This is a genomic window from Pseudomonas sp. TNT2022 ID1044 (genome assembly GCF_028656895.1).
In the GTDB taxonomy this organism is placed as follows: Bacteria; Pseudomonadota; Gammaproteobacteria; order Pseudomonadales; family Pseudomonadaceae; genus Aquipseudomonas; species Aquipseudomonas reinekei.
Genome location: NZ_JAMDHB010000006.1, coordinates 1 through 56,845, shown reverse-complemented (window position 1 = coordinate 56,845; position 56,845 = coordinate 1). Strand labels below are relative to the sequence as shown.

51 protein-coding genes and 1 pseudogene (1 of these 52 cut by a window edge) are annotated in these 56,845 nt (G+C 59.5%); 25 read left to right on the top strand and 27 right to left on the bottom strand.

Going from position 1 to position 56,845, the window contains the following annotated elements; genetic code table 11:
* The 4 genes from M5G20_RS08570 to rpsU form a co-directional block, all read right to left on the bottom strand.
* Positions 1 to 3,702, bottom strand: the 5' portion of a protein-coding gene (locus M5G20_RS08570) for a bifunctional diguanylate cyclase/phosphodiesterase (protein ID WP_273918779.1). Its footprint begins 45 nt before the window's first position; 3,702 of the gene's 3,747 nt are visible here — the first part of the coding sequence; it begins with the start codon at positions 3,700 to 3,702; its stop codon lies off the left edge, out of view.
* 124 nt (positions 3,703 to 3,826) lie between these two features.
* Positions 3,827 to 5,674 carry an RNA polymerase sigma factor RpoD gene (rpoD, locus tag M5G20_RS08565; protein ID WP_150736124.1) on the bottom strand — a complete coding sequence of 616 codons (1,848 nt, stop codon included), beginning with the start codon at positions 5,672 to 5,674 and terminating at the stop codon, positions 3,827 to 3,829.
* A gap of 67 nt (positions 5,675 to 5,741) precedes the next feature.
* Positions 5,742 to 7,715 carry a DNA primase gene (gene dnaG, locus M5G20_RS08560; RefSeq protein WP_150703844.1) on the bottom strand — a complete coding sequence of 658 codons (1,974 nt, stop codon included), beginning with the start codon at positions 7,713 to 7,715 and terminating at the stop codon, positions 5,742 to 5,744.
* 481 nt (positions 7,716 to 8,196) lie between these two features.
* A complete protein-coding gene (gene rpsU / locus M5G20_RS08555; RefSeq protein WP_002551877.1) occupies positions 8,197 to 8,412 on the bottom strand; it encodes a 30S ribosomal protein S21 in 216 nt (71 codons plus the stop codon).
* A gap of 199 nt (positions 8,413 to 8,611) precedes the next feature.
* On the opposite strand from rpsU, the gene tsaD reads away from it, so the two are divergent.
* Positions 8,612 to 9,637, top strand: a complete 1,026-nt coding sequence (tsaD, locus tag M5G20_RS08550) for a tRNA (adenosine(37)-N6)-threonylcarbamoyltransferase complex transferase subunit TsaD (protein ID WP_273918778.1) — start codon at positions 8,612 to 8,614, stop codon at positions 9,635 to 9,637.
* Between the two features lie 23 nt (positions 9,638 to 9,660).
* Here tsaD and plsY read toward each other — a convergent pair whose 3' ends face one another.
* Positions 9,661 to 10,230: a glycerol-3-phosphate 1-O-acyltransferase PlsY gene (gene plsY / locus M5G20_RS08545; RefSeq protein WP_075946162.1), complete on the bottom strand. Its 570-nt coding sequence runs from the start codon at positions 10,228 to 10,230 to the stop codon at positions 9,661 to 9,663.
* 74 nt (positions 10,231 to 10,304) lie between these two features.
* Between plsY and folB the strand changes: the two genes are divergently transcribed.
* Together folB and folK are read left to right on the top strand one after the other, a co-directional pair.
* The gene (gene folB, locus M5G20_RS08540; protein WP_008051601.1) at positions 10,305 to 10,661 is read left to right on the top strand and encodes a dihydroneopterin aldolase; all 357 of its coding nucleotides are present in this window, start codon (positions 10,305 to 10,307) and stop codon (positions 10,659 to 10,661) included.
* Entirely contained in the window at positions 10,652 to 11,170 is a 519-nt protein-coding gene (gene folK, locus M5G20_RS08535) for a 2-amino-4-hydroxy-6-hydroxymethyldihydropteridine diphosphokinase (protein WP_273918776.1), read from the top strand. The genes folB and folK overlap by 10 nt, the downstream gene beginning before the upstream one ends.
* Before the next feature lie 73 nt (positions 11,171 to 11,243).
* Here folK and M5G20_RS08530 read toward each other — a convergent pair whose 3' ends face one another.
* The 11 genes from M5G20_RS08530 to M5G20_RS08480 all read right to left on the bottom strand — a co-directional run bounded on the left by M5G20_RS08530 (position 11,244) and on the right by M5G20_RS08480 (position 25,439).
* On the bottom strand, positions 11,244 to 12,473 hold the full coding sequence (locus M5G20_RS08530; protein WP_273918775.1) for a multifunctional CCA addition/repair protein: 1,230 nt from the start codon (positions 12,471 to 12,473) through the stop codon (positions 11,244 to 11,246).
* Positions 12,474 to 12,536: 63 nt separating this feature from the next.
* Entirely contained in the window at positions 12,537 to 14,099 is a 1,563-nt protein-coding gene (locus M5G20_RS08525; RefSeq protein ID WP_075946159.1) for a SpoVR family protein, read from the bottom strand.
* Positions 14,096 to 15,367, bottom strand: coding sequence for a YeaH/YhbH family protein (locus M5G20_RS08520; RefSeq protein ID WP_150736129.1), 1,272 nt, complete (start codon positions 15,365 to 15,367; stop codon positions 14,096 to 14,098). Before M5G20_RS08520 ends, M5G20_RS08525 begins: the two co-directional genes overlap by 4 nt.
* 204 nt (positions 15,368 to 15,571) lie before the next feature.
* On the bottom strand, positions 15,572 to 17,494 hold the full coding sequence (locus tag M5G20_RS08515) for a PrkA family serine protein kinase (protein WP_053162938.1): 1,923 nt from the start codon (positions 17,492 to 17,494) through the stop codon (positions 15,572 to 15,574).
* A gap of 297 nt (positions 17,495 to 17,791) precedes the next feature.
* Positions 17,792 to 18,121: a thiosulfate sulfurtransferase GlpE gene (gene glpE / locus M5G20_RS08510; RefSeq protein WP_064680100.1), complete on the bottom strand. Its 330-nt coding sequence runs from the start codon at positions 18,119 to 18,121 to the stop codon at positions 17,792 to 17,794.
* A gap of 33 nt (positions 18,122 to 18,154) precedes the next feature.
* Positions 18,155 to 19,039 carry a symmetrical bis(5'-nucleosyl)-tetraphosphatase gene (locus M5G20_RS08505; protein ID WP_273918773.1) on the bottom strand — a complete coding sequence of 295 codons (885 nt, stop codon included), beginning with the start codon at positions 19,037 to 19,039 and terminating at the stop codon, positions 18,155 to 18,157.
* Positions 19,039 to 19,419 (bottom strand): Co2+/Mg2+ efflux protein ApaG, encoded by a 381-nt coding sequence (gene apaG, locus M5G20_RS08500; RefSeq protein ID WP_273918772.1) that lies wholly within the window; start codon positions 19,417 to 19,419, stop codon positions 19,039 to 19,041. The genes M5G20_RS08505 and apaG overlap by 1 nt, the downstream gene beginning before the upstream one ends.
* A gap of 123 nt (positions 19,420 to 19,542) precedes the next feature.
* A complete protein-coding gene (gene rsmA, locus M5G20_RS08495; RefSeq protein WP_150736132.1) occupies positions 19,543 to 20,361 on the bottom strand; it encodes a 16S rRNA (adenine(1518)-N(6)/adenine(1519)-N(6))-dimethyltransferase RsmA in 819 nt (272 codons plus the stop codon).
* A complete protein-coding gene (gene pdxA / locus M5G20_RS08490) occupies positions 20,358 to 21,347 on the bottom strand; it encodes a 4-hydroxythreonine-4-phosphate dehydrogenase PdxA (RefSeq protein ID WP_273918771.1) in 990 nt (329 codons plus the stop codon). The genes rsmA and pdxA overlap by 4 nt, the downstream gene beginning before the upstream one ends.
* Entirely contained in the window at positions 21,344 to 22,666 is a 1,323-nt protein-coding gene (gene surA, locus M5G20_RS08485) for a peptidylprolyl isomerase SurA (protein ID WP_273918770.1), read from the bottom strand. Before surA ends, pdxA begins: the two co-directional genes overlap by 4 nt.
* Entirely contained in the window at positions 22,641 to 25,439 is a 2,799-nt protein-coding gene (locus M5G20_RS08480; protein WP_273918769.1) for an LPS-assembly protein LptD, read from the bottom strand. The genes surA and M5G20_RS08480 overlap by 26 nt, the downstream gene beginning before the upstream one ends.
* A 130-nt stretch (positions 25,440 to 25,569) precedes the next feature.
* On the opposite strand from M5G20_RS08480, the gene M5G20_RS08475 reads away from it, so the two are divergent.
* The 3 genes from M5G20_RS08475 to M5G20_RS08465 are packed head-to-tail and all read left to right on the top strand — an operon-like array spanning position 25,570 to position 28,026.
* Positions 25,570 to 26,589, top strand: coding sequence for an aminoglycoside phosphotransferase family protein (locus tag M5G20_RS08475; protein WP_273918768.1), 1,020 nt, complete (start codon positions 25,570 to 25,572; stop codon positions 26,587 to 26,589).
* Positions 26,586 to 27,257: an N-acetylmuramate alpha-1-phosphate uridylyltransferase MurU gene (murU, locus tag M5G20_RS08470; protein WP_273918766.1), complete on the top strand. Its 672-nt coding sequence runs from the start codon at positions 26,586 to 26,588 to the stop codon at positions 27,255 to 27,257. The genes M5G20_RS08475 and murU overlap by 4 nt, the downstream gene beginning before the upstream one ends.
* A gap of 1 nt (position 27,258) precedes the next feature.
* Positions 27,259 to 28,026 (top strand): TerB family tellurite resistance protein, encoded by a 768-nt coding sequence (locus M5G20_RS08465; protein WP_273919047.1) that lies wholly within the window; start codon positions 27,259 to 27,261, stop codon positions 28,024 to 28,026.
* Between the two features lie 138 nt (positions 28,027 to 28,164).
* Here the strand turns inward: M5G20_RS08465 and M5G20_RS08460 are convergent, their stop codons facing one another.
* Positions 28,165 to 29,157: an alpha/beta hydrolase family protein gene (locus tag M5G20_RS08460; protein WP_273918765.1), complete on the bottom strand. Its 993-nt coding sequence runs from the start codon at positions 29,155 to 29,157 to the stop codon at positions 28,165 to 28,167.
* A gap of 73 nt (positions 29,158 to 29,230) precedes the next feature.
* Here M5G20_RS08460 and M5G20_RS08455 point away from each other — a divergent pair, with 73 nt between their 5' ends.
* The 15 genes and pseudogenes from M5G20_RS08455 (at position 29,231) to M5G20_RS08390 (ending at position 44,961) form a co-directional block, all read left to right on the top strand.
* The gene (locus M5G20_RS08455; protein WP_273918764.1) at positions 29,231 to 31,627 is read left to right on the top strand and encodes a PAS domain-containing sensor histidine kinase; all 2,397 of its coding nucleotides are present in this window, start codon (positions 29,231 to 29,233) and stop codon (positions 31,625 to 31,627) included.
* The gene (locus M5G20_RS08450) at positions 31,628 to 32,257 is read left to right on the top strand and encodes a response regulator (RefSeq protein WP_020798801.1); all 630 of its coding nucleotides are present in this window, start codon (positions 31,628 to 31,630) and stop codon (positions 32,255 to 32,257) included.
* A gap of 340 nt (positions 32,258 to 32,597) precedes the next feature.
* Complete coding sequence (locus M5G20_RS08445) at positions 32,598 to 33,722, top strand: ABC transporter ATP-binding protein (RefSeq protein WP_273918763.1); 1,125 nt, start codon at positions 32,598 to 32,600, stop codon at positions 33,720 to 33,722.
* 44 nt (positions 33,723 to 33,766) lie between these two features.
* Positions 33,767 to 34,810, top strand: a complete 1,044-nt coding sequence (locus M5G20_RS08440) for an ABC transporter substrate-binding protein (RefSeq protein WP_075946145.1) — start codon at positions 33,767 to 33,769, stop codon at positions 34,808 to 34,810.
* Positions 34,811 to 34,969: 159 nt separating this feature from the next.
* The gene (locus M5G20_RS08435; protein ID WP_273918762.1) at positions 34,970 to 36,217 is read left to right on the top strand and encodes an ABC transporter permease; all 1,248 of its coding nucleotides are present in this window, start codon (positions 34,970 to 34,972) and stop codon (positions 36,215 to 36,217) included.
* A gap of 12 nt (positions 36,218 to 36,229) precedes the next feature.
* The gene (locus M5G20_RS08430) at positions 36,230 to 37,054 is read left to right on the top strand and encodes an ABC transporter permease (RefSeq protein WP_273918761.1); all 825 of its coding nucleotides are present in this window, start codon (positions 36,230 to 36,232) and stop codon (positions 37,052 to 37,054) included.
* 18 nt (positions 37,055 to 37,072) lie between these two features.
* A pseudogene (locus tag M5G20_RS30145) lies at positions 37,073 to 37,153 on the top strand (DUF4381 domain-containing protein); the annotation flags it as partial.
* A 117-nt stretch (positions 37,154 to 37,270) separates the two neighbouring features.
* Positions 37,271 to 38,419 (top strand): iron-containing alcohol dehydrogenase, encoded by a 1,149-nt coding sequence (locus tag M5G20_RS08425; RefSeq protein WP_273918760.1) that lies wholly within the window; start codon positions 37,271 to 37,273, stop codon positions 38,417 to 38,419.
* An 80-nt stretch (positions 38,420 to 38,499) separates the two neighbouring features.
* Complete coding sequence (gene rpe / locus M5G20_RS08420; protein ID WP_053162900.1) at positions 38,500 to 39,174, top strand: ribulose-phosphate 3-epimerase; 675 nt, start codon at positions 38,500 to 38,502, stop codon at positions 39,172 to 39,174.
* Complete coding sequence (locus M5G20_RS08415) at positions 39,171 to 39,989, top strand: phosphoglycolate phosphatase (RefSeq protein ID WP_273918758.1); 819 nt, start codon at positions 39,171 to 39,173, stop codon at positions 39,987 to 39,989. The genes rpe and M5G20_RS08415 overlap by 4 nt, the downstream gene beginning before the upstream one ends.
* 70 nt (positions 39,990 to 40,059) lie before the next feature.
* Entirely contained in the window at positions 40,060 to 41,541 is a 1,482-nt protein-coding gene (gene trpE, locus M5G20_RS08410; RefSeq protein WP_273918757.1) for an anthranilate synthase component I, read from the top strand.
* 111 nt (positions 41,542 to 41,652) lie between these two features.
* On the top strand, positions 41,653 to 42,246 hold the full coding sequence (locus M5G20_RS08405) for an aminodeoxychorismate/anthranilate synthase component II (RefSeq protein ID WP_273918756.1): 594 nt from the start codon (positions 41,653 to 41,655) through the stop codon (positions 42,244 to 42,246).
* Positions 42,247 to 42,255: 9 nt separating this feature from the next.
* Positions 42,256 to 43,305, top strand: coding sequence for an anthranilate phosphoribosyltransferase (gene trpD, locus M5G20_RS08400; RefSeq protein WP_273918755.1), 1,050 nt, complete (start codon positions 42,256 to 42,258; stop codon positions 43,303 to 43,305).
* Positions 43,302 to 44,138 carry an indole-3-glycerol phosphate synthase TrpC gene (trpC, locus tag M5G20_RS08395; protein ID WP_273918754.1) on the top strand — a complete coding sequence of 279 codons (837 nt, stop codon included), beginning with the start codon at positions 43,302 to 43,304 and terminating at the stop codon, positions 44,136 to 44,138. The genes trpD and trpC overlap by 4 nt, the downstream gene beginning before the upstream one ends.
* Before the next feature lie 124 nt (positions 44,139 to 44,262).
* Positions 44,263 to 44,961 carry a lipoate--protein ligase family protein gene (locus M5G20_RS08390; RefSeq protein WP_273918753.1) on the top strand — a complete coding sequence of 233 codons (699 nt, stop codon included), beginning with the start codon at positions 44,263 to 44,265 and terminating at the stop codon, positions 44,959 to 44,961.
* Positions 44,962 to 44,971: 10 nt separating this feature from the next.
* Here the strand turns inward: M5G20_RS08390 and crp are convergent, their stop codons facing one another.
* A complete protein-coding gene (gene crp, locus M5G20_RS08385) occupies positions 44,972 to 45,616 on the bottom strand; it encodes a cAMP-activated global transcriptional regulator CRP (protein ID WP_150736150.1) in 645 nt (214 codons plus the stop codon).
* 231 nt (positions 45,617 to 45,847) lie between these two features.
* Here crp and M5G20_RS08380 point away from each other — a divergent pair, with 231 nt between their 5' ends.
* Positions 45,848 to 46,270 (top strand): OsmC family protein, encoded by a 423-nt coding sequence (locus M5G20_RS08380; protein ID WP_008061600.1) that lies wholly within the window; start codon positions 45,848 to 45,850, stop codon positions 46,268 to 46,270.
* Between the two features lie 108 nt (positions 46,271 to 46,378).
* Here M5G20_RS08380 and coq7 read toward each other — a convergent pair whose 3' ends face one another.
* The 6 genes from coq7 to hemJ form a co-directional block, all read right to left on the bottom strand.
* Positions 46,379 to 47,026, bottom strand: a complete 648-nt coding sequence (gene coq7 / locus M5G20_RS08375) for a 2-polyprenyl-3-methyl-6-methoxy-1,4-benzoquinone monooxygenase (protein WP_075946508.1) — start codon at positions 47,024 to 47,026, stop codon at positions 46,379 to 46,381.
* 108 nt (positions 47,027 to 47,134) lie between these two features.
* Complete coding sequence (locus M5G20_RS08370; protein WP_150736152.1) at positions 47,135 to 47,473, bottom strand: histidine triad nucleotide-binding protein; 339 nt, start codon at positions 47,471 to 47,473, stop codon at positions 47,135 to 47,137.
* An 81-nt stretch (positions 47,474 to 47,554) separates the two neighbouring features.
* Entirely contained in the window at positions 47,555 to 48,343 is a 789-nt protein-coding gene (locus tag M5G20_RS08365; RefSeq protein ID WP_273918752.1) for an SDR family NAD(P)-dependent oxidoreductase, read from the bottom strand.
* A gap of 61 nt (positions 48,344 to 48,404) precedes the next feature.
* Positions 48,405 to 49,361, bottom strand: a complete 957-nt coding sequence (locus M5G20_RS08360; protein WP_273918751.1) for a DUF805 domain-containing protein — start codon at positions 49,359 to 49,361, stop codon at positions 48,405 to 48,407.
* A gap of 76 nt (positions 49,362 to 49,437) precedes the next feature.
* Positions 49,438 to 50,400: an NAD(P)H-dependent flavin oxidoreductase gene (locus tag M5G20_RS08355; RefSeq protein ID WP_273918750.1), complete on the bottom strand. Its 963-nt coding sequence runs from the start codon at positions 50,398 to 50,400 to the stop codon at positions 49,438 to 49,440.
* A 31-nt stretch (positions 50,401 to 50,431) separates the two neighbouring features.
* The gene (gene hemJ / locus M5G20_RS08350) at positions 50,432 to 50,863 is read right to left on the bottom strand and encodes a protoporphyrinogen oxidase HemJ (protein WP_075946129.1); all 432 of its coding nucleotides are present in this window, start codon (positions 50,861 to 50,863) and stop codon (positions 50,432 to 50,434) included.
* A gap of 135 nt (positions 50,864 to 50,998) precedes the next feature.
* Here hemJ and argC point away from each other — a divergent pair, with 135 nt between their 5' ends.
* The gene (gene argC / locus M5G20_RS08345; protein WP_150736156.1) at positions 50,999 to 52,033 is read left to right on the top strand and encodes an N-acetyl-gamma-glutamyl-phosphate reductase; all 1,035 of its coding nucleotides are present in this window, start codon (positions 50,999 to 51,001) and stop codon (positions 52,031 to 52,033) included.
* 168 nt (positions 52,034 to 52,201) lie between these two features.
* Positions 52,202 to 52,552 (top strand): iron-sulfur cluster insertion protein ErpA, encoded by a 351-nt coding sequence (gene erpA / locus M5G20_RS08340; protein WP_007906865.1) that lies wholly within the window; start codon positions 52,202 to 52,204, stop codon positions 52,550 to 52,552.
* Between the two features lie 66 nt (positions 52,553 to 52,618).
* On the opposite strand, the gene M5G20_RS08335 is transcribed toward erpA, so the two are convergent.
* Together M5G20_RS08335 and M5G20_RS08330 are read right to left on the bottom strand one after the other, a co-directional pair.
* Complete coding sequence (locus M5G20_RS08335) at positions 52,619 to 53,710, bottom strand: anhydro-N-acetylmuramic acid kinase (RefSeq protein WP_273918749.1); 1,092 nt, start codon at positions 53,708 to 53,710, stop codon at positions 52,619 to 52,621.
* Positions 53,711 to 53,713: 3 nt separating this feature from the next.
* Positions 53,714 to 55,147 carry a peptidoglycan DD-metalloendopeptidase family protein gene (locus M5G20_RS08330; RefSeq protein WP_273918748.1) on the bottom strand — a complete coding sequence of 478 codons (1,434 nt, stop codon included), beginning with the start codon at positions 55,145 to 55,147 and terminating at the stop codon, positions 53,714 to 53,716.
* A gap of 213 nt (positions 55,148 to 55,360) precedes the next feature.
* Between M5G20_RS08330 and tyrS the strand changes: the two genes are divergently transcribed.
* The gene (tyrS, locus tag M5G20_RS08325) at positions 55,361 to 56,560 is read left to right on the top strand and encodes a tyrosine--tRNA ligase (RefSeq protein ID WP_273918747.1); all 1,200 of its coding nucleotides are present in this window, start codon (positions 55,361 to 55,363) and stop codon (positions 56,558 to 56,560) included.
* A 36-nt stretch (positions 56,561 to 56,596) separates the two neighbouring features.
* Here tyrS and M5G20_RS08320 read toward each other — a convergent pair.
* Positions 56,597 to 56,845 (bottom strand): hypothetical protein (locus M5G20_RS08320; RefSeq protein WP_273918746.1); only part of this gene is annotated, 249 nt, incomplete at its 5' end.

Below are 56,845 nucleotides of genomic sequence, written 5' to 3'. Positions count from 1 at the left end.
GGTTGTACGAAGAAACGTCGCGGCAAATTCGTCGGGGGGTAGGGGCAGGCTGACGATGTAGCCCTGGATTTGTTCACAGCCCTCGGTGGCGAGGAATTGCTGTTGTGCCTGGGTCTCTACCCCTTCGGCGATCACGGTGAATTGCATGCTGCGCCCGAGGGCGATGATGGCGCGAACGATCGCTGCATCGTGGGGATCGTCGGGCAGGCCACGGACGAAGGATTGGTCGATTTTGAGGATGTCCAGCGGTAGGCGTTTGAGGTAGCTCAGTGACGAGTAGCCCGTACCGAAGTCGTCGATGGCCAGTTGCACGCCCAGGTGCTTGAGTTGGTGCAGCACGGCCAGCGCTTCTTCCGCCTGGCTCATGATGAAGTTTTCGGTGATCTCCAGTTGCAGCAGGTCGGGTTTGAGGCGGTAGTCCCTGAGCAGTTGTTCGATGCGCCCGAGCAGGTTTGGCTGGCGCAATTGTGCGCCGGCGAGGTTGACCGACAGGGGGCCAAGGCCTTCGTAGGATTTGTTCCACTCGTGCATTTGCCGGCAGGCGGTCTCCAGCACCCAGTCGCCGATCTGCAGGATCATGCCGTTCTCTTCGGCCAGGGAGATGAAGTGCTCCGGTGGCACGTCGCCAAAGGTCGGGTGGCGCCAGCGAATCAACGCTTCGGCGCCTACCAGGCGATAGTCGTCGAGGCTGATCTTTGGCTGGTAGTAGAGGTGCAGTTCGTTGCGTTCGATGGCGCGGCGCAGTTCGTGTTCAAGGGCGATGCGTTCGCTGGCCTGGGCGGTGAGGTCGCGGGTGTAGCTTTCGACGCGGTTGCGGCCCTTGGCCTTGGAGCGATACATCGCCGCGTCAGCGTTCTTGATCAGTGTGGCCACGTCGCAGCCGTCCTGTGGATAAAGGCTGGTGCCGATGCTGGAGCTGATGAAGAACTCGTGTTCACCCGCCTGGAACGGCGCGGTAAAGCAATTGAGCAGCTTGGTGGCAATGTTGTCGGCATCGCTGGGTTGCTGCAGGCCGGGCAGCAGGATGATGAATTCGTCGCCGCCCAGGCGCGCCACGGTGTCGATATCGCGCAACTGTTCCTTGAGGCGAACCGCAATGCCCTTGAGCAGTAGGTCGCCGACCGGGTGGCCGAGGCTGTCGTTGATGTGTTTGAAACGGTCGAGGTCGAGGAACAGCACGGCACCTTGGCCGCCATTTTCTTTCTGTGTGTTGAGCGCGGTCAGCAGGCGGCTTTCGAACAGCGTGCGGTTGGGCAGGCCGGTCAGCGGGTCGTGGTGGGCCTGGTAGTCGAGCTTGGCCTGGGCGTGCTTGAGGCTGGAAATATCGGCGAACACCGCCACGAAGTGGGTGATGAATCTGTCGCGGTTGCGCACGGCGCTGATGGTCAGCCAGCTCGGGTAGAGCTCACCGTTTTTGCGCCGGTTGGAAATCTCCCCTTGCCAGTGACCTTCGGCGGTCAATTGGTGCCACATCGCGGCGTAAAACGCGCTGTCATGCAGGCCCGAGGCGAGCAGGCGCGGAGTGTGACCCAGCGCTTCGCTTTCGCTGTAACCGGTGATCTCGGTGAACGCCCGGTTGACCGCGCTGATGTGCTGCTGGGTGTCAGTGATCAACACGCCTTCGGCGGTGCTCTCGAATACGGTAGCGGCCTGTTGCAGTTTTTCCTGCATCAGGTGGCGCTCGGTGATGTCGCGAGCGATGGTCAACATGCAGTCCTCGTCACCGATCGGCAACGGACGGCTGGACACTTCGCAGAGGCGGATCTGCCCGTCGCTGCGGCGGATATGGCAACTGAAGTCGCGGACGAAACCGTCGCGGTGCAACAGGTCGAGCATCTGTTTGCGTTCGTTGAGGTTGACCCAGATCCCGAGATCCAGGGCCGAGCGATCGACCGACATCGCGCTGTTGAACCCGGTAATGCGACTGAAGCCTTCGTTGACCTCAATCAGCAGGCCGTCGCTCTGGCGCGACAGCAACAAACCGTCCGGAGAGGCGTGGAATGCCTTGGCGAATTTCTCTTCGGACGTTTGCAGTTGCTGTTGGGTTTCCTTGAGTTGGGTGATGTCGCGCACGACCACCACCAGCGCCGGGGTTGTATCGAGGTCGAACGGTTCGGCGGAGATCAGGCCGGTAAACACCTGGCCATTGCTGCGGCGAAAGGGCATTTCCAGGTTGCGGATGCTGCCGGCCTGCAAGCGCTGCAGCAAACCCGGGCCCACGCCGGGAATGCCCCAGATGTTGAGATTGGTGGCGGTCTGGCCGATGACGTCTTCGGCACGCAAGCCGATCTGCTCCTCGAAGGCTTCGTTGACTTCCAGCAGGCAGCCATCGGACAGTCGTGCGATCACCAGAATGTCCGGGCATTGCTGGAACACCGAGGCAAACTTTTGCTCCGACAGCCGCAGCGCTTCTTCGGTGCGCTTGGCCTCGCTGATGTCGATCATCAGCCCGCGCATCACCGGCTCGTGACCGTGTTCAATCAAACTGACGATGTCACGCACCCACAGGCAGCGCCCATCCGCCGTGATCACTCGGTAATCGAGGCTGTGATCGCGCCCGGCCAAGACTTCGTGGTCACAAAAGCTTTGTGCGCGGATGAGGTCGGCGGGGTGAATGATGTTGCGCCAGAAGCCCGGGATCAGCCAATGGGACAGGGGATAGCCCAGCAGATCTTCGGCGTGGGGCGACACATAGCTGTAGGTGAAGTCGCTCATCCGCGCTTCCCAGGCGATGGCTGAAAGGCTCTCCACCAGGCCGCGATAGTGATATTCGCTGCTGCGCAGTTCCTGTTCCAGGTCGACCCGCCGGGCAATTTCCGAACTCAGTCTGCGGTTGATCCGGATCACCACGGCCAGCACGGTGATCAGTAGCAATAAGCCCGGCAGGCCATAGAGCAGCAGGTCGGACCAGAACGTGCGGTGGTCGAGAACGTTGCCAACCCATTGCTCCTGGATGCTGTTGATTTCGGCGGGGGTCATGTCGGCCAGGACTTTGTCGAGAATGCCGACCAGCATTTTGTTGTCTCGCGGTACGCCCATGGCCAGTTGGTAGCGATAGGGTGTCTCGCCACTGACGTAGAGCCCGTCGAGCTTGAGTTGCCGCAGGCTCCAGACGCTGGAGGCAAGGTCGCCCACTACGGCGTCCACTTCATCGGTGGCCAGTGCCTGCAGGGCCGAGCTGACATTGGGCATGGCCACCAGGTTCAGGTCGGGATGGTGAGTGCGCAACAGTTCGTGGGGCGCATAGTTTTCCACCACGGCGATTTTCAGGCCGTACAGGTCGTCGAGCTTGCGTGGCTGGGCACCGCCGACGTGGGCCAGGATAACAATCGGAAAGTCCAGATAGGGGCGGGTAAACGACAGAAAAGCCTGGCGTTCCGGGGTCGACATGACGCCCGGCAGCAGATCGAGTTGCCCTTGCTTGGCCTGCTCCAGCACAACGGTCCAACTGACCGGTTCGATAGGCGTCAGTTTGACGGCCAGGCGCTGGCGGATCACGTTGATATAGTCCGCCGCAAGGCCCTGATAGCGCCCCTCATCGTCGCGGAACTCAAAAGGGGGCCAAGACGCATCGACACCCAGGCGCAAGTCCGGGTGGTCCGCAAGCCAGCTGCGTTCTTCGTCGGTAAGAGTCAGCGCGCCAGCCGTTGCGGTCCAGGTCATCAGCGACAGTAAAAAAAGCACGGTCGACAGTCTGGGCATAACGGTCTCGTTATGGCTCGGGGAATGTTTCGAGTGTAGACGGGCTACGGGGGGGAAGGGGGAGGTGCGGCGATATTAATCTGCCATAAAACAAAACCCCCGGCCTGGGCCGGGGGTTTTGTGATCACTCGTCGAGGAAGGAGCGCAGATGCTCGCTTCTCGTCGGGTGGCGCAACTTGCGCAGCGCCTTGGCTTCGATCTGACGAATCCGTTCACGGGTCACGTCGAACTGCTTACCAACCTCCTCGAGGGTGTGGTCGGTATTCATGTCGATACCGAAGCGCATGCGCAGTACCTTGGCTTCACGGGCTGTGAGGCCGGACAGCACTTCGCGAGTCGCTTCTTTAAGGCTCTCAACGGTAGCAACATCGATTGGCGACTGCATGGTCGAGTCTTCGATGAAGTCACCCAGATGGGAGTCTTCGTCATCACCGATCGGGGTTTCCATGGAGATCGGCTCTTTTGCGATCTTCAATACCTTGCGGATCTTGTCCTCAGGCATTTCCATGCGTTCGCCCAGCTCTTCCGGGGTCGGTTCGCGACCCATTTCCTGCAACATCTGCCGGGAAATACGGTTGAGCTTGTTGATCGTCTCGATCATGTGCACCGGAATACGGATGGTGCGGGCCTGGTCGGCGATCGAGCGAGTGATCGCCTGACGGATCCACCAGGTGGCATAAGTCGAGAATTTGTAGCCGCGGCGGTATTCGAACTTGTCTACCGCTTTCATCAAACCAATGTTGCCTTCCTGGATCAGGTCGAGGAATTGCAGGCCACGGTTGGTGTACTTCTTGGCGATGGAGATCACCAGACGCAAGTTGGCTTCAACCATCTCTTTCTTCGCGCGACGGGCCTTGGCCTCGCCGATCGACATGCGACGGTTGATGTCCTTGATCTCGGCGATGGTCAGACCGGTTTCGGTCTCCAGCGCGGTCAGCTTCTGCTGGCAACGAATGATGTCCGGCTGCAGGCGACCAATGGCTTCAGCGTATTTGCTTTTGCCTTTGGCCAGTGCGTCGGTCCAGCTTTCGTCGACTTCGTTGCCCGGGAACTGGCGCAGGAAATCGGCACGTGGCATGCGAGCATCACGTACGCAGAGCTGCATGATTGCACGCTCTTGCTGACGCAGACGGTCCAGGGCACTGCGAACACGCTCGACCAGGCCTTCGAATTGCTTCGGCACCAGTTTGATCGGCATGAACAGCTCAGCCAGCGCCAACAGTTCGGCGATCGCCGCCTTGTTGTTGCGACCGTGCTTTTTCAGGGCCTTGCGGGTGATTTCCATCTGATCGGCAACAGCGCCAAAACGCTGTGCGGCGATGACCGGATCCGGACCGCTTTCGGCTTCTTCTTCGTCGTCCGAAGATTCAGCTTCATCGTCGTCGGTATCGTCGTCCGCTTTCACGGCTTTCGGATCGATCGGTGGCGGCACTTCGGCGGCAGGCGGCGCAATGCCGTCGTCCGGGTCGATGTAACCGCTCAGGACGTCAGACAGGCGACCACCTTCGGAGGTGACGCGGGTGTACTCGGAGAGGATATGGTCAACCGTGCCAGGGAAGTGCGCGATTGCGCTCATCACTTCACGGATGCCCTCTTCAATACGCTTGGCGATTTCAATTTCGCCTTCACGAGTGAGGAGCTCTACCGTACCCATTTCGCGCATGTACATGCGCACCGGGTCGGTAGTGCGACCAATGTCGGTCTCGACCGCTGCCAACGCAGCAGCTGCCTCTTCGGCCGCGGCTTCGTCGGTATCGGCGTCGGCCAGCATAAGGGAATCCTTATCTGGCGCAACCTCGAATACGTTGATCCCCATGTCGTTGATCATGCGGATGATGTCTTCCACCTGTTCCGGATCTGAAATATCCTCCGGCAGGTGGTCGTTGACCTCCGCGTAAGTCAGGTAGCCCTGCTCACGACCCAGTGTGATCAACTCTTTGATACGAGACTGCTGTTGCGCTTTTCCGGACATAACACCCTATCCACTGAAGGTCTTGGCGGGCAAAAAACAAGCCGAGGATTATACCTGAGCTATGACCTCACGCGCCAGTTGAGGTCGGGTTTGGTACAGCCATATTGCGTTTTAATAGGTCGCGCATCTGATTTGCGATCTGATTTGCTTCCTCGGCAGTCAATCCTGGCTGCTTCGCTTTCCTGATGAGTTCTTCCAGGCTATCGGTGTGCTGACCCGCTGATAACCTAGTAATGGTGTCTAAAAACTGTTGTTCAAGGTTGTCGCCCTGAATCAGCCATTCCTTTTCTGCCAGGGCCTTGAGCAAGCGTCCCTGTTCGGTGCCGTGCCAGCGGGCCATGAGCTGAATTGAGTTTAGCTTAGGATTTTTTTGCACCGCCTCGATGAGGGCTACCAGCAACTGTGCGTAGGTGTTGCTCTCATTGGCGAAATGGTTGGCGGTTTCTACCTTGCCAGCCAGCTGCGGATGATGAATCAGCGTGCGTAGCGCAATCAGCGTAGGTGCTTCGACCGCAATCGGTTTGCGCGGTGGTTGATCGCGATCGCCGCCCCGTTTGCCGTTCTTGTCCCACGGTTTTTTGTCCCATTTCTTGCCGCCCGCGCCGGGTTTCTTAGGCGTCCATTCCTGTTGCGGCACATACATTTCTTGCGATTGCGGCTGATGATAGTCGCTGAAATCGGGCATTGCGTCGTAATCGAAGCCGGGGTCGTATGCCGGTGGCGCTTCCTGTGGGGCGCTTTGAGCCAGCTGACTTACCGCTTCGCCGCTCAGACCGGTGATTTCGCTCAGGCGCTGACGCATCAGGATGCGCAGGTTGGCGCCAGGCACTTTGTCGATCAGCGGCGCTGCGAGGGTGGCCATGTGGGCCTTGCCTTCGAGCGAGCGCGGGTCCGATTCTTCAGTCAGTTGCTGGAAGAAATAGTCGGCCAGTGGTTGTGCGTGCTGGTTGATGCGTGCGCGGAAGGCATCGGTGCCTTCGGAGCGGATCAGGGTGTCCGGGTCTTCGCCTTCGGGCAGGAACAGGAAGCGTGCGCGGCGGCCATCCTGCAGGCTCGACAAGGTCGCTTCCAGCGCACGCCAGGCGGCATTGCGGCCGGCCTGGTCACCGTCGAAGCAAAACAGCACGTTGGGCACGACGCGAAACAGTCGCTTCATATGCTCTTCGCTGGTGGCCGTACCCAGCGTCGCGACGGCATTGCGCAAGCCTTGCTGGGCCAGGGCAATGACGTCCATGTAACCTTCGACGACGATGATTTCGTCGAGGTTGCGGTTGTTCTTGCGCGCCTCATACAGGCCGTAGAGTTCCTGGCCTTTATGGAACACCGGGGTTTCCGGGGAGTTCAGGTATTTCGGCTTGTCATCGCCCAGGACCCGGCCACCAAAAGCAATGATGCGCCCGCGGCTGTCGCGGATCGGGAACATCACGCGGTCGCGGAAGCGATCGTAGCGTTTGCCGGTTTCGGCGTTCTCGATCAGCAGGCCGGCGTCGATCATGACTTTTTGTTGCAGGGTATCGCTGCTCAGGTGTTTGAACAGGTTGTCCCAGCCCGGCGGAGCAAAGCCCAGACCAAAATCACGGGCGATTTCGCCAGTCAGGCCACGGCCTTTCAAATAATCCACGGCAGCTTTGCGCGATGGATGGCTTTTCAGGGCCTGGCGATAGAAGTCGGCGGCAGCGGTGAGCAGCGCATACAGCGGCGAATCGGTCGGTTGCCGCGGCTTGTGCGGGCGGCCGCTTTCTTCGCGGGGGATTTCCATGCCGGCGGCTTTGGCCAGTTCTTCGACGGCCTGGACGAAATCCAGGTTGTCGTGGTCCATGATGAAGCCGAGGGCATTGCCGCCAGCGCCGCAGCCGAAGCAGTAATAGAACTGCTTGTCGGGGCTGACGCTGAAGGACGGTGTTTTTTCTTTGTGGAACGGGCAGCAGGCGGTGTGGTTCTTGCCGGCTTTTTTCAGTTGCAGGCGCGAGCTGACCACATCGACGATGTCGGTGCGGTTCAGAAGGTCGTCAATGAAGCTCTGGGGAATTAGCCCGGCCATGGCGTTCTCGTCATCTGCGCTTAAAGGTGCCCGAAACGAAGGGCGGCCAAGCACGGGTCATTGTTTGAGGCGCGCAGGGTATGCGGCTCGACCAGTGTCGTCTGCGTAATCGCTATCGGGAAGTGTATCTGCCGAAAATCCACTGACGTTAATGCTCATCAGCAATCGACTGGTTGAAAGTGTTGCGCTGAATCCGGCTGCGACCCGTAACAGGTCTCGGATAGCTCATCATTTGGCATGCGTGTGATGCCTTGGGCTGATCGTCGTGAGAGGAATCAGTGAGTGTGCTCGTCAGTAGCCTTGAAAGGCTCGTCAGAAAAGACGTGCACCGCTGGCAAAAGAGCCAGGTCTGACGTGATGAAGCAGATTTGTCTCGGTCGCATCTGCGGCTTCGACGGTGAAGCATCAAGCGTTTTACGCAAATGCCATTAGCCCGGCTGAGGGCCGGGCTTGGCAGAAGCTTGCTACGATCGTCTGTGTATTAGTACAGACGAACGGCGCGGCGCTGTTCGCGCTGAACTTTCTTGGCGTGACGCTTAACAGCGGCTGCTGCTTTGCGCTTACGCTCAGAAGTTGGCTTCTCGTAAAATTCGCGGCTACGAACTTCAGCCAGTACACCGGCTTTTTCGCAGGAGCGCTTGAAACGACGCAGAGCTACGTCGAAGGGTTCGTTCTCTTTTACTTTGACGGCTGGCATCCAGAGCTACCTTCATTCATTACCGGGGTCAACATCCTCGCGGCAAAAGAGCACTTGAAGACGTCGGTTTTTAAGGGTTGCGGATGTTAACCCCTCATCGCTCGGAATGCAAAGCCTCTGATCGAAAACCGCTGGTCGGGGCATCACGCGGCGACTATTATGCGCGCCTTCGAATTCAGCCTAAACAAGGCGCAAACCCATGCTAGTACTGGGATTAGAAACCTCCTGCGACGAAACCGGTGTCGCATTATATGACAGTGAACGCGGCCTGCTGGCCGACGCGCTGTTCAGTCAGATCGACCTGCACCGCGCCTATGGCGGCGTGGTGCCGGAGCTGGCTTCGCGTGACCACGTCAAACGCATGCTGCCCTTGATTCGTCAGGTGTTGGCCGAAGCCGACTGCGTGCCGACCGAGATCGACGCCATCGCTTATACCGCGGGTCCTGGCCTGGTCGGAGCATTGCTGGTGGGTGCTTCCTGTGCTCAGGCGCTGGCCTTTGCCTGGGGCATTCCGGCGCTGGGCGTGCACCACATGGAAGGCCATTTGCTGGCGCCGATGCTGGAGTCGCAGCCGCCGGAATTTCCGTTCGTCGCTTTGTTGGTGTCCGGTGGGCATACGCAGCTGGTTCAGGTCGATGGAATCGGTCAGTACACGCTGTTGGGCGAGACACTGGACGACGCCGCCGGTGAAGCCTTCGACAAAACCGCGAAGATGATGGGCCTCAATTATCCGGGCGGACCGGAGATTGCTCGCCTGGCAGAGCAGGGCGTTGCAGGACGTTTCCTCTTCCCGCGTCCGATGTGCGACCGCCCGGGCCTGGATTTCAGCTTCAGTGGCTTGAAAACCTTCGCGTTGAACACCTGGCAGCAATGCGTCAGCGCCGGGGACGACGGCGAGCAAGCCCGTTGCGACATCGCGCTGGCGTTCCAGCAGGCCGTGGTGGAGACTTTGACCATCAAGTGCAAGCGGGCTTTGAAAGCAGCGGGCATGAAGCGTCTGGTGATCGCTGGGGGCGTCAGTGCCAACAAGGCTCTACGCGCTTCGTTGGAAAAAATGCTCGGGGACATGAAGGGTAATGTGTTTTACGCCCGTCCTGAGTTCTGCACTGACAATGGCGCAATGATCGCGTTTGCCGGGTGCCAGCGTTTGCAGGCGGGTCAGCAGGAGAGCCTGGCCATTAGCGTGCAGGCTCGTTGGCCCATGGAGCAGTTGACGGCGTTGTGATCAGTGGCGTTCATCTACGGCCACTAAAAATGCCGTTCGCGCCCCGCAAACAGGTCGCGTAGATTGCCGCGATGGCGCCAGACGATCAGCCCCGTGAGCGCGCTCATGGGCAGCAATGCAGCCGGTTCCTGCCAGGCCAGTAGCGGCAGGGTCAGTGGAGTAGCGATCAGGGCAGCCAGTGAGCTGGTACGGGTCAGGTAGAACGTCAGCAGCCAGGCGCAGACTGCCAGCAGCGCGGCGGGTGGATACAGGCCCAGCAACATTCCGGCAGCGGTGGCGACGCCCTTGCCACCGCGAAAACGGAAGTACAGCGGGAACAGATGACCGATGACGGCGCAGACGCCGATCCAGGCCTGATCCTGCAGCGAAAGACCCGCAACACCGGCGATCAGCACAGGCAGCAGGCCTTTGAAGAGATCGCCGAGCAAGGTCAGGATGGCGAGTTTTTTGCCAGCCAGGCGCAACATGTTGGTAGCGCCGGCATTGCCGGAGCCACTCATTCGCGGATCGGGGTTACCGGTCAGGCGGCTGAGCAAAATGGCGAAGGACAGAGAGCCGAGCAGGTAGGCGAGGATCGCCAATAACCAAAACATGCTAACTATTCCGGGCGAGGACGCCCTGATTCTAACGGCGCATTGCGCCCTTGTCGTGTAGCGGAGAAAAGTGCTTGGACAGAGTGTTTATCGAGGGCCTGGAAGTCGATACCGTGATTGGTGCCTACGACTGGGAGCGGGGCATCCGGCAGTGCTTGCGTCTGGATTTGAGCTTCGCCTGGGACAATCGCCCTGCCGCCGCCGGTGATGACCTGACCCTGGCGCTCGATTACGCGAGCGTTTCGTCGCGCATTCAGGCGTTTGCCGAGCAGGCGCAGTTCCAGTTGGTTGAAACGTTCGCCGAGCGTTTGGTTGAAGTGCTGATGAGCGAATTCAAGATCACCTGGATGCGCCTCAAGCTGACCAAGCCTGGTGCCGTTCCTGCCGCTACCGGTGGCGTGGGTGTGGAGATCGAGCGCGGATGTCGCTAACCCAGGTGTATCTCGGGCTCGGTAGCAATATCGAGCGCGAAGCCCATTTGCAGGCCGGCCTGGACGCCTTGGCGGGTTTTCTGGTGGATATTCGTTGCTCGGCGGTTTTCGAAAGTCAGCCGGTGGGGATCAAGAGCGGACCGTTCTTCAATTTTGTGGTCTCGGCGTATACCGATCTGCCGCTGATGGAACTGGATCGCCGCTTGAAGTTTATTGAAGCGGATAATGGTCGTTACGCACCTGATCGCCGAGGATTGCCGCTGGATATCGACGTTTTGTTGTTCGGTGATCTGGTGGGCAATTTCGATGGCTTGATCTTGCCACGGGCAGAAATTCTGAAAAATGCTTTTGTGTTGTGGCCGTTGTCGTTGATTGCGCCGGATCGGGTGCATCCGGGTGTAGGCAAAAACTTTGCGACGCTGTGGGATGAGGCGCAGATTGATCAGGTGTTGGCGCCAGTGGCTTTTGAGTGGCGCGGCAGTCAACTGACACCTTCAGATTTGTTGTGACATTTATCACGCGATCGCGGGCAAGCCCGCTCCCACAGGTACGATGCAATCCCTGTGGGAGCGGGCGCGTCGGTCAGGCCGACGCAGTCTCTTTGTAGGTTTTCAAGGCCTTGAGCCGCTCACGCTTGATCGCCTCACCCAACTCCGGCCCCTTGAATCCCTTCTCCAGCAACGGCTGAACCGCCACGCCGCGAGCCGCTTTCGCCGCGCCGCGCAAGTAATCCGCCTGTGGATAACTTCTCTCTTCCAGTCCTTTGCGTCCACGGGCATCCATCTCGCACGCCGCGATGAACTCCTCGAAGCGCTGCGGCCGACGGTAAACGTCGAAGCTCTGCAACAGCTCCAGCAAGGTCGACGGTTTCAGCTCCAGGGCACGATGCCCATGGGTGTGATACTCGCCCACCAGCACCGCCAGTTCCTGACAATCCCTCGGCGCCTTGAACCGTTCATTGACCGCTTTGATCAGTTTCAGCCCCTTGAATTCGTGGGCAATGTGCCGTGGCCATTCATCTTCCGGCGTCAGCCCTTTGCCCAGGTCATGCAGCAGGCAGGCCCAGCGGACGGTCAGCGGTTGTTTGTGCTTCGCGGCTTGTTCAAGCACGCTCAGGGTATGCACGCCCGTATCGATTTCCGGGTGATGAGCCTCCGGTTGCGGCACGCCGAACAGAGCGTCGACTTCCGGCATCAACTCCTTGAGCGCGCCGCATGCTCGCAGCACTTCAATAAATACCTGAGGCTGATCTTCCATCAATGCGCGGGAAATCTCTTTCCAGCTGCGTTCCGCTGTCAGCGCTTGCAGTTCACCTGATTCGCTGAGCTGGCGCATTAGCTCAAGGGTTTCGGGGGCAACGGCAAAACCGAGCCCGGCATAACGCGCGGCGAACCGGGCAACGCGCAGAACCCTGAGCGGATCTTCGGCAAATGCGGGCGATACGTGGCGAAGAATGCGCGCTTCGAGATCGCGCTGGCCATGGTAGGGGTCGGTCAGGTTCTGCTGGTCGTCTTCGGCGATGGCATTGATCGTCAGGTCGCGACGGATCAGGTCTTCTTCGAGGGTGACTTCAGGGCTGGCGTGGAACGTGAACCCGCCGTAACCGCGGCCACTTTTGCGTTCGGTCCGGGCGAGGGCGTATTCCTCACCGGTTTTGGGATGGAGAAACACCGGGAAATCGGCACCGACAGGCCGAAAGCCTTGGGCGAGCATCTCTTCGGTAGTGGCGCCGACCACCACGCGGTCGATGTCGGTGACAGGAATGCCCAGCAGGCGATCGCGTACTGCACCGCCGACTTTATAGATCCGCATAAAAAACCTCCGTTAGCTCGACAGGATAACCGTTGCGTCGGGCTTTCGGAGGCCGAAACAGCATCAAAGATGAATGACGGCCAGGTCCAGTCGGCCGTAATCAGCTTCGCTGTGCTCGCTTCTGGGTGGAACATGGTGGGTTTTCATCACCTGGTCCCCTTGCAGGGTTTCCAGATGAATGTCGAAGCCCCAGAGCCGGTGCAGGTGTTTGAGCACTTCCTCGGTGGACTCGCCCAGCGGCTTGCGGTCGTGTTGCTGGTGGCGCAGGGTCAGCGAGCGGTCGCCGCGGCGGTCGATGCTGTAGATCTGCACGTTGGGTTCGCGGTTGCCCAGGTTGTACTGGGCGGCGAGGGTTTCACGAATGGTGCGATAGCCGCCCTCGTCATGTATCGCCGGGACCAGCAAGTCGTCCTTCTGGTCGTCATCGAGAATGCTGAACAGCTTCAGATCACGAATCACCTTGGGTGACAGGTACTGCAGGATGAAGCTCTCATCCTTGAAGCTGCTCATGGCGAACTTGATGGCTGCCAGCCAGTCGGTGCCGGCAATGTCCGGGAACCAGCGGTAATCCTCTTCGGTAGGTTCTTCGCACATGCGACGGATGTCTCGGTACATGGCAAAACCCAAGGCGTAGGGGTTGATGCCGCTGTAGTAAGGGCTGTCGAAGCCAGGCTGGAACACTACGCTGGTGTGGGACGTCAGGAACTCCATCATGAAGCCGTCGGTGACCAGGCCTTCGTCGTACAGGTCGTTCATCAGGGTGTAGTGCCAGAATGTGGCCCATCCCTCGTTCATCACCTGAGTCTGGCGCTGTGGGTAAAAATACTGGGCGATCTTGCGCACGATGCGCACGATTTCCCGCTGCCAGGGCTCCAGCAGCGGCGCATGTTTCTCGATGAAGTACAGGATGTTTTCCTGCGGCTCGGCGGGGAAGCGTGCGTTGTCCTTGTCGCTGTACTTGTCCGCGCCTTTGGGAATGGTCCGCCACAGATCGTTGATCTGTTTCTGCAGGTGTTCCTCACGGTCCTTTTGCCGGCGGCGTTCTTCTTCGGCGGAAATCGGATAAGGGCGTTTGTAGCGGTCGACGCCGTAGTTCATCAAGGCGTGGCAGGAGTCGAGCAGGTCCTCCACCGCGTCGATGCCATGGCGTTCTTCGCACTGCATGATGTACTGCTTGGCGAACACCAGGTAATCGATGATCGAACTGGCGTCAGTCCAGGTACGGAATAGGTAGTTGCCTTTGAAAAAACTGTTATGCCCGTAGCAGGCATGTGCCACGACCAATGCCTGCATGCAGATGGTGTTTTCTTCCATCAGGTAAGCGATGCATGGGTCGGAGTTGATCACGATTTCGTAGGCCAGCCCCATCTGGCCTCGTGAGTAGGACTTTTCGGTGCTGAGGAAGTGTTTGCCATAGGACCAGTGGTGATAACCCAGCGGCATACCGACGGAGGCGTAGGCATCCATCATCTGTTCGGCGGTGATCACTTCGATCTGGTTAGGGTAGGTGTCGAGGGCGTACCTTGCCGCAATACGGCTGATTTCGCGGTCGTAGGCCTGGATCAGCTCGAACGTCCATTCGGAGCCGGTGGAAATGGGTTGGCGCTTCTGCTCTTTGGCGGTCATGTCACTAACCTGCGCTGGAAGAGTTCACGGAAGACCGGATAGATATCCCCGGCCGAGACCAGTTGTTGCTGGGCAAAAGTGTCAGAAAAGGCTTCGGCGATGCGCTCGTACTCGTACCACAGGGCCTGATGTTCGCGTGGGGTAATCTCAACGTAAGTGTAGTACTGCACGAACGGCATGATCTGGTTGATCAGAATGTCGCGGCAGATCGGCGAGTCGTCGTTCCAGTTGTCGCCGTCGGAAGCCTGGGCGGCGTAAATGTTCCATTCGTTGCTCGGATAGCGCTCCGCCATGATCTCCTGCATCAGCTTCAGGGCGCTGGAGACGATGGTGCCGCCGGTTTCGCGGGAGTAGAAAAACTCTTCCTCATCCACCTCGCGGGCACTGGTGTGGTGGCGAATGAACACGACGTCGATCTTGTCGTAGTTACGCTTGAGAAACAGGTACAGCAGGATAAAGAAGCGCTTGGCGATGTCCTTGGTCGCCTGGGTCATCGAGCCGGACACGTCCATCAGGCAGAACATCACAGCCTTGGAGCTGGGATTGGGTTGCTTGATGAGCAGGTTGTACTTGAGGTCAAAGGTGTCGAGGAACGGCACGCGATGGATGCGTGCGCTGAGTTTTTCGATTTCCGCTTCGAGTTCCTGGATATCGCCGAAGTTATCCGGTTCTTCCTGCTTCAATCGCAGGAGTTCTTCCTTGGCTTCGCGCAGTTTTGCGCGGCTGCTGCCGGACAGGGCGATACGTCGTGCATGGGCCGAGCGCAGGGTGCGGATGATGTTGATCCGCGACGGGTTGCCCTCGTTGCTGATCCCGGCTCGTACGGTCTTGAAGGTGTCGGTGCCGGTCAGGTTGCGTTTGACCAGGTTGGGCAGCTCCAGATCCTCGAACATGAATTCGAGGAACTCCTCCTGGGTGATCTGGAAGACGAACTCGTCCATCCCTTCACCGGAGTTGCCGGCCTTACCAGGGCCTCTACCGCCGCCGCCTCCCGGTGGACGCGCAATGTGCTCGCCGCTGGTGAATTCCTTGTTGCCGGGGTGTACGACGGTTTGTTTACCGCCGCGACCATGGTGAAGCACCGGCTCGTCGATATCGCGACCGGGAATGCTGATTTGCTCGCCGTGCTCCATATCGGTAATGGAGCGCCGACTGACCGCCTCTTCGACAGCCTTTTTGATGTGATCACGGTAGCGCCGCAGAAACCGCTGACGGTTCACCGTGCTCTTGTTCTTGCCATTGAGACGTCGGTCGATCACATAGCTCATGACTGCTCCTTAGAAGCTGTCCTGAAAGGGGCGAGCGCTCAAGCAGCAGCCAACCGGGTACCAAGGGAAGTAAACGCTCCCCCAAGCGCCGAAGATACTGCCTGAATCTCGCTACCGACTTTCGAACACCTTCCAGAGGCCTGTGTAGCAGAAAAAGCGCACACAGGTCTCTGGCTGACGACAACCGGTCTGACCGGCAGCGGGTTATTGTGATTTTCTGACCCGCAGATACCACTCGGACAGCAGTCGTACCTGTTTGTCGGTGTAACCCCGCTCGACCATCCGTGTGACGAAGTCGTTGTGCTTCTGCTGGTCTTCTTTGCTGGCCTTGGCATTGAAGCTGATGACCGGCAGCAGGTCCTCGGTGTTGGAGAACATTTTCTTCTCGATGACCACCCGCAGTTTTTCGTAGCTGAGCCAGGTTGGGTTCTTGCCGTTGTTGTTGGCCCGGGCACGCAGTACGAAGTTGACGATTTCGTTGCGGAAATCCTTCGGATTGCTGATGCCGGCCGGTTTCTCGATTTTTTCCAGCTCCTCGTTCAATGCCACGCGGTTGAGGATTTCGCCGGTTTCCGGATCGCGGTATTCCTGGTCCTGAATCCAGAAGTCGGCGTACAGCACGTAGCGGTCGAAGATGTTCTGGCCGTACTCGCTGTAAGACTCGAGGTACGCGGTCTGGATCTCCTTGCCGATGAATTCGATATAACGCGGTGCCAGGTATTCCTTGAGGAAGCGCAGATAGCGTTCACGGGTCTCGGCCTGGAACTGTTCCTGCTCGATCTGTTGTTCCAGCACGTAGAGCAGGTGCACCGGGTTGGCGGCGATTTCGTGCGGATCGAAGTTGAAGACCTTGGAGAGGATCTTGAACGCGAAACGGGTCGACAGACCGTTCATGCCCTCGTCGACGCCCGCGTTGTCGCGGTATTCCTGGATCGACTTGGCTTTTGGATCGGTGTCCTTGAGGTTTTCGCCGTCATACACCCGCATCTTCGAGTAGATGTTGGAGTTTTCCGGCTCCTTCAGGCGCGAAAGAACAGTGAACTGGGCCAGCATCTTCAAGGTGTCGGGCGCGCAATGGGCTTTGGCCAGCGAGCTGTTGAACAGCAGTTTGTCGTAGATCTTCACTTCGTCGCTGACCCGCAGGCAGTACGGCACTTTGACGATATAGATCCGGTCGATGAAGGCTTCGTTGTTCTTGTTGTTGCGGAAGGTGTGCCATTCCGATTCGTTGGAGTGAGCGAGCAGGATCCCGGTGAACGGAATCGCGCCAAGACCTTCGGTGCTGTTGTAGTTGCCTTCCTGCGTGGCGGTCAGCAGTGGGTGCAGCACCTTGATCGGCGCCTTGAACATTTCGACGAATTCCATCAGGCCCTGGTTGGCCCGGCACAGTGCGCCCGAGTAGCTGTAGGCGTCGGCGTCGTTCTGCGGGAATTCTTCCAGTTTGCGGATATCGACCTTGCCCACCAGTGCCGAAATGTCCTGGTTGTTTTCATCGCCCGGCTCGGTTTTGGCCACGGCGATCTGGTTGAGGATCGACGGGTAGAGTTTCACCACGCGGAACTGGCTGATGTCGCCGCCGAATTCGGCCAGGCGTTTAGTCGCCCATGGCGACATGATGGTGTTGAGGTAGCGCCGAGGAATCCCGAAGTCTTCTTCGAGGATGGCCCCATCTTCAGTGGAGTTGAACAGCCCCAGCGGCGATTCGAAAACCGGCGAGCCCTTGATGGCGTAGAAGGGCACTTTTTCAATCAGTTGCTTGAGCTTCTCGGCCAGGGACGATTTGCCGCCGCCAACAGGGCCGAGGAGGTAGAGGATTTGTTTCTTCTCTTCCAGGCCTTGGGCGGCATGGCGGAAATACGACACGATCTGGTCGATGCATTCTTCCATCCCGTGGAAGTCTTCAAAGGCCGGATAGCGGCGGATCACCTTGTTGGAGAAGATTCGCGACAGCCTCGAGTTGGTCGAGGTGTCGAGCAGCTCCGGTTCACCGATAGCCAGGAGCAGACGCTCGGCGGCGGAAACGTAGGCGCTACGGTCCTTTTTGCACAGTTCGAGATACTCTTGCAGCGAGAGTTCTTCCTGGCGTGTGGACTCGAAACGTTGTTGGAAGTGGCTAAAGATACTCATGACGTCACCTCGCTCGATACGTGGAGCCGACGCCGGATCACTCAGTCGATGCTGGCAGCAACCGAACAGGCAGTCGCTGTTTACCCCCCAGAAACCTTTCGAAGCAGACGCCTCCGAAAGCTACTCCCGATGATCCGCGCGCCGGTGTACCGGCTCTCCCCTGTTTTGGATGGCCTGCGCTTAAGGATAGTTGGGAATTCAGGAGGTAAAGGCGAGATACGTAATTAGTTGTGGCAGACCGTTCGTCTGCCACCGCGCGAGCCCACGGCAGCCGCGGGCTTGCGTGTTACAAAAAAATTATTCGCAAGTGCCTTGCGCCGTTTCCGAAGGATAAGTCGTACGCCACAGCTCAAAACCGCCATCCATACTGTAGACGTCGGAGAAGCCCTGACTGATCAGGTAGGCGGCAGCGCCCTGACTGGAATTCCCGTGGTAGCAGACCACCACAGTCGGCGCATCAAGGTCGGCGCCCTGAATGAAAGCGTGCAGTGAGTGGTTGTCCAGATGCTTCGAGCCGCTGATGTGCAGCGCCGCAAAGGTTGCTGGATCACGGACATCGACCACCACCGCGCCTTGTTCACGCAGGGCTTGGGCCTGTTCCGGGGGAATACGTTTGAATTCGCTCATGGCGGGTTCCTGTGGCTCGGCTGTAAGCGCAGTCTAACGCGGGGCGCTGACTGACGATGGTTCGGAAAGGGGTGGGGCGACTGGTGGCGCAGCGACATGGCCATGTTCGTCGCAATTGCAGGACAAGCGCTCGAGGCTATCGACATTCATCAGTGTCAGGGCGCCGCCCCAGACACAGCCTGTGTCGAGGGCGAAGATGCCCGGGGCGTCGACGTTGCCTTCCAGCGCCGCCCAGTGGCCGAAGATGATCTTCAGATCCCGGGCCTTGCGTTCCTTGTGCTGGAACCAGGGCTTGTAACCTGCCGGTGCTGAATCAAGGCCTTCCTTGCTCTTGAGGTCGAGTTTGCCTTCGGCCGTACAGAAGCGCATCCGTGTGAAATAGTTGGTGATCACCCTCAGGCGCGTCACGCCCTTGAGGTCGTTGTCCCATTTCGCCGGATCGTTGCCATACATGCCATCAAGGTACGGCGGGAACAGGTTGTCGTCCCGCAACGCGGTTTCGACTTCGGCTGCGCACTTCAGGGCCTTGCGCAGCGACCACTGCGGCGGGATGCCCGCGTGCACCAGCGCCACGTTTCGTTGTTCGTCGTAATGCATGAGCTTTTGCTGGCGCAACCAGTCCAGCAGCTCGGTGCAATCCGGCGCTTCGATGATCTCGCGCAGGGTATCGCCCTTTTTCAGGCGCTCGATGTTTTGCCCGGCGGCCAGCAGATGCAGGTCGTGATTGCCGAGTACGCACACCAGCGATTCACGGATGCTATAGAGGAAGCGCAACGTTTCGAGTGATTGCGGGCCGCGGTTGACCAGGTCGCCGACCAGCCACAGGCGATCCTTGGCCGGATCGAACGCCACTTGCTTGAGCAGGCACTGCAGCGCTTCAAGACAGCCTTGCAGGTCGCCGACGGCATACGTTGCCATCAGTGCAACGACCCCGGCACGGCAAGGCGGAATGGGGCAATGATCGCATCGAAGTGTTTACCGTCGTCGGCAATCATCTGGTACGTGCCCTGCATGGTGCCGACCTTGGTGGTCATGACCGTGCCACTGCTGTAGGTGTGGCTTTGGTCTGCGTCGATCAATGGCTGTTGGCCGACCACGCCGGCGCCACGAACCTCTTCCACGTGCCCGTCACCATCGGTGATCACCCAGTGCCGTGACAACAGTTTGGCGGGTAACTCGCCGTTGTTTTGTACGGTGATGGTGTACGCGAAGGCAAAGCGGTCGTGTTCGGGTTGCGATTGTTCTGCCAGATAACGGGTGACGACGCTGACGTCGACCTGATAACGAGGATCGGACATGCAAGAGGCCTTAAAAACGAAGCGGGACGCGGGGCTTAACTGATTGAGTTCAGTCTAGGCCAAGTACCGGGTAGTAAACCAGACATGGGCGCTGGTGTCCTACCCGATAACGCTTCGGTTCTGTCAGGCGTCCGCTGGCTTCTGTAGGGATTGTTCACTGAGCTTGTCAGCCAGGCGCACGAAAGCGGCCAGATCAAGTTGCTCGGGACGCAGGCTGCCATCGACGCCGGCGGCTTCGATTTCGTCGTTGCTCAGCAGCAGCTTGAGGGTGTTGCGCAAGGTTTTGCGGCGCTGGTTGAAGGCTTCGCGCACAACGCGTTCCAGCAACCGGTGATCCTTGGCCGGGTGTGGCAGCACGGCGTGAGGTACCAGGCGCACGATGGCCGAGTCGACTTTCGGTGGCGGGTTGAACGCACCTGGACCTACGTTGAACAGATGCTCAACCCGGCAATGATACTGAACCATGATCGACAAACGACCCCAATCGCCGCCGCCAGGGCCTGCCGCCAGACGCTCGACCACTTCTTTCTGCAGCATGAAGTGCATGTCGCGGATCAGGTGGGCGTTGTGCAGCAAATGGAAAATCAGCGGCGTGGAGATGTTGTACGGCAGGTTGCCGACCACGCGCAGGCTGCCAGGCGCCGCATTCAGGCTGTTGAAGTCGAACTTCAGTGCGTCGCCCTGATGCAGGTTGAAATTGCTCTTGCCGGCGAACTGCTGATTGAGGATCGGGATCAGGTCCTTGTCCAGCTCCACCACGTCGAGTTGCGCGCCGCTGCTGAGCAGGCCCTGGGTGAGCGCACCCTGGCCCGGGCCGATTTCCAGTAGACGGTCTTCGGCTTTGGCGTGGATGGAGCGCAGGATGCGGTCGATAACGCCGGCATCGTGCAGGAAGTTCTGGCCAAAACGCTTGCGCGCCTTGTGTTGGTATTGCTCGGTCATAAACGGGTCTCGGCCATCTGGTAGGCGGTTTCCAGCGCGACTTGCAGGCTGCCGGTGTCGATCTTGCCGCTGCCGGCCAGGTCCAGGGCGGTGCCGTGGTCGACCGACGTGCGGATGATCGGCAGCCCGAGCGTCACATTGACTGCTGCGCCGAAGCCTTTGTATTTCAGCACAGGCAGGCCCTGGTCGTGGTACATCGCCAGCACTGCGTCGCAGTGCTCCAGATATTTGGGGGTAAACAGAGTGTCGGCGGGCAACGGACCCCGCAGGTCCATGCCTTCGCCGCGCAAGCGCTCTAATGTGGGTTCGATGATGTCGATTTCTTCATGGCCCAGGTGTCCGCCTTCGCCAGCGTGAGGGTTGAGCCCGCACACCAGGATTCGCGGCTGGGCGATGCCGAATTTTTCTTGAAGATCGGTATGCAGGATTCGCGTCACCCGTTCCAGGCGCTCCGGGGTGATCGCATCGGCGATCTCGCGAAGGGGCAGGTGGGTGGTGACCAGTGCCACGCGCAGGCCGCGGGTGGCGAGCATCATGACCACTTGCGCGGTATGGGTCAGGTCAGCGAGGAATTCGGTGTGTCCGGAGAAGGCGATTCCGGACTCGTTGATCACACCCTTATGCACCGGCGCGGTGATCATGCCGGCAAAGTGTCCGTCCAGACAGCCTTGACCGGCGCGGGTCAGGGTTTCCAGAACGAACGCTGCGTTGGCCTTGTCCAGTTGCCCGGCGACGACCTTGGCATTGAGCGGTGTATCCCAGACATACAGGCTGTTGGCTGGCGCGGGCAGGTCCGGCCAGCTGTCCGGCGTAACCGGCAGCAAATCGACAGCCACACCCAGCAGCGCGGCCCGCTCGAGGAGCAGGTCGCGGCTGGTGATGGCAATCAGGGGGTGTGGCTGGGCTTGCGAGGCGAGCAGCAGGCACAGGTCGGGACCTATGCCGGCCGGTTCGCCGGGTGTCAGCGCGAAACGTTTGGGTTTCACTGCGCTGCCTGGTCGGCGCCAGGGAGTTTGATTTCTACGTACGCTTCGTCACGGATCTGACGCAGCCAGCTTTGCAGCTCTTCGTCGTATTTGCGGTTACGCAGTACGGTCATGGCTTGTTGTTCGCGTGCCTGGGTGGTGCTGTCGGTGGCGCGACGGCCAAGGACTTCCAGTACGTGCCAGCCATATTGAGTCTGGAACGGCTTGGACAGTTGACCTTGTGGGGTCTTGGCCATCACTTCGCGGAACTCCGGAACCAGAGCGTTCGGGTCGATCCAGTTCAGGTCGCCGCCGTTGAGCGCAGAGCCCGGGTCTTCCGAATAGCTTTTCGCCAGTTCGCCGAAGTCTTCGCCCGCTTCGATACGGGTGTAGAGCGACTGAGCCAGCGCCTTGGTTTTTTCTTCGTCGCGGATCGGGCTTGGTTTGACCAGAATGTGACGCACGTGCACTTCATCGCGCATCTGAGTCTCGCCGCCACGCTTGTCGAGGATCTTCAAGATGATGAAGCCGCCCGGCGTGCGCATTGGCTGGGTCACGTCGCCGACGGTCATGCTGCTCAGCAGACGATCGAAAGGAGGTGGCAGTTGGGCCGCTTTACGCCAGCCCATGTCGCCGCCTTCCAGAGCCGTTTCACTGGCGGATTTGGCGATGGCCAGTTGACCGAAGTCAGCGCCTTGCTTGAGCTGCTGGTAAACCGCGTCAGCCTGTTTGGCAGCATTCTGAATCGCGTCGGAGTTGGCGCTTTCCGGCGTTGGAATCAGGATGTTGGCCAGGCGAAACTCTTCGGACAGCTGCATTTTGCCAAGGTCGGAAGCCAGGAAGTTCTTCACTTCCTGCTCGGAGACCTGGATGCGTTCGGCCACACGACGCTGACGTACACGGCTGATGACCATTTCGCGGCGGATCTGGTCACGAGCGTCGTCGTAAGACAGGCCGTCGCGGCTCAGGGCGGCGCGGAACTGGTCGACCGTCATGTTGTTGCGCTGGGCGATAGTGCCGACAGCCTGGTTCAGTTCTTCATCGGTAATGCGGATGCCGGAGCGTTCGCCGATCTGCAATTGCAGGTTCTCGACGATCAGGCGCTCAAGCACCTGTTGCTCCAGTACGCTGGCCGGAGGCACGGCAGTGCCGCGCTTGGCGATGGTTTGCTGAACTTCATGGACGCGCTGGTCCAGTTGGCTCTGCATGACCACGTCGTTATCGACAATGGCCACCACTTTATCGATGGACTGTACTGCGGCGTTGGCCGCGGTACCCAGGAACAGCGCGCCCAGCAACAGCGGGCGCAGACAATCAGAAAGCTTGGTCTTCACGTTCACGATAACCTTGGATGCCTTTGTCGAGGAAGCTCTCTACTTTGGCGCCAGTGAGGCCGCCGAGTCCCTTCAGAACAATTTGGAGGAAGACGCCGTGGTCGCCTTTTTCGTTTTGCGGTGCTTCCTGACTGAATTCGTCGTAGGAAACCCAGTAACGGTTGATCAGGCGCAGTTTCCAGCAGCAGTTGTCGTACTCGAAACCACCGAAGGCTTCCAGCGTACGGTTGCGGTTGTAGTCGTACTGCCAGCGGCTGATGGCGTTCCATTGCGGCACGATCGGCCAGATCACCGAGAAGTCGTGCTGTTGGATCTTGTAGTAATCCTTCACGTAGCCAGGCGTGCCCGGGGTGCCATAGTCGCCACCGCCCACAGTCCACTTACCGCTGTTCTGGTCGTAACGAACCTGGTCATTGCGATAGCGATAGCCGGCGTTGATGACCTTGTTCGGGTTGTCTTCAGGCTGGTAGTGGAACATTGCACTGCCGGAGCGAGGGCTGCGGCTGTCCGGGTCCCAGTTGTAGTCAGCAGTGGTACGCCAATCGCGGTTGAAGCGATATTCGTATTCCAGCGCATAGGGGGAAACGTCGGACTTGGCGTCGTCGCGATCTTCGAAATTCACACCAGGCAACTGAACCTTACGATCCTTGAAGTACAACGCCTGGCCGACGCTGACGCGTTGGCGCTCGAAGCCATTGTCTTCGATCCAGCGGCTGGTCACGCCCAGGGACAGTTTGTTCTCGTCACCGACGCGGTCGGCGCCGGAGAAGCGGTTGTCACGGAACAGCGACGCATAGTTGAAGGTGTATTCGCTGGTGTCGAATACCGGGATGTCTTCCTGATCCTTTTCAGGGACGTACAGGTAGAACAGGCGCGGTTCGAGGGTCTGGCGGTAATTCTTGCCGAACCATTGGGTGTTGCGATCGAAGTACAGGCCGCTGTCGATACTGGCGATCGGTACGCCGCGATTCTGGTTGCTATCAAACGTGCCGTTCAGCTGGTTCTGTTCTGCAGTCTGCGCAGCAATCTGGTTTTTGCCGATACTGTCCAAGTCCAGCTGGTATTGCGTGTACTGGTACTTGAGCTTTGGTGTTATGTAGCCATAAGAGGCCTGCATCGGCAGGCTTACAGCCGGTGCAAGGTTGAGGCGATCACCGGTGGCGCGGGCCAGGCCTTGAACGTTTGTGTCGAGGCGTGGGGATACATTGCCGTCTTCATCGGTGAAGCTACCGTTTTGCAGATCCCGGTCAAACCGAACGATTTCAGTGTTGTAGCTGAAATCCAGACCGCCTGGATGCATCGGCAGCGCACCATCAAAGGTGATTTGCGGCAAACGGTCATATGGCGTGATGTTGGAAACGGTTGCCAGCTGATACGCCTGTGCGTTGATGCGAGCGGTGTAGCTGTCGCCGCGGTAGCTGACGGAGCCCTGCTGGTTCACGAAGTCGGAGCTTTTCACGCCAATCTGGTCAGTCTGCAGATCCTGGAAGTAATAAGGATCGCTGATCTTGGTGTAGTCGACCTGCGTGAACACGCGCGAGTCGAGACCACCCTTGTGCTGCCAGTTGTACATGTAGCGGGTTTTTTCGTAGTCGGTCTGCAGCTTGCGCTCGTCCTCTTCGTCGTTGAGGTACGCGGCGCCGAACTGACCTTCGCTGGACTTGGTCAGGTAGCGGAATTCGCCTTCCATCAACAGACCGCGCTTGCTCATGTAGCGCGGGTACAACGTGGCATCGTAGTTCGGCGCCAGGTTGAAGTAGTACGGCGTGACCAGCAGGAAACCGGTGTCGGTGCCGGTGCCGATGGTCGGTGGCAGGAAGCCGGACTGGCGACGGTCGTCGATCGGGAAATAGATGTAAGGCGTGTACAGGACCGGAATGTCCTTGACCCGCAATGTCACGTTGGTCGCGGTACCGAAGCCGGTGGCAGGGTTCAGGGTGATGTTGTTGCCCTTGAGCTGCCAGGCGTTGCTGTTCGGTTCGCACGTGGTGTACGTACCATCCTTGAGGCGGATGATGGCGTTCTCGGCACGTTTGGCGTACAGCGCGTTACCGCGGATGCGCGATTTGTGCATCACGTATTCGGCGTTGTCGACCTTGGCTTCACCGGTGTCGAGCTGCACGTCGGCGTGGTCACCGACGATCAGGGCGCCGTTGTCGCGAATGCGCACGTTGCCGCTCAGCTCACCACGGCTCTCGGCCTGGTAAAGATTGGCTTCGTCGGCTTCGACCTGCATGCTGCCCTGGCGCATGACCACGTCACCGGCCAGGGTGGCGACTTGCTCATCCTGCTTATAGCGCGAGGCTTTCGCGCCGATAAAGGTGGGCGCGTCGCTTTTATTCGTCTTGTCATTCATGCCAGGACGAATCGGTTCGATATAGGAACCAGCGCAATAAGGACCGGTTTCGGCCAGTTGCGCTGCAGTGAGCTGCTCGCGGGGAACCCAGTCGAGGTGACTGTAGTCTTCGCTACGCGACTTCAGGCCACGGCCCTTGGACTCGGTAACCAGAACAGTCTTGGCACCCGTGTCTTCGCTGGTGCCTTCCTCGGCCGGGGTTTCACCGGTCGCGGAAACGGCGCTGCCGTCATGCACGGGACGCGGAGGCAATGCAGCCGCCGGCGTCTTTGGCGCGCAGTCCCAGGCACCCGAAGCAGAGACTGAGCAGTCATACTGTTCCGCGGCGACCACGAAGGAAGTGGCGAGGGGTTGCAAGGCCAGCAGACTGCCGGTTACCAACAACGGAAATTTTTTACGAAACGCGGGGGATTTCAATGCCATCTTATTAGTCCGGGCTTCCTGCGTGCCATCTGCCCGCGGTGTGGGCCGCACGCCTCTCGATGGTCTGAAAAAGATGCTGGATAATAAAGCATGACCCGCTTGACGGCTAGCGCCGTCGGAGACCCTTGCAATGCCTGACCAAGATGTACGTTTGCAACACCTGAAAGTTTGGCTCGATGAGCAGTTGGCAATCCTTTTTGCGGATCAGGGCTGGGGCGCCGTACCCCCGGCCACGTTGACCGCGGCCAGTAGCGACGCGAGTTTCCGGCGATATTTCCGTTGGGAAGGCGCCGGTAGAAGTTTCGTCGTAATGGACGCGCCACCGCCCCAGGAAAACTGCAAACCCTTCGTGGATATTGCTTTTTTACTGGCGAAATCCGGAATAAATGTGCCGAAAATTTATGCCGAAGACCTCGAGCGCGGATTTCTTTTGCTCAATGATTTGGGCAACAAGACCTATCTGGACGTGATCGACAGCGAAAATGCCGACGATTTGTTCAGCGATGCCCTGCAAGCGCTGTTGGCTTTTCAGCAATTGCCGATGGTCGCACCGCTGCCCAGTTACGACGTGGCATTGTTGCGCCGCGAACTCGAACTGTTTCCCGAGTGGTACGTGAAGCGCGAATTGGGGATTGAGTTCGACGCTGCGCAGCAAGTGCTCTGGCAGCAAGTCAGCGATTTGTTGATCGACAGCGCGCTGGCTCAGCCCAAGGTCCTGGTTCATCGCGACTACATGCCGCGCAACCTGATGCTTAGCGAGCCGAACCCCGGCGTGCTGGATTTCCAGGATGCGGTCTACGGTCCGGTGACCTACGACGTGACCTGCCTGTTCAAGGATGCGTTCCTCAGCTGGCCCGAAGAGCGCGTGCGCGGTTGGCTGGAAAGTTACTGGCAGCAGGCCTCGGCGCTGAATATCCCGGTACAGCCGGATTTTGAAGATTTCCTGCGCGCCAGTGATCTGATGGGTGTGCAGCGTCACCTGAAGGTGATCGGCATCTTCGCCCGTATCTGCCACCGCGACGGCAAGCCGCGCTATCTGGGCGATGTGCCGCGTTTCTTTGCCTATATAGACGCAGTGATCGCCCGCCGCCCGGAACTGGCGGAACTGGATGTATTGCTGGCCAGTCTGCGTGCTGGAGTGAAAGCATGAAGGCGATGATTCTCGCGGCGGGCAAAGGCGAGCGCATGCGCCCGCTGACCCTGACCACGCCAAAGCCGCTGGTTCGCGCGGGTGGCGTGCCGCTGATCGAGTATCACCTGCGAGCGCTGGCGGCCGCCGGGTTTACCGAGATCGTGATCAACCACGCCTGGTTGGGGCAACAGATCGAAGATTACCTGGGCGACGGTTCGCGCTATGGCGTCAGCATTCAGTATTCCCCGGAAGGCGAACCGCTGGAAACCGGCGGCGGGATTTACCGTGCGTTGCCGTTGCTGGGTGATGAAGCCTTTGTCGTGGTCAATGGCGATATCTGGACCGATTACGACTTCAGCGTGCTGCATCAGCCGATTGTCGGCCTTGCGCATCTGGTGCTCGCGACCAATCCGGCTCATCACCCAAGCGGCGATTTCCAGCTGATCGACGGAAAGGTTCGCGACGGCCAGCCGGCGACCGACACCCTGACCTACAGCGGCATCGCGGTATTGCACCCGCAACTGTTCGAAGCTTGCTCCGCCGGGGCTTTCAAACTGGCACCGTTGCTGCGAGCCGCCATGGCGAACGGGCAGGTGTCCGGCGAGCGCCTGAACGGGCTGTGGGTGGATGTCGGCACCCACGAGCGCCTGGCCGAAGTGGAAGCTCTCATCGAAGCGGGCCGCTGACGTGCTGTGGCCAGGGACTCTGATTGGAGCCGGAGCCGGTTTTGCCATTGCCAGCATTCCGGGGGCCATGCTCGGTGCTTTGTTGGGGCAGGCGCTGGATCGTCGCCTGCACTTGCAGAGCTGGGCGCATTTGCGGGAAAAGCTCGGCGGTCGTCCGGCACTGCGCAACGATGAACTGCTGTTCGTGTTGCTCGGCAGGTTGGCCAAGTGCGACGGGCGGGTGGTGGACGGTCATATCCAGCAGGCGCGTGAGGAAATGCGTGCGCTGGAAATGAACGAACCGTCCCGGCGTCGGGCGATTGCCGCGTTCAATCGTGGCAAGTCGGGCGACGACCGCTTGCGCGGCTATCTACGCCGGTTGAGCAATCAACCCCATGCGGCGGAAGGTGTCTTGCGTGCCTGTTGGCGAATGGTCTGGGCCGATGGTCGCGCCGGTCATCAGGAACGCGAACTGCTCGCACAATGGGGTAAATGGCTGGGCTGGACGACTCATCAGGTCCAGGCGTTGGCCCACGACTACGAGCCGCAGAAACGTCCGCTGGGTAACGGCGTTACAAACTATCAGGATGCCTTGCGGTTGCTGGGGGTATCGGCTACCACGGAGCCGGAGCAGATCAAACGTGCCTACCGACGCCTGCTCAGCCGCCATCACCCGGACAAGATTGCCGGCAGTGGGGCGACGGTGTCGCAGGTGCGTGAGGCCACCGAGAAAACCCGGGAACTGCACAGTGCCTATACGCTGATTCGGCAGCGGCGGGATTTTCGCTAGCAGGACAGTCAGGTGTTGTTTTCAATGGCGCCATCGCTGGCAAGCCAGCTCCCACAGTATTTGAGTCGTACACAAATTTTGTGATCGACTTCAATCCTGTAGGAGCTGGCTTGCCAGCGATGGGGGCGACGCGCTCTATCAGTTCGCCGCATTCTGCGGATTCAACCAGCCCCGCACCCGCCGAACCAACTGTTCCTGCTGCGCCTTGTTGTCACCCGGCAGCGCCTTGAGCGACACCTGGCTGAAGGCCGAAGTCTTCAAGCGTTTGCTGGCCTGCAATCGCGTCAGCGCGGCGTTGCGGTCCAGAGGCTTGTCCATGTAGAAAATGTCGGCGGTGGGCAGCTTCAGCGTTGGCGCAAGTTCGTCCAGCCCGGGTTGCGCTTTGTCAGGCGTTTGCGCGGCGACCATGACGAAGCGTTCGACCTGCGATGGCTGCTTCTCGTTCAGATACCGCGCGGCCCAATAAGCGCCGGTGCCATGCCCCAATACGACAATGCTGCGAGCGCTCTGCTGTTCGGCAAACGCAATCGCCGCATCGATCCGGGCAAAGATTCGTTCGGCGTCAGCCTTGGAGTGTTCTTCGCTGGTTTCAGCGACGGGTTTGTCAGCCATTTCAGCTTCTCCTCCCGCGGCCTGCTCGATGGGGGCGGCGGTGGTCGCGTCATTGCTGCCGACGTCCGGCGTTTTCGGCGTCGGTGGTACTTCGGCGACGCGTGGCGCGATGACATCGCCTTGCAAGTCCGGCAAGGTGATACTCAGGCTGCTCCATTGCGCGTCGGGCAATTGGCGACGCAACGGACTGATTGCTTGCGGCCAGTCAACGGTTTCGCCAGCGCCCGGGACGATAATCACCGCGCCTTTCGGTTCGGCGGTATTGGCCGGTTTCCACAAGGCGAGGAACGTTTCGCTACCCGCTTGCAGTTGTTGCTGCTCCTGCGCAGGGATTTTTCGTTCGAGTGCAGTCGCTTCTTCCTGACTACGCTCAGGCAACGGCTGGCGCTCAAGCGGCTTTTCTTGCGCGGGTTGTTCCACGGCGGCAGGTGCCGGGTCGGCAGCCTCGACGGAAAAAGCGCATGGCAGGATCAGCGACAGGCACAATGCTGGCAGTGCCAGGCGGTAGACAGGGGGCATCGGATATTCCAGGCCAGAAGTGATTCCGGCAGCCTAATGGGTTGGTCAGTATTTGTCAGTGTGTGAGAGTTCGATGATGCGTTTTCGCTGCCTGTGGGTTATCGGCTGGTTGTGGTTTCCCTTGATGGGCTGGGCAGCCGCGCCTGCGGCCCACGTCGCCGTGTTGTCCGCCGCCCAGCAACAATGGCTGGCACAACAGGGCCAATTGCGTGTCGGGCTGGTGTTGCAGGCGCCCTACGCTCAATACGATCGCCGCCTGCAGCGCCTGTCCGGGGTCAATGTCGAGTTGATGAAATGGCTGGCCAAGTCGCTCAACGTCGAGCTGACCTGGCGCAATTTTCCTGATCTTGAACAGCTGGAAGCCGCCGCGCGTGCGGGTGAAATCGATATCGCCCCGGGGCTGAGCCAGACGCCCGGTGGTCTGCGCCTCTGGCAGTTTTCCGATCCATACATGCGAGTGCCGCAACTGGTCGTCAGCAACCAGAAAAGCACAGGAGCGGTGGAGCTGGAAAAACTCGACAGCCAGACTCGCGTGGCCGTGCGAATGCCCAGCGCGATCGCCGACTACCTGCGTGGCAACTATCCGCATCTGAACCTTCAGGGCGTGCCGATGGAGCGTCAGGCACTGCAATTGTTGTTGAGCCAGCAAGCTGGCTATGCCGTGGTCGATGAGGCGCAGTTGGGGCGCCTGTCGGTCGAGCCGGAATTCGCCGGCCTGGTGGTGGTGGGTGACATCGGTCTGCCGCAATTGCTGCGGGTGGCGACGCGGCGCGACAAACCGGAACTGGCCGGTATCGTCGTAAGTGCGCTGCGGGCGATCCCGGCCAAGGATCTGGAAACCCTGCACAACCAGTGGCTGCAACCCAAGTACCCGCGGCTGACCGAGTCCCCCGGGTTCTGGCAAAACCTCTGCCTGCTGTTGTTGATTGTGGCGCTGAGCAGCATGGCGATCGTGTTCTGGCAGCGCCGTCAGCAGCACAGCCTCGAGCAGCGACTGGCGGCCGCGCAAGCCGACATTGCCTTGCGCGCCGCCAGTGAAGAGGCGCTGCGACTGACCCAGTTTTCCATCGATCAAAGCACCGTCGGCATCCTTTGGGTCAATTGGGACAGCCACGTGCGCTACGCCAACCGCGCCGCCGAAACCATGCTCGGCTATCCATCGGGCGGCATCATCGATCGCCCGTTGATCGACTTCGAACCTGGCCTGCACATGGATCGTTGGCTGAACCTGTGGAAGCGCGCCAGAGCCAGCGACGAGTCGCCGCAAAGTTTCGAAACCAATTGCCTGCGGGCCGACGGCAGCATCCTGCCGGCCGATGTGTCGCTGAGCTTCCTGCGCTTTCGCGATGGCGAGTACCTGGTGGTCTACCTCACCGACGTCACCGAGCGGCGCCGCGCCCTGGCAGCGTTGCAGGAAAGTGAGGCGCGGCTGCAAGGGATTGCGGCGAATGTGCCAGGCCTGGTCTTTCGTCTGGAGCGGGCGCCGGTGACCGGCCAAATCGACTTTGCCTACATCAGCGAAGGCAGCGAGAGTCTGGTGGGTTATTCGCCGGCGACCCTGGCCCATCGCGACAAGGGCTTGCGCAGTCTGGTGCACCCGGACGACAAGGCGAGTTATCACCAGACCCAGGATCATGCCCTGGACACCGACAGCGACTGGTCCTGGCAAGGGCGGATTCTTACGCGTCAGGGCGAACAGCGCTGGGCGGAAATCAAGGCGATTACCCGTCAACTGGAGGACGGCGCCTACGTCTGGGATGGCATTGTCTGGGACATCAGTGAGAGCAAGCGCATCGAACTGGAGCTGGCCAGCTCCCGGGCGCAGTTGCGGGAATTGTCGGCGCACCTGGAGAGCGGGCGCGAAGAGGAAAAGGCGCGCATTGCCCGGGAAGTTCACGACGAGTTGGGTCAGATGCTGACCGTGTTGAAGCTGGAAACGTCGATGTGCGAACTGGCCTACGCGCAACTTGACCCTGGTTTGAACGAGCGCCTGAACAGCATGAAGCGTTTGATCGCCCAGCTGTTCCAGCTGGTCCGCGATGTGGCGACGGCATTGCGTCCGCCGATCCTCGATGCGGGGATCGCCTCGGCCATTGAATGGCAGGCCCGGCGATTCGAGGCGCGCACGCAGATCCCGTGCCTGGTGCAGGTACCGGACAATTTGCCGATGCTCAGCGACGCCAAGGCAATCGGCCTGTTTCGAATCCTTCAGGAAGCCCTGACCAATGTCATGCGCCACGCCCAGGCGCATACTGTTGAACTGACGCTGGCCCTGGAAGGCGATGAGTTGTGTCTGACGGTCAGCGATGATGGCGTAGGATTTGTCGCCACAGCTGGCAGGCCGACATCCTTCGGCGTGGTCGGCATGCGCGAGCGGGTGTTGATCATGGGCGGTGAGTTGTCGCTTGAAAGTGAGTTGGGGGAGGGCACGACCCTTATCGTGCGAGTGCCGCTTGATGAGGAGAAGTAAGTGATCCGTGTACTGGTAGCCGAAGACCACACCATCGTCCGCGAAGGTATCAAGCAACTGATCGGCCTCGCCAAGGATTTGCTGGTGGTGGGGGAGGCAAGCAATGGCGAGCAATTGCTCGAAACGTTGCGGCATGTCCCCTGCGAGGTGGTGTTGCTGGATATCTCCATGCCGGGAGTGAATGGCCTGGAAGCGATTCCACGGATCCGTGCGCTGAACAATCCGCCGGTGATCCTGGTGCTGTCGATGCATGACGAAGCGCAGATGGCCGCTCGGGCGTTAAAAGTCGGGGCTGCCGGTTATGCGACCAAGGACAGCGATCCGGCGCTGTTGCTAACGGCCATTCGCCGGGTGGCGGCGGGTGGGCGTTATATCGATCCTGACCTGGCCGATCGCATGGTCTTCGAGGTCGGCCTGACCGATTCGCGACCGTTGCACTCACTCTTGTCAGAGCGTGAATTTTCCGTGTTCGAACGCCTGGCCCAAGGCGCCAACGTCAACGACATCGCCCAGCAACTGGCCCTGAGCAGCAAGACCATCAGCACCCACAAGGCGCGATTGATGCAGAAGCTCAACATCACCTCACTGGCCGAGCTGGTGAAGTACGCGATGGAACACAAACTTCTCTGACCGCACCCAATTCCCTGTAGGTGCCGGCTTGCTGGCGATGGCGATGTATCAGGCGCATCAAGGTTGATGGATGCGTGCCCATCGCCAGCCAGCCGGCTCCTGCAGAAAAACGCAGCGCCATATCCATTTACGACACTGCCCGCCACCGCTTTTGCCATTACTCGCGGCTCGTAGCCAGCAGCTGCCGCTGCGTGTGCCAAAACGCGCCATCCTTGTAGGGCAATCCCTACCCCCAACCTTCCATCCGGCTGAGGCGAATCTCTCCTGCGCCCCGATTTGCGCAGGTCCCGGCGTCCACTAGGCTTAGTCCACAGCAGTCATCAACAACAAAGGTGTGGGTATGAGCCAGGTCGATTCAAGTGCAGGGGCCAATGATGTTCTGGTCAGCTTTCGTGGAGTGCAGAAGAGCTACGACGGCGAGAACCTGATCGTCAAAGACCTCAACCTGGACATTCGCAAAGGCGAATTCCTCACTTTGCTCGGGCCGTCCGGCTCCGGCAAGACCACCAGCCTGATGATGCTAGCCGGCTTCGAAACACCGACCGCGGGTGAAATTCTGCTGGCCGGGCGCTCCATCAACAACGTGCCGCCGCACAAGCGTGACATCGGCATGGTGTTCCAGAATTACGCGTTGTTCCCGCACATGACCGTCGCCGAGAACCTGGCGTTCCCGCTGACCGTGCGCGGGCTGAATAAAAGCGACGTCAGCGACAAAGTCAAAAAAGTCCTGAGCATGGTGCAGCTCGATGCGTTCGCCCAGCGTTACCCGGCGCAACTGTCCGGTGGTCAGCAGCAGCGTGTGGCACTGGCTCGCGCCTTGGTGTTCGAACCGCAACTGGTGTTGATGGACGAACCCCTCGGCGCCCTCGACAAACAACTGCGTGAACACATGCAGATGGAAATCAAACACCTGCACCAGCGTCTCGGCGTGACCGTGGTCTACGTGACCCATGACCAGGGTGAAGCCCTGACCATGTCCGACAGGGTGGCGGTGTTCCATCAAGGCGAAATCCAGCAGATCGCGCCGCCACGCGCCCTCTACGAAGAGCCGAAAAACACCTTCGTCGCCAACTTCATCGGTGAGAACAATCGCCTCAATGGCCGTCTGCACAGCCAGACCGGCGACCGTTGCATCGTGGAGCTGGGTCGCGGTGAAAAGGTCGAAGCCCTCGCGGTCAACGTCGGCCGGACCGGCGAACCCGTCACTTTGTCTATTCGCCCGGAGCGCGTGAGCCTCAATGGTTCCAGCGAGTCGTGCGTCAACCGCTTCTCGGGAAGGGTGGCGGAATTCATCTATCTGGGCGACCACGTCCGGGTTCGCCTGGAAGTCTGCGGCAAGACCGACTTCTTCGTGAAACAACCGATTGCCGAGCTCGATCCAGGGCTGGCGGTCGGCGATGTGGTACCGCTTGGCTGGCAGGTCGAACACGTTCGTGCGCTCGACCCACTTCTAGAGGCGAACTGATCGCCCTTCTGCTTCACCAACCCTGCACGTGGAGAACAATATCAATGTTGAAATCCCTGAAATTCACAGCTCTGGTCATGGGCATGATCGGTGCCTCGCACGCGATGGCCGCAGGCCCGGACCTGACCGTGGTGTCCTTTGGCGGGGCGAACAAGGCGGCGCAGGTCAAAGCCTTCTATGCACCCTGGGAAGCGGCGGGCAACGGCAAAATCGTGGCGGGCGAGTACAACGGTGAAATGGCCAAGGTCAAGGCCATGGTCGACACCAAAAGCGTGTCCTGGGATCTGGTAGAGGTTGAATCGCCAGAACTGTCCCGTGGTTGCGACGAAGACATGTTCGAGCAACTGGACCCGGCGTTGTTCGGCAAGGCTGAAGATTACGTCAAGGGCGCCATCCAGCCATGCGGCGTGGGCTTCTTCGTGTGGTCGACCGTGTTGGCCTACAACGCCGACAAGCTGAAAACCGCACCGACCAGCTGGGCGGATTTCTGGGACACCAAGCAGTTCCCGGGCAAGCGTGGCTTGCGTAAAGGCGCCAAGTACACCCTGGAATTCGCACTGATGGCCGACGGCGTTGCGCCCAAAGACGTCTACAAAGTGCTGGCCGGCAAAGATGGTCAGGACCGCGCGTTCAAGAAGCTCGATGAGCTCAAGCCGAACATCCAGTGGTGGGAAGCCGGCGCGCAACCGCCGCAGTACCTCGCTTCCGGTGACGTGGTCATGAGCTCGGCCTACAACGGCCGTATCGCTGCCGTGCAGAAAGAAAGCAACCTGAAAGTGGTGTGGAACGGCGGCATCTACGACTTCGATGCATGGGCCATTCCAAAAGGTCTGGACGCCAAGCGTGCCGAAGCGGCGAAGAAATTCATCGCCTTCTCGGTGCAGCCACAGCAGCAGAAGACTTACTCGGAAAACATCGCCTACGGCCCGGCCAACACCCAAGCCGTACCGTTGCTGGCCAAGGATGTCCTGAAAGACATGCCGACCACCCCGGAAAACATCGCCAACCAGGTGCAAATCGACGTCAGCTTCTGGGCTGACAACGGCGAGCAACTGGAGCAGCGCTTCAATTCCTGGGCTGCGAAATAAAAGTACGACCCTGTGGGAGCGAGCCTGCTCGCGATAGCGCTAGAACTGTCGGCAATGAATTCGGATGTGCCGACCCCTTCGCGAGCAGGCTCGCTCCCACATTAAAAGTTCGAGGTGATATGTCACCTCTGCAACGATCAAAGATTTCCGGAGTACGCCATGGCTATCGCCGTTCCCGTCAACGCGGGCACTGACCCCACCTTGAAGCAGCGGCTCAAGCATGCCGAGCGGGTCAACCGCTGGAAGGCTCAGGCCCTGATCGCGCCGCTGGTGCTGTTTCTGTTGCTGGTGTTCCTGGTGCCGATCGTGGCGCTGCTCTACAAAAGCGTGGGCAACCCGGAAGTGGTCGGCGGCATGCCGCGCACTGTGTCCGCCATCGCCAGTTGGGACGGCCGCGGCCTGCCCGCTGAACCGGTTTACAAAGCGGCCGCCGAAGACCTCGCCGAAGCCCGCAAGAATCAAACGTTGGGCGATTTGTCCAAACGCCTGAACATGGAACTGGCTGGCTACCGCAGCCTGCTGACCAAAACCGCTCGTGCCTTGCCGCTCGCTACTGAACCGGCCTCTTATAAAGAAGCGCTGGAAGGTCTCGATGAGCGCTGGGGCGATCCAGCCTACTGGCAAGCGGTGCGCCGCAACACCAGCAGCATCACCCCGTACTACTTGCTGGCGGCCGTCGATCACCGCATCGACGACCTCGGCGAAATCGCCCCGGCCACCCCGGACCAGGCGATCTACCTCGACATCTTCGCCCGCACCTTCTGGATGGGCCTGGTCATCACCGCGATCTGCCTGGTGCTGGCGTATCCGCTGGCTTACCTGTTGGCGAACCTGCCTTCGCGGCAGAGCAACCTGCTGATGATCCTGGTGCTGTTGCCGTTCTGGACCTCGATCCTGGTGCGGGTTGCGGCGTGGATCGTGTTGCTGCAATCGGGTGGCCTGATCAACAGCGGCCTGATGGCGATAGGCATCATCGATAAGCCGATCGAGCTGGTGTTCAACCGGCTCGGGGTCTACATCTCGATGGTGCACATCCTGCTGCCGTTCATGATCCTGCCGATCTACAGCGTAATGAAAGGCATCTCGCCGACCTACATGCGCGCGGCGATTTCCCTTGGTTGCCATCCGTTCGCCAGTTTCTGGCGGGTGTATTTCCCGCAGACCTATGCCGGTGTCGGTGCCGGTTGCCTGTTGGTGTTCATCCTCGCCATCGGCTACTACATCACCCCGGCGTTGCTGGGCAGCCCGAACGATCAAATGGTCAGCTACTTCGTCGCCTTCTACACCAACACCAGTATCAACTGGGGCATGGCGACCGCGCTGGGCGGCCTGCTGTTGCTGGCGACGGTCGTGCTTTATCTGATTTACAGCTGGCTGGTGGGCGCGAGCCGCCTGCGCCTGAGCTAAGGGGAGTTTGAGATGCTGAGTCCTTATATGTCGCCCATTGAGCGGGTGTGGTTCTACAGCTTGCGGATTCTCTGCGGCTTGATCCTGTTGTTCCTGATCCTGCCGGTGCTGGTGATCATCCCGCTGTCGTTCAACTCTGGCAGCTTCCTGGTGTACCCGCTGCAAGGCTTCTCGCTGCAGTGGTATCAGGACTTCTTCGCCTCGGCGGAGTGGATGCGGGCGCTGAGGAACAGCATCATCGTCGCCCCGGCGGCCACGGTGCTGGCGATGGTCTTCGGTACGCTGGCGGCCATCGGCCTGACCCGCGGCGACTTTCCCGGCAAGGCGCTGGTGATGGCGCTGGTGATTTCGCCGATGGTGGTGCCGGTGGTGATCATCGGTGTGGCCAGCTACCTGTTCTTTGCGCCGCTGGGGCTGGGCAACAGCTTCTTCTCGCTGATCGTGGTGCATGCGGTGCTGGGTGTGCCATTCGTGATCATCACGGTGTCGGCGACGTTGCAGGGTTTCAACCATAACCTGGTGCGCGCCGCTGCCAGCCTCGGTGCGTCGCCGCTGACCGCATTCCGTCGCGTGACGCTGCCGCTGATCGCGCCGGGCGTGATTTCCGGTGCGCTGTTCGCCTTCGCCACCTCATTCGATGAAGTTGTGGTGACACTGTTCCTCGCCGGCCCCGAGCAAGCGACCTTGCCTCGACAGATGTTCAGCGGCATCCGTGAAAACCTCAGCCCGACCATCGCCGCCGCCGCGACGCTGCTGATCGCTTTCTCGGTGATCCTGCTGCTGACCCTGGAATGGCTGCGTGGCCGTAGCGAAAAACTGCGTACCGCACAGGTCTGAAGCGAAACACCATCCCCTGTGGGAGCGAGCCTGCTCGCGAAAGCGTCGTGTCAGTCGGCATCGACGTTGAATGACACACCGTCTTCGCGAGCAGGCTCCCACAGTTGTTTTGAGGTGTTTTCGGGATCTGCGGTCATTCATGACCTGAATAGCAGACAACGCCCAATCCCCAGCTACTCTTGTGCCCAGCTCCCACATCTATAAGAGGCTGCGCACATGAGTCTTTCCTCTTTCAAAATCGCTCACAAACTGATCACCGGCGCAGGGGCCATCGAGCAACTGGCGGCCGAGCTGACGCGTCTGGACATCGACAACCCGCTGATCGTCACCGACGCCGCGCTGGTCAAGTCCGGCACGGTAGAGCTGGCGCTGGCGCAATTGGGTGAGCGAACCTACGAGATCTTTGACCGAGTGCTGCCTGACCCGGAAATCGCCATTGTCGAAGACTGCATGCGGGTCTACCGCGAAGGCGGGCATGACGGCTTGATCGGCCTGGGCGGCGGCAGTGCCATCGACATCGCCAAGAGTGTCGCGGCGTATGCCGGCTATCACGGCGCGCTGGAGGATTTGTTCGGCGTCGACCAGGTGCCGCGTAAAGGCCCGCCGTTGATTGCGATCCCGACGACCGCCGGCACCGGCTCGGAAGTGACCAACGTGGCGATCCTTTCCGACAAGGTCGCGCAATTGAAGAAGGGCATCGTCAGCGACTATCTATTGCCGGACGTGGCGCTGGTCAGCCCGCAAATGACCCTGACCTGTCCGCGTAGCGTCACCGCGGCCAGTGGTGTCGATGCGTTGGTGCATGCCATCGAATCCTATCTGTCAGTCAATGCCTCGCCGATCACCGACTCCCTGGCCATCGGCGCCATCAAGCTGATCGCCAAGGCGCTGCCCAAGGCCTACGCCAACCCCTCGAACCTGCAGGCCCGTGAAGACATGGCCACCGCCAGCCTGATGGCCGGCATGGCGTTCGGCAATGCCGGGGTCGGTGCGGTGCATGCGCTGGCGTATCCGTTGGGCGGGCGCTTCAACATTGCTCATGGCGTCAGCAACGCCTTGCTGCTGCCCTATGTCATGACCTGGAACAAGATGGCCTGCGTCGAACGCATGCAGGATATTGCCGAAGCCATGGGTGTGAGAACCGCGCACCTGAGCGCCAATGACGCAGCCGACAAAGCCGTGCAGGCCATGACCGAGTTGTGTGCAGCGGTGGAAATCCCCTGCGGCCTGCGCAGCTTCGGGGTGCCCGAGGACGCCATCCCGGCCATGGCAGTGGAAGCTGCGGGCATTGAGCGTTTGATGCGCAACAATCCGCGCAAATTGAGCGCGATTGATATCGAGAAGATCTACCGCGCTGCCTACTGATCATCGCGCTCACGGTGCGCGCGCCAAAGCATGAGGTATACAATGCGCGCCATCGTGATTCTGCTCAGTAAAGGTGCGTCATGCAGCCCTTCGTAATTGCTCCGTCGATTCTCTCCGCCGACTTCGCCCGCCTGGGTGAAGAAGTGGACAATGTTCTGGCCGCTGGCGCCGACTTCGTGCACTTCGATGTCATGGACAACCATTACGTGCCAAACCTGACCATCGGCCCGATGGTCTGTGCGGCGCTGCGCAAGTACGGCGTGACCGCGCCGATCGACGCGCACCTGATGGTCAGCCCGGTGGACCGCATCGTCGGCGACTTCATCGAAGCCGGCGCGACCTACATCACCTTCCACCCGGAAGCCACACAGCACGTCGACCGTTCCCTGCAACTGATCCGCGAAGGCGGCTGCAAATCCGGTCTGGTGTTCAACCCGGCGACCCCGCTGGACGTGCTCAAGTACGTGATGGACAAGGTCGACATGATCCTGCTGATGAGCGTCAACCCGGGCTTCGGCGGGCAGAAGTTCATCCCCGGCACCCTCGATAAACTGCGCGAAGCACGGGCGTTGATCGATGCTTCCGGGCGCGATATCCGCCTGGAAATCGACGGTGGCGTGAACGTGAACAACATCCGTGAAATCGCTGCGGCGGGCGCCGACACCTTCGTCGCCGGTTCGGCCATCTTCAATGCGCCGAACTATCAGGAAGTCATCGACAAGATGCGTTCCGAATTGGCGCTGGCTCGCCCATGAGTGGCTTTGAGCAGTTGTTCCCAGGGCGTTTGCCGCGTCTGGTGATGTTCGATCTGGATGGCACGTTGATCGATTCGGTCCCCGACCTCGCGGCGGCTGTGGATAACATGCTGCTCAAACTCGGGCGTCAACCTGCCGGCATCGAAGCGGTGCGTGAGTGGGTCGGCAATGGCGCCCCTGTGTTGGTGAGACGGGCGCTGGCCGGTGGTATCGAACATTCGATGGTCGACAACACCGAGGCCGAGCAGGCGCTGGAGATCTTCATGCAGGCTTACGGCGAAAGCCACGAGCTGACCGTGGTCTATCCCGGTGTGCGCGACACCCTGAAATGGCTGCACAAACAGGGAGTGGAGATGGCGCTGATCACCAACAAGCCGGAGCGCTTTGTCGCGCCGCTGCTGGATCAGATGAAGATCGGCCGGTATTTCAAGTGGATCATCGGTGGCGACACCCTGCCACAGAAAAAGCCCGATCCGGCCGCGCTGTTTTTCGTCATGAAAATGGCCAACATCCCGGCCTCGCAATCCTTGTTCGTCGGCGATTCGCGCAGTGATGTACTGGCGGCGAAGGCAGCCGGCGTCAAGTGCGTGGCGTTGAGCTACGGCTATAACCATGGCCGGCCAATCGCCGAAGAGTCGCCGGCGCTGGTGATCGACGATCTGCGCAAGTTAATTCCCGGTTGCCTGGATCTTGCCGCTGAGATAACGTTGCCCGACGCTGTTCAATCCCCTCCTGGAAATCCCATCGTGGTGGTCACTCGCAAACTCTGGATGAAAGTCATCAAGGCCCTGGCCCGCTGGCGTTGGCGCGCCTGACTTGATCCTGGCCGGTTATCCGGCGCGTTTGCATACCTGACTGTTAGACCCTCAAGCCACGAGGCACCTCATGATCCGCGAAGAATTCCTGCGTTTGGCCGCTGCCGGCTACAACCGCATCCCGCTTGCCTGCGAAACCCTGGCCGACTTCGACACGCCGCTGTCGATCTACCTGAAACTGGCGGATGAGCCGAACTCCTATCTGCTCGAATCGGTGCAGGGCGGCGAGAAATGGGGCCGTTACTCCATCATCGGCCTGCCATGCCGCACCGTGCTGCGGGTCCACGACCATCACGTCAGCGTGACCGTCGATGGCATAGAGACCGAAAGCCACGACGTTGAAGATCCGCTGGCGTTCGTCGAAGCCTTCAAGGCCCGCTACAACGTGCCGACCATCGCCGGCCTGCCGCGCTTCAATGGCGGTCTGGTGGGTTACTTCGGTTACGACTGCGTGCGTTATGTGGAGAAGCGTCTGGGCAAGTGCCCGAACCCGGACCCGCTGGGCGTGCCGGACATCCTGCTGATGGTGTCCGATGCGGTTGTCGTGTTCGACAACCTCGCCGGCAAGATGCACGCGATCGTTCTGGCCGACCCGGCGCAGGAAGACGCTTTCGAACAGGGCCGCGCGCGCCTGGAAGAGCTGCTGGAGAAACTCCGTCAGCCCATCACGCCGCGCCGTGGCCTGGATTTCAGCAAGCAGCAAGCCGCTGATCCGGTGTTCCGCTCCAGTTTTACCCAGGACGATTACGAAAAAGCCGTCGATACCATCAAGGAATACATCCTGGCCGGTGACTGCATGCAGGTCGTGCCGTCCCAGCGCATGTCGATCGACTTCAAGGCTGCGCCAATCGATCTGTACCGCGCACTGCGCTGCTTTAATCCGACGCCTTATATGTACTTCTTCAACTTCGGCGATTTCCACGTCGTCGGCAGTTCACCTGAAGTGCTGGTGCGGGTCGAAGACAACCTGATCACCGTGCGCCCGATCGCCGGCACCCGCCCGCGCGGCGCCAACGAAGAAGCTGACCTGGCGCTGGAAAAAGACCTGCTGTCCGACGACAAGGAAATCGCCGAACACCTGATGCTGATCGACCTGGGTCGTAACGACACCGGTCGGGTTTCGGAAGTCGGCTCGGTGAAGCTCACCGAAAAAATGGTCATCGAGCGTTACTCCAATGTGATGCACATCGTGTCCAACGTCACCGGGCAATTGAAGGCCGGGCTGACGGCGATGGACGCACTGCGGGCGATCCTGCCGGCGGGCACGTTGTCCGGAGCACCGAAGATTCGCGCGATGGAAATCATCGACGAGCTGGAACCGGTCAAGCGCGGCGTCTATGGCGGTGCCGTCGGCTATTTCGCCTGGAACGGCAACATGGACACCGCCATTGCCATCCGTACGGCGGTGATCAAGAACGGCGAACTGCACGTTCAGGCCGGCGGCGGCATCGTCGCCGACTCGGTGCCGGCGCTGGAATGGGAAGAAACCCTGAACAAGCGTCGTGCGATGTTCCGTGCGGTGGCGCTGGCTGAACAAACTCCGCAAGGCTGACCGATGACTGCCCGTATGCCGGCCGCCTTGAGCGATCAAGCGCTGGACGCTGCGGGCGATTCAATCGAACGCCGTATTAGTAGTCAGTGAATTCAAGAGGTTCTTAACGCCATGTTGCTGATGATCGATAACTACGACTCTTTTACCTACAACGTTGTGCAATACCTTGGTGAGCTGGGCTCCCAGGTTAAAGTCGTGCGCAACGATGAACTCACCGTTGCCGAAATCGAAGCCCTCAACCCAGAGCGCATCGTTGTTTCTCCCGGCCCTTGCACCCCGACCGAAGCCGGCGTCTCGATTGACGTCATCAAACACTTCGCCGGCAAGCTGCCGATTCTGGGCGTGTGCCTGGGCCATCAATCCATCGGCCAGGCCTTTGGTGGCGATGTGGTCCGCGCTCGCCAGGTCATGCACGGCAAGACCAGCCCGGTGTTCCACGAAGACAAGGGCGTCTTTACCGGTCTGAACAATCCGCTGACCGTCACCCGCTATCATTCTTTGATCGTCAAACGCGAAACCTTGCCTGATTGTCTGGAACTGACCGCATGGACTCAGCTCGAAGACGGCTCGGTCGACGAGATCATGGGCCTGCGTCACAAGACCTTGAACATCGAAGGCGTGCAGTTTCACCCTGAGTCGATCCTGACCGAGCAGGGCCACGAACTGTTCGCCAACTTCCTCAAACAAACCGGCGGCACGCGCTAAGGACTCCTCATGAATATCAAGACAGCCCTGAGCCGTATCGTCGATCACCTCGACCTCAGCACCGATGAAATGCGCGATGTGATGCGCGAAATCATGACCGGCCAATGCACCGAGGCGCAGATCGGCGCGTTCATGATGGCCATGCGCATGAAGAGCGAGAGCATCGACGAAATCGTCGGCGCCGTGTCGGTCATGCGCGAACTGGCGGACAAGGTCGAGCTCAAGACCCTCGACGGCGTGGTCGATGTAGTCGGCACCGGCGGTGATGGCGCGAATATTTTCAACGTTTCGACCGCTTCCGCGTTCGTCGTATCGGCGGCCGGCTGCACCGTGGCCAAGCATGGTAACCGCGCGGTCTCGGGCAAGAGCGGCAGTGCCGACCTGCTCGAAGCCGCCGGTATTTACCTGAACCTGACGCCGGTCCAGGTGGCGCGCTGCATCGACAACGTCGGTATCGGCTTCATGTTTGCCCAGACCCACCACAGCGCCATGAAACACGCCGCCGGTCCGCGCAAGGATCTGGGCTTGCGTACGCTGTTCAACATGCTCGGCCCGCTTACGAATCCGGCCGGCGTGAAACATCAGGTGGTGGGCGTGTTCACCCAGGCATTGTGCCGGCCGCTGGCCGAAGTGTTGCAGCGTCTGGGCAGCAAACACGTGCTGGTGGTGCATTCGAAAGATGGCCTGGATGAGTTCAGCCTCGCGGCACCGACCTTCGTGGCGGAGCTCAAGGACGACACAATCACCGAATACTGGGTCGAGCCGGAAGATCTGGGCATGAAAAGCCAGAGCCTGCACGGCCTGGCGGTGGAAAGCCCGGCGGCATCCCTTGAGCTGATTCGCGATGCCCTGGGCAAGCGCAAGACCGAAAACGGTCAGAAGGCTGCGGAGATGATTATGCTCAATGCCGGCGCTGCGCTGTACGCCGCCGACCATGCCAGCAGCCTGAAAGAGGGCGTAGCCCTGGCGCACGATGCGCTGCATACCGGTCTCGCTCGGGAAAAACTTGAGGAGTTGGGTGCATTTACCGCGGTATTCAAAGTGGAGAATGAGGGATGAGTGTACCGACGGTTCTGGAAAAGATTCTGGCGCGAAAAGTCGAGGAAGTTGCCGAGCGTAGTGCTCGCGTAAGCCTCGCCGAGCTGGAAAACCTGGCCAAGGCGGCCGATGCCCCCCGCGGTTTTGCCAAGGCGTTGCAGGCTCAGGCCAAACTGAAACAGCCGGCGGTCATCGCTGAAATCAAGAAAGCTTCGCCGAGCAAAGGCGTGATCCGCGAGCACTTCGTTCCTGCCGACATCGCTAAAAGCTACGAGAAGGGCGGCGCGACCTGCCTGTCGGTGCTTACCGACATCGACTACTTCCAGGGTGCCGATGCGTATCTGCAACAGGCTCGTGCGGCGTGCAAGCTGCCGGTCATTCGCAAGGATTTCATGATCGATCCGTACCAGATCGTTGAAGCCCGTGCGCTCGGTGCCGATTGCGTGCTGTTGATTGTCTCCGCGCTGGATGACGTGAAAATGGCCGAGCTGGCCGCCGTGGCCAAAAGCGTCGACCTGGATGTGCTGGTGGAAGTCCACGACGGCGATGAGCTGGAGCGGGCCTTGAAAATCCTCGACACGCCGCTGGTGGGCGTGAACAACCGCAACCTGCACACATTCGACGTCAGCCTCGAAACCACCCTCGACCTGCTGCCGCGCATTCCGCGTGATCGTCTGGTGATCACCGAAAGCGGCATCCTCAATCGCGCCGATGTCGAATTGATGGAAATCAGTGACGTCTACGCGTTCCTGGTCGGCGAGGCGTTCATGCGCGCCGAGAGCCCGGGCACCGAGTTGCAGCGTCTGTTCTTCCCTGAGCGTGGCGTTCCTGTCAGCGGTTCTACACTGGACTGATAGCTCGCAGATCGAGTCGACCCCATCGCGAGCAGGATTTGCTAACCCACAGATCCACTGTGGGAGCCTGCTCGCGATGGCGGCATAAGATTCACTACAGACTGAAGGTCTTTCGGATTTCTTTATGACCCCAGATGCTCTGACCATCGAAGCCGGCCTGCAAGCCGAACAGGATCTGTTGGCATCGGTCTGTGCCGGTGAGTCGGAGTTTGGCCTGCTGTTCTGGCAGCCGAGCGATCAGGCATTGGTGATGCCTCGCCGATTGAATCGTTTGCCAGGTTTCGATGCTGCATGTGAAGTTTCGGCAGCGGCGGGCTGGCCAGTGTTGTTGCGCGATACCGGCGGCGAACCGGTTCCTCAGTCAGCCACAACGATCAACATCGCCCTGGTTTACGCACCACCGCGCAGCGAAGGCGATTTGAACCGCATCGAATCCGGCTACCGGCGTCTGTGCGATCCGATCTGCCACTTGCTGGATGAGTTGGGCGGCACGTCGTCCCTCGGTGAAATCGACGGTGCGTTCTGCGACGGCCGATTCAACGTCAACCTGGACGGCCGCAAGATGGTCGGCACCGCCCAGCGCTGGCGCCAGAGTCAGGGCGGTCAGCGTCCAGTCGGGCTGGTGCACGGGGCGATGTTGATTGATAACGAACGAGAGTCGATGGTCGCGGCGGTCAATCGCTTCAATCAGGCGTGCGGTCTGGAGCAGAGGGTTCGCGCCGAAAGCCACATCGCCCTGCATGAAAAGTTCGCGGCGCCGGATGCGTTGGCCCGTCTGGACGAACTCTACGGGCTAATGCTCAAGCAGATGTTCAGCGGCTAGGTTTTCGAACTTATCGAGTACCAAAGACCACCATGGTTTTGCCTTTGACGTCCACCAGGTTGCGCTCCTCAAGATCCTTGAGCACGCGACCGACCATCTCCCGGGAACACCCGACAATTCGCCCGATTTCCTGACGGGTTACCTTGATCTGCATGCCGTCGGGGTGGGTCATGGCGTCTGGTTGTTTGCACAGTTCCAGCAGGCAACGTGCAACGCGGCCGGTCACGTCGAAGAACGCCAGGTCACCCACCTTGCGCGTGGTATTGCGCAGACGTTGTGCGATTTGTCCGCTGAGCACGTAAAGAATGTCTGGATCTTGCTGCGACAGTTCGCGGAATTTCGCGTAGCTGATTTCCGCAACTTCGCATTCGACCTTGGCCCTCACCCAGGCGCTGCGCTCCTGTTCCAGACCCGCCTGTTCAAACAGGCCCAGCTCGCCGATGAAGTCCCCGGTATTGAGATACGCGATGATCATTTCCCGACCGTCGTCATCCTCGATCAGGATGGTGACCGATCCTTTGATGATGAAGAACAGCGTCTCTGAGCGGTCTCCGGCACAAATGATGTTGCTCTTGGCCTGGTAGCGACGACGCTGACAATGCATCAGCAGTTTATCGAGGTTTTTAATCTTGAGTGTGGGGGCAATAGCAACCATGGTTGTATCCCGAAAAAACTGCACGGTATGTTTGATTTTTTATGAATTGCGCAAGCCGCGGCAAAGGCTGGTTGTGCGTCAGCGAATTGGCGTCAGCTTAACAGACACTTCCGGCAATATTCGAGATTTTACCTACGCGGCAGATGGATAAGTCCTAGGACCTCGGGACGCTTTCATCTCAAGGGGCTGTGCTAAGCTGGCGACCCTTTTTTATACAGTGGAGTCTTGGCGATGAAGGCACGCATCCAATGGGCTGGCGAAGCCATGTTCCTCGGCGAATCCGGTAGCGGTCATGTCGTGGTGATGGATGGTCCGCCCGATGCCGGCGGCCGCAACCTGGGTGTTCGGCCGATGGAAATGCTCCTGCTGGGTGTTGGCGGTTGCAGCAACTTCGATGTGGTCAGCATCCTCAAGAAGTCCCGTCAGGCTGTCGAGAGCTGCGAAGCGTTCCTTGAAGCCGAGCGCGCGACCGAGGACCCGAAAGTCTTCACCAAGATCCACATGCACTTTGTGGTCAAGGGCCGTGGCTTGAAAGAAGCCCAAGTCAAACGCGCCATTGAACTGTCCGCCGAAAAATACTGCTCGGCCTCGATCATGCTGGGCGCGGCCGGGGTCGAGATTACCCACGACTACGAAATCATCGAGCTCGGCTGAGTCGACATTCAATGATTCATAAAAAAGGCGACTCCCTCACGGCAGTCGCCTTTTTCATATCGCAACTCCGCCACAGGAGCCAGCCTGCTCGCGAAGAGGTCGGACAGGTCAGATCCGATAAGTGCTCTTGGTCATCACCTTGGCCAACAAACTCATCCCGAACTTCACCGGCGCCGGAAAACGAAAACCACCAGCCTCCAGCGCGCTTTCGGCATGCTGCTCTTCATCGAGGCGCATCTGCTCAAGAATCGCCCGGGACTTCTCATCCTCGGCCGGCAGTTGCTCAAGGTGTTCGTTCAAGTGTTTGCATACCTGATCTTCTGTCGCCGCAACGAACCCCAGGCTGACTTTGTCACTGATCAGCCCCGCAACCGCGCCGATCCCGAACGACATGCCATAGAACAGCGGATTGAGAATGCTGGTGTGGCTGCCCAGCTGGTGGATGCGTTGTTCGCACCAGACCAGATGGTCGACTTCTTCTTCGGCGGCATGTTCCATGGCGGCGCGCACTTGCGGCAGCTTGGCGGTCAGAGCCTGTCCTTGGTAAAGCGCCTGGGCGCAGACCTCGCCGGTATGGTTGATGCGCATCAGGCCGGCGACGTGCCGGGTGTCTTCGTCGCTCATTTTCACATCCGGCTGCACGATGGCGGGCGACGGGCGGTATGGCTGGCCACTGAACGGCAGCAAAGTACGCATCGCGGCATCGGCTTGCAGCAGAAGGCGGTCAATCGGCGAGTAGTGACGTTGGGTAGTCATGCTGACCTCCGGAGGAATCTCGGCGGCCAGTTTAACCCAATCGGCCGGGGAAGGTTTGCGCTGGGTCATGTGTGAGGTCACCACAAAACCCTGGCAGCCGGCTAAAAATCAGCCCGGCGGCCAGTGCATCTGGCGTTGACCCAGCACATGCATATGAATGTGATAGACAGTCTGCCCACCTTCTTCATTACAGTTCATGACAACGCGAAAACCTTTTTCACAACCCAGCTCCATGGCAAGGCGCTGGGCCGTGAACAGAATGTGCCCGGCCAATGCCTTGTCATCTTCGGTCAGGTCGTTCAGGGTGCGCACCGGCTTCTTCGGAATCACCAGAAAATGTACCGGTGCCTGTGGGGCGATGTCGTGGAAGGCCAGGACCTGGTCGTCCTCGTAAATAATCTTTGCCGGGATTTCCCGGTTGATGATCTTGGTGAACAGAGTATCCACAGCTGTTTTCTCCGTTGTTTGGACTGGCCTGAGTGTACTCACGGGATTTGCCCGAGCCCAGCTTTTTACCTGGCTGGCCGCTCAGCGCGGGCAGTAAGCCTTATTGACCATGCCGGTGATTGTCCGGATCAGCCAGCGCGAGCCGAACCGGGGCAGGGTGGCGAACCAGCGGTTGCGCCGACCCGGAATAATGATTGCACGGTTTTTCTCAAGGGCCCGCACGGTATAGAGCGCGACTTCTTCCGGGCTCATCAGCAGTTTGCTGTCGGCCAGTTTGTCCGCGTTCAGCTGCGCGGTGCGGAAAAAACCGGTGCGGGTCGGACCGGGGCAGAGCACCGAGACTTTGACCGCACATTTTTTCAGCTCGACGCGCAACCCTTCGGAGAAGTGCAGCACATAGGCCTTGCTCGCGTAATAAGTGCTCATCCATGGGCCGGGATGAAAGGCCGCGACCGAGGCGACATTCAGAATCTGCCCACCGCCCTGTAGCGCCATGCTGTTACCGATGGCGTGGCACAGGCGCGTCAGGGCCAGGATGTTTACTTCGATCAGGTCTTGCTCGGTCATCCAGTCCTGGGCCAGAAAGGGTCCGCACGTACCGATACCGGCGCAGTTGACCAGCAAGTCGATCTGGCGGTCGCCTTCCTCCAGCTCCAGCAGGAACCCGGACAACCGCAGCGGTTCGCCCAGGTCGCAGGCACGGAACAGCACTTCCACGCCAAACCGTTGAGTCAGTTCCGTCGCAATACTTTCCAGCTGATCACGCTGTCGTGCCACCAGAAGCAGGCTGCGGCCTCGCCGGGCCAGCGCTTCGGCCATCGCCAGGCCGATGCCGCTGGAAGCACCAGTGATCAGAGCGTAACGGGTCATGCAGTTCTCCATCGCAACAGCTCCGCGCCGCGACGCGGGTGTCGCGGGTGGGGAGCGCTGTTCATTCTTTCGCAGAGTCTACAGGGGGCCGGGCTTCTTCGGCTGCATCGGCGGCCGAATTTGCGTCTGGCTCGACCTCGATTTCAATTTCGTCGGTGGTGACCGAGCCACTTTGGTAGCTGCTTTCGAGGGTGTTTTGGTATTCGTCCTGTATGGCCGAGAGGCCTCCCGCCAGTGCACCGACGATAACCAGCGCAATCACCACGAGCCATAATGCAGACAGCACCTTGACCGCAGTGCTATTGGGCGGCGGCGGAGCGCCATACCGGTTGGCGGTTTGATTTCCCGGCATTGCCAGCAGCAACAGCGGGAAGAAACTGCCCACGAATGGCACCAGGTTCAGCAGCCATAGCCAGCCTGACCAGCCAATATCGTGCAAGCGCTGGGCGCTGATCATGATGCTGGCGATGAGGAACGCCAGACAGAGGAAGAAGGCCAGGATGCCTCCGATGATCAGGCTGGCGGTCGAGTCGCTGCTCACCAGTGCGAGGCCGATGATGGCGAACACACCAACCACGGCCATTGTCACGAGACTCAGCACCATCGACCACGCGAGAAAGCGCAGGCGCCCGATACGCCCATCAACGCCAAAGGGTTTGAGTGTGGCGAACCCCGCAACACCTTCACTCACATTAGCCAATGGAGGGGCGTAAGGGGATTGAGGTTCTGCGACGGCGGCAGCTGGCACATGCTCGTGAACGTCGGACAGATTCAATTCGATCGAAGGTTCGGACTCGATACGGGCCTCGATACCGGTGTTCTTCAGTGCCTGGAGGTAGGTTTGCGCATCGTCGTGAGACAGATCGCGCTTGAGTGCCACCGGCCGGCCACTGAACAAGCGCTCGATGGCGGTGATGTCGCTCTTGAACAGCGCCGCGAGATTGAGTTTGGCGGTGCTGATATCGACACCTGGCAGCAAAGCGCCGTCGAATACGATCTTGAAACGGTTTTCGCTCATTGCCGAGGCATCCTTGTCGCGAGAGTTTTAATGCAGCGAGTGTATGGCCAGCCTTGTTTGGCTGGCTCATATTGTTTCAGCGTGGCCACCGCTTGGGTAACTGCGCGGCGTGTTCCAGAGCCTTGCGATACTCGGCGTCGAGGCGCGTGACCAACTGGTCAACGCTCGGCAGGTCATCGATTTCGCCTACGCCCTGGCCTGCGGACCACACGGTTTTCCAGGCTTCATCGTTCAACGGCTTGAGTTTAGAGCCGAAATTGACCTCGCCTTTGTTTTGCAGCGCTGCCATGTCAAAGCCGGCGGCCTCCAGGCTCTGGCGCATGAAGCTCGCCGGTACACCTGACACCGCTGGAGTATGGACGATGTCCGCGGCTCTGGATGTCAGCAGCATCTCTTTATAAGCGTCAGGCGCATGACTTTCGGTGGTGCCGATAAATCGCGTGCCGAAGTAGGCGAGGTCCGCATCGAGCAGTTGTGCAGCGAGAATTTCGTGGCCGTGGTTCAAGCAGCCGGCCAGCAACAGGGTCTTGTCGAAGAACTGCCGGATCTCGGCGATCAGCGAAAACGGGCTCCAGGTCCCGGCATGCCCGCCGGCGCCTGCAGCCACGGCGATCAGTCCATCCACACCGGCCTCGGCAGCCTTCTCGGCATGGCGACGGGTTGTCACGTCATGGAACACCAGGCCGCCGTAGCTGTGGACTGCATCGACCAGTTCTTTCACCGCGCCGAGGCTGGTGATCACGATCGGCACTTTGTGCTCGATGCAGATATCAAGGTCAGCCTGTAGTCGAGGATTGCTGTTGTGGACGATCAAATTGACCGCATAGGGCGCAGGGTTCTCCATTGTCGCCAGCCCTGCTTCGATCTCCTCCAGCCAGGCTTTGAAGCCGCTGCTCTCGCGCTGGTTCAATGCCGGAAAGCTGCCGACCACGCCGTTGCGGCAGCAGGCGAGCACCAGTTGCGGGTTGGATATCAGGAACATCGGCGCTGCCACCACGGGCAGACGCAGGCGTTGTTCGAGCAGAGCGGGCAGCGACATTGGAAGTACCCCGGTGAGTTGTCTGTTGGAATTAGAACGGCCGAACCACGACCAGAATTACGATTGCCAGCAATATCAGAACCGGCACTTCATTGAACCAGCGAAAGAAGACATGGCTGCGGGTGTTTTCGCCACGCGCAAATCGCTTCACCTGCGCGCCGCACATGTGGTGATAGCCGATCAGCAACACCACCAGAGTCAACTTGGCGTGCATCCAGCCGCCTTGGCCGAAATACGCGCTGGGGTTCAGGCTGATCAACCAGCCACCGAAGATCAGGGTCGCGATCATCGCCGGTCCCATGATGCCCCGGTACAGCTTGCGCTCCATGAGGCTGAAGCGTTCTTTGCTGATCGTGTCTTCACTTTGGGCGTGATAAACGAACAGGCGCGGCAAATAGAACAGACCGGCAAACCAGCAAACGATGCTGACGATGTGGAGCGCTTTGAGCCAAAGAAAAAGCATTTTTAGTTATTCCAGGATTCACGGTAGCCCGAATAGTAGAGGCTTGAGCGTCCGCACGTCACCTTGCCGGTTGTCGCAGGCGCGCGCGGCCCCTATTATCGACGGCTTTCCAGTGGGTTCGTTGAGGGCAGGTTTATGGTCAAGGTCGGTATCGTCGGCGGCACGGGTTACACCGGTGTCGAACTGCTGCGTCTGTTGGCGCAACATCCGCAAGCTGAAGTGGTTGTGATCACTTCCCGATCCGAGGCAGGCCTGGCCGTGGCCGATATGTATCCGAACCTGCGAGGCCATTACGACGGCCTGGCGTTCAGCGTTCCGGACATCAAGACCCTGGGCGCCTGCGACGTGGTGTTCTTCGCCACGCCACACGGCGTCGCCCATGCCTTGGCAGGTGAGCTGCTGGCCGCCGGCACCAAGGTCATCGACCTGTCGGCAGACTTCCGTCTGCAGGATGCCGATGAATGGGCCAAGTGGTATGGCCAGCCGCACGGCGCACCAGAACTGTTGGACGAAGCGGTCTACGGGCTGCCGGAAGTCAACCGCGAGCAAATCAAGAAGGCGCGCCTGATTGCTGTGCCGGGCTGCTATCCAACGGCCACGCAATTGGGTTTCCTGCCGCTGCTTGAAGCCGGTCTTGCGGATACCAGCGTCTTGATCGCCGACTGCAAATCCGGCGTCAGCGGTGCCGGTCGTGGCGCTGCTGTAGGTTCGCTGTACTCCGAGACGTCGGAAAGCATGAAGGCCTACGCCGTCAAAGGTCACCGTCACTTGCCGGAAATTCGCCAGGGCCTTCGTCGGGCGGCCGGCAAAGACGTCGGCCTGACCTTCGTCCCGCACCTGACGCCGATGATCCGTGGCATTCACTCGACGCTGTACGCGACCGTCGTGGATCGCTCGGTGGATCTGCAGGCGCTGTTTGAAAAGCGTTATGCCAACGAACCGTTCGTCGACGTAATGCCAGCCGGCAGCCACCCGGAAACCCGCAGTGTTCGCGGAGCCAACGTGTGCCGTATCGCGGTGCATCGTCCGCAAGACGGAGATCTGGTGGTGGTGCTGTCTGTGATCGACAATCTGGTCAAAGGTGCGTCGGGTCAGGCGGTGCAGAACATGAACATCCTGTTCGGTCTGGATGAGCGCTTTGGTCTGTCCCACGCAGGCATGTTGCCGTAGGACTCGATCGCGCACAGTAAAAAGGCCCGTTAAACGGGCCTTTTTGCATTTTCGGCTGGCGGCTGGATTGGTTGATATACCATAACAATAGTTGACCGCTTTTCTAGGAGAAGCGGATAATGCGCGTCATCACGCAATATGACGGCGTAACGCCGGGAGATAGTCAGCATGAGCGTCGAATCCTTCACCCCCACGGCTTTGCAATTCACCCACGGTGCCGCGCACAAGGTGAAGAGCCTGGTCGATGAAGAGGGGAATGATCGCTTGAAGCTGCGCGTATTCGTTACGGGCGGCGGTTGTTCAGGTTTTCAGTACGGCTTCACCTTCGATGAAGAAGTGGCCGATGACGACACCATCGTCGAGCGCGAAGGAGTGAGTCTGGTCGTCGATCCGATGAGCTTCCAGTACCTGGCAGGCGCTGAGGTGGATTATCAGGAAGGTCTGGAAGGTTCGCGTTTTGTTATCAAGAACCCGAACGCGACCACTACCTGTGGTTGCGGGTCTTCGTTCTCGATCTGATCAGCGCTCCAGCATCACTCAACGCCGCATGGCCTTCCGGCCCTGCGGCGTTTTGCTGTCTGGGGTTTATGCGGGGTAGATGGCACCGAGGATTCGTAATCCACGGGCGCCGGTAACGCTTGGGCGATTGGCGGCGATGCCTTCGAGGCAGCAGTGAGCGAGCCAGGCAAACGCCATGGCTTCGACCCAGTCAGGATCGACGCCATAGGCTGATGTGCTGCTGACTTGCGCCTTTGGCAGCAGGCTGGCGAGGCGATTCATCAGTGCGGCGTTATGCGCGCCACCGCCGCAGACCAGCACTTCTTGAGTGTCGTTCTGCGCGCCTTGCAGCGAATCGATGATGGTCAGGGCAGTCAGTTCGAGCAGTGTTGCCTGTACGTCTTCGGCAGCGAAGGTCGGTAGCTGCGCCAGGTGCTGCATCAACCATGGCAGGTTGAACACTTCCCGGCCGGTGCTCTTCGGGCCTTGAGTAACGAAGAATGGGTCGCTGAGCAGTGACTTCAACAGGGCAGGTTCGACCTTGCCGCTGGCGGCCCACTGGCCATCACGGTCATAGCTGTCGCCGCGCTGCTGATGAATCCAGGCATCGAGCAGCACGTTGCCCGGACCGCAGTCGAAGCCGGCCACCGGTTTGCCAGGCTCGATCAGGCTAAGGTTGCTGAAACCGCCGATGTTCAGGACGGCACGGTTGCCGGCCCGCTCTTCGAACAAGGCTTCATGAAAGGCTGGAACCAGAGGCGCGCCCTGACCGCCGGCGGCTACGTCGCGGCTGCGGAAGTCGCTGACCACGGTGATGTTCGTCAGCTCGGTCAGCAGCGCGGGGTTGCCGATTTGCACCGTGAAGCCGCGTGCTGGTTCGTGGCGAATGGTCTGGCCATGGCTGCCAATCGCGCGAACATCGTCAGGGGTGAGGTCCTGCTGAGCGAGGAGGGTATTGATACCCTGTGCCGCCAGCTTTACCCAGTTTTGCTGGGCGATGGCTGAGCGGGCAATCTCGTCCGGACCGCTGGCGCACAAGCCAAGCAGCTCTGTGCGCAAGGAGTCGGGCATGGGAATGTAGTGCGTGGCGATCAGCTTGATCGCCGGAGTCTGCTCGATCAGCGCGATATCCAGGCCATCAAGACTGGTCCCGGACATCACACCTATATAAAGCGCCATGACTTAGCGCTTGGCCGAAGCCAGCTGAGTGGCTTTTTCCTGGTCCATGCGCGCCATCAGCGGTTGGCTCTGTGCGAGGAAGCGTGCGCGTTCGGCTTTGGAGATCGGATCTGCCATCGCGACTTTCTGCCCCAGCGGGTCGACGTGTACACCATTCACCTGGAACTCGTAATGCAAATGCGGGCCGGTGGATAGGCCGGTAGTGCCGATGTAGCCGATAACCTGGCCCTGCTTGACTGTGCCGCCAGTCTTGACGCCTTTGGCGAAGCCCTGCATGTGGCCATACAGCGTGCGGTAGGTATTACCGTGCTGGAGAATCACGGTGTTGCCGTAACCGCCGCGGCGACCAGCCAGCAATACCTTGCCGTCACCTGCAGCCTTGATTGGCGTACCGCGCGGCGCTGCGTAGTCCACACCTTTGTGGGCGCGGATCTTGTTGAGGATCGGGTGTTTGCGGCCCATGGAGAACTTCGAACTGATGCGGGCGAAATCAACCGGAGTACGGATGAAGGCCTTGCGCATGCTGTTGCCATCGGCGGTGTAATAGCTAGTGTTGCCTTGTTTGTTGGTGTAACGCACGGCCGTGTAGGTCTTGCCACGGTTAGTGAACCGGGCAGACAGGATCGGCCCGTTGCCGACAGCTTTGCCGTTGACCATTTTCTGTTCGTAGATCACGTCGAACTGGTCACCCTGGCGTATGTCCTGGGCGAAGTCGATGTCGTAGCCAAACACACTGGCCATGTCCATGGTGAGGCTGTGGGACAGGCCGGCGCGCGCGGCAGATTGCGAAAGCGAACTGTTGATGACGCCGCGAGCATAAGCGGAACGCACGGTCGGCTTGGCGGTAATGCGGTTGAACGTGTAGCCCTTGTCATTCTTGCTCAAGGTGATGGTTTCGAGGTCGCTGATCTTGCTATGCAGGTTGCTCAGCTCGCCATCCGGACCCAATTCGAACTCGAGTTTCTGCCCGCGCTTGAGCTGGCTGAACTGCTTGGCCTGCTTGTCGCTGGCGAGCACGTCATTTACCGCAGTGGCAGGAAGACCGACCTGCTCGAAAAGCGTGGAAAGCGTATCGCCTTTGGCGACAATCACTTCCCTGTGGTTGGGGTCCTTCTTTTCTTCGGCAACCACTTCTGCGGGAGCTTGTTCCTGTGCGGCTTCAGCGGTTTGCGGTGTCTCTTCGGCGCTGTTTTCAATCTGCGCGAAAGGAGAAGCTGCTGGCTCATTTGTGGCTTGGACGGCCTCAGCAGCGTCTTGATCTTGTGTCAGTTGTTCAGCAGGGCTTTCCAGTTCAAGACTCAGGGTTGTCTTTTTGGCTTCTACATCACTGGAAGGAAATACCAGAAGCGCCAGGCTCAGAAGGGCGGCGATGCCGCTCGCTGCGAGCAGGTGGGTCTTCGGGTAAAGCGGTGGCGCTTTAGACGATTCTTTGGTCATAAGTAATTTTTTGACTTTGAAAAGATGGATTGGAAAAGATGAATGACATGATGAAGATGAAATAACTGTATAAAATATAACCAAATCATCTCTGAAGCAAGTCCACAGACACCCCTGTCTGTGGATTGGCGTCCGCGCGCCGGGCAAACCTTGTATTTGACGCGCGTTCTTGTATGGTTAGTTCCCTTTGAATCTGAGCCTTGCAGGTTGGTTATGAAGTCGGTTGAAGAGCAGCTAGCGCTGATCAAACGTGGTGCAGAAGAACTGTTGGTCGAGTCCGAGCTGGTTGAAAAGCTCAAGCGCGGCCAGCCGCTGCGTATTAAGGCAGGCTTCGATCCGACAGCGCCGGATCTGCACCTGGGTCATACCGTGCTTATTAATAAGCTGCGCCAGTTCCAGGAGCTGGGGCATCAGGTGATCTTCCTGATCGGTGACTTCACTGGGATGATCGGCGATCCGAGCGGCAAGAGTGCAACCCGTCCTCCGTTGACCCGTGAGCAGGTTCTGGAGAACGCCGAGACTTACAAGACTCAGGTTTTCAAGATTCTCGATCCGGCCAAGACTGAAGTGGCGTTCAACTCCACCTGGATGGATCAGATGGGGCCGGCCGACTTCATTCGTCTGACTTCTCAGTACACCGTGGCGCGCATGCTCGAACGCGATGATTTCGACAAGCGCTACACGACCAATCAGCCAATTGCCATTCACGAGTTCCTCTATCCGCTGGTTCAGGGCTACGATTCGGTTGCCCTGCGTGCGGATGTTGAGTTGGGTGGTACCGACCAGAAGTTCAACCTGCTGATGGGGCGCGAGCTGCAGCGTGGGTATGGTCAGGAAGCACAATGCATTTTGACCATGCCGCTGCTTGAAGGTCTGGATGGCGTGAAGAAGATGTCCAAGTCGTTGGGCAACTACGTCGGTATTCAGGAGGCGCCGGGTGTTATGTACGGCAAGCTGGTTTCCATTCCGGATGCGCTGATGTGGCGTTACTTTGAGTTGCTCAGCTTCCGCTCCATGGATGAGATCAATGCATTCCGTGCTGATGTAGAGGCGGGTGCTAATCCGCGCGATATCAAGATCAAGCTGGCTGAAGAGATCGTTGCGCGCTTCCATGGTGAGGAGGCTGCGGCCAATGCTCATCGCGCCGCTGGCAACCGCATGAAAGATGGCGAGCTGCCGGATGATCTGCCGGAAATCGAATTGACTGCTGCCGAGGATATGCCGATCGCTGCAGTCCTTAATAAAGCAGGGTTGGTTAAGAACTCGGCGATGGCGCGAGATCTCCTGGGCTCTGGCGGTGTGCGTATAGATGGTGAGGTTGTCGATCGCACCTTTATATTCGTACGGGGTGCGACCCATGTTTGTCAGGCGGGGAAGAAGGCATTTGCGCGTATTACGCTCAAATCCGAATAAACCTGAAATAAGGGGTTGACGGCGAATTTTAGAAGCCTATAATTCGCCCCACTTCCGGCGCAGTCGAAACGGAAAACTCCTTGGTAAACAATGAGTTACGCAGTTTTCGGCAGCGGGTTGCTTCAGTTCATCGAAGCCAAAAGGAAGTTGAAAAAGAGGTGTTGACAGCAGCGTGTAACGCTGTAGAATTCGCCTCCCGCTGACGAGAGATCGAAAGCGCAAGTGGTTGAAGTTGTTAAGGAAATCCTTGAAAACTTCTGAAAATAACCCCTTGACAGCAACTGG

Excerpts from the sequence above, each read along its gene's own strand:
- rpoD (WP_150736124.1), bottom strand. The coding sequence starts at position 5,674 with ATGTCCGGAAAAGCGCAACAGCAGTCTCGTATCAAAGAGTTGATCACA.
- dnaG (WP_150703844.1), bottom strand. The coding sequence starts at position 7,715 with ATGGCCGGGCTAATTCCCCAGAGCTTCATTGACGACCTTCTGAACCGC.
- glpE (WP_064680100.1), bottom strand. The coding sequence starts at position 18,121 with ATGAGCGAATTCAAACGTATTCCCCCGGAACAGGCCCAAGCCCTGCGT.
- M5G20_RS08365 (WP_273918752.1), bottom strand. The coding sequence starts at position 48,343 with ATGACCCGTTACGCTCTGATCACTGGTGCTTCCAGCGGCATCGGCCTG.
- trpC (WP_273918754.1), top strand. The coding sequence starts at position 43,302 with ATGAGTGTACCGACGGTTCTGGAAAAGATTCTGGCGCGAAAAGTCGAG.
- rsmA (WP_150736132.1), bottom strand. The coding sequence starts at position 20,361 with ATGACCGAGCAATACCAACACAAGGCGCGCAAGCGTTTTGGCCAGAAC.
- rpe (WP_053162900.1), top strand. The coding sequence starts at position 38,500 with ATGCAGCCCTTCGTAATTGCTCCGTCGATTCTCTCCGCCGACTTCGCC.
- M5G20_RS08440 (WP_075946145.1), top strand. The coding sequence starts at position 33,767 with ATGTTGAAATCCCTGAAATTCACAGCTCTGGTCATGGGCATGATCGGT.
- M5G20_RS08435 (WP_273918762.1), top strand. The coding sequence starts at position 34,970 with ATGGCTATCGCCGTTCCCGTCAACGCGGGCACTGACCCCACCTTGAAG.
- trpD (WP_273918755.1), top strand. The coding sequence starts at position 42,256 with ATGAATATCAAGACAGCCCTGAGCCGTATCGTCGATCACCTCGACCTC.
- hemJ (WP_075946129.1), bottom strand. The coding sequence starts at position 50,863 with ATGCTTTTTCTTTGGCTCAAAGCGCTCCACATCGTCAGCATCGTTTGC.
- M5G20_RS08355 (WP_273918750.1), bottom strand. The coding sequence starts at position 50,400 with ATGTCGCTGCCCGCTCTGCTCGAACAACGCCTGCGTCTGCCCGTGGTG.
- M5G20_RS08405 (WP_273918756.1), top strand. The coding sequence starts at position 41,653 with ATGTTGCTGATGATCGATAACTACGACTCTTTTACCTACAACGTTGTG.
- plsY (WP_075946162.1), bottom strand. The coding sequence starts at position 10,230 with ATGTTTTGGTTATTGGCGATCCTCGCCTACCTGCTCGGCTCTCTGTCC.
- M5G20_RS08505 (WP_273918773.1), bottom strand. The coding sequence starts at position 19,039 with ATGGCAACGTATGCCGTCGGCGACCTGCAAGGCTGTCTTGAAGCGCTG.
- M5G20_RS08475 (WP_273918768.1), top strand. The coding sequence starts at position 25,570 with ATGCCTGACCAAGATGTACGTTTGCAACACCTGAAAGTTTGGCTCGAT.
- M5G20_RS08445 (WP_273918763.1), top strand. The coding sequence starts at position 32,598 with ATGAGCCAGGTCGATTCAAGTGCAGGGGCCAATGATGTTCTGGTCAGC.
- M5G20_RS08460 (WP_273918765.1), bottom strand. The coding sequence starts at position 29,157 with ATGCCCCCTGTCTACCGCCTGGCACTGCCAGCATTGTGCCTGTCGCTG.
- M5G20_RS08330 (WP_273918748.1), bottom strand. The coding sequence starts at position 55,147 with ATGACCAAAGAATCGTCTAAAGCGCCACCGCTTTACCCGAAGACCCAC.
- M5G20_RS08530 (WP_273918775.1), bottom strand. The coding sequence starts at position 12,473 with ATGCGGATCTATAAAGTCGGCGGTGCAGTACGCGATCGCCTGCTGGGC.
- M5G20_RS08455 (WP_273918764.1), top strand. The coding sequence starts at position 29,231 with ATGATGCGTTTTCGCTGCCTGTGGGTTATCGGCTGGTTGTGGTTTCCC.
- erpA (WP_007906865.1), top strand. The coding sequence starts at position 52,202 with ATGAGCGTCGAATCCTTCACCCCCACGGCTTTGCAATTCACCCACGGT.
- argC (WP_150736156.1), top strand. The coding sequence starts at position 50,999 with ATGGTCAAGGTCGGTATCGTCGGCGGCACGGGTTACACCGGTGTCGAA.
- M5G20_RS08520 (WP_150736129.1), bottom strand. The coding sequence starts at position 15,367 with ATGAGCTATGTGATCGACCGACGTCTCAATGGCAAGAACAAGAGCACG.
- M5G20_RS08360 (WP_273918751.1), bottom strand. The coding sequence starts at position 49,361 with ATGAGCGAAAACCGTTTCAAGATCGTATTCGACGGCGCTTTGCTGCCA.
- rpsU (WP_002551877.1), bottom strand. The coding sequence starts at position 8,412 with ATGCCAGCCGTCAAAGTAAAAGAGAACGAACCCTTCGACGTAGCTCTG.
- M5G20_RS08425 (WP_273918760.1), top strand. The coding sequence starts at position 37,271 with ATGAGTCTTTCCTCTTTCAAAATCGCTCACAAACTGATCACCGGCGCA.
- M5G20_RS08415 (WP_273918758.1), top strand. The coding sequence starts at position 39,171 with ATGAGTGGCTTTGAGCAGTTGTTCCCAGGGCGTTTGCCGCGTCTGGTG.
- M5G20_RS08430 (WP_273918761.1), top strand. The coding sequence starts at position 36,230 with ATGCTGAGTCCTTATATGTCGCCCATTGAGCGGGTGTGGTTCTACAGC.
- M5G20_RS08515 (WP_053162938.1), bottom strand. The coding sequence starts at position 17,494 with ATGAGTATCTTTAGCCACTTCCAACAACGTTTCGAGTCCACACGCCAG.
- M5G20_RS08480 (WP_273918769.1), bottom strand. The coding sequence starts at position 25,439 with ATGGCATTGAAATCCCCCGCGTTTCGTAAAAAATTTCCGTTGTTGGTA.
- M5G20_RS08380 (WP_008061600.1), top strand. The coding sequence starts at position 45,848 with ATGAAGGCACGCATCCAATGGGCTGGCGAAGCCATGTTCCTCGGCGAA.
- tyrS (WP_273918747.1), top strand. The coding sequence starts at position 55,361 with ATGAAGTCGGTTGAAGAGCAGCTAGCGCTGATCAAACGTGGTGCAGAA.
- M5G20_RS08390 (WP_273918753.1), top strand. The coding sequence starts at position 44,263 with ATGACCCCAGATGCTCTGACCATCGAAGCCGGCCTGCAAGCCGAACAG.
- M5G20_RS08335 (WP_273918749.1), bottom strand. The coding sequence starts at position 53,710 with ATGGCGCTTTATATAGGTGTGATGTCCGGGACCAGTCTTGATGGCCTG.
- folK (WP_273918776.1), top strand. The coding sequence starts at position 10,652 with ATGTCGCTAACCCAGGTGTATCTCGGGCTCGGTAGCAATATCGAGCGC.
- coq7 (WP_075946508.1), bottom strand. The coding sequence starts at position 47,026 with ATGACTACCCAACGTCACTACTCGCCGATTGACCGCCTTCTGCTGCAA.
- tsaD (WP_273918778.1), top strand. The coding sequence starts at position 8,612 with ATGCTAGTACTGGGATTAGAAACCTCCTGCGACGAAACCGGTGTCGCA.
- apaG (WP_273918772.1), bottom strand. The coding sequence starts at position 19,419 with ATGTCCGATCCTCGTTATCAGGTCGACGTCAGCGTCGTCACCCGTTAT.
- M5G20_RS08525 (WP_075946159.1), bottom strand. The coding sequence starts at position 14,099 with ATGACCGCCAAAGAGCAGAAGCGCCAACCCATTTCCACCGGCTCCGAA.
- murU (WP_273918766.1), top strand. The coding sequence starts at position 26,586 with ATGAAGGCGATGATTCTCGCGGCGGGCAAAGGCGAGCGCATGCGCCCG.
- crp (WP_150736150.1), bottom strand. The coding sequence starts at position 45,616 with ATGGTTGCTATTGCCCCCACACTCAAGATTAAAAACCTCGATAAACTG.
- trpE (WP_273918757.1), top strand. The coding sequence starts at position 40,060 with ATGATCCGCGAAGAATTCCTGCGTTTGGCCGCTGCCGGCTACAACCGC.